The sequence below is a fragment of the Bradyrhizobium vignae genome, assembly GCF_004114425.1.
In the GTDB taxonomy this organism is placed as follows: Bacteria; Pseudomonadota; Alphaproteobacteria; order Rhizobiales; family Xanthobacteraceae; genus Bradyrhizobium; species Bradyrhizobium vignae.
The window spans coordinates 56,457-111,623 of the sequence record NZ_RDQF01000020.1 but is presented as its reverse complement, the minus strand read 5'-3'; the positions used below and the strand labels follow the sequence as shown (position 1 = coordinate 111,623).

The window sequence follows — 55,167 nt, the reverse complement described above, 5'->3', positions numbered from 1 at the left end:
CAACGGCACGCGCATCCACGACCAGAAGATTGCAACCCCGATTGGCGCGCGCTGGATCGCCTGGCGCGAGGGCTATGTCCGCGTCGACGCCGGACAACCCGCCGAATTGCAGAGCGTGGGCCGCGACGTCACCGATCGCACTGAGACCGAACGCGCCCTCTCCGACGCGCGTGACCAGGCCGATGCCGCCAACCGCGCCAAATCGCGCTTCCTCGCGATGGCCTCGCACGAGATCCGCACGCCGCTGAACGGCATCATCGGCATGGGCGGCCTCCTGCTCGACACCACGCTGACGCCGGAGCAGGCGACCTATGCCAGGGCGGTGAAGACCTCGGGCGAAGCCTTGATGGCGCTGATCGAGGAGCTGCTCGACTATTCCAAGATCGAGGCCGGCAAGCTCGATCTCGATCAGCGTCCCTTCGCGCTCTCGACCCTGGTCGAGGAGATCACCGAGCTGCTCGCGCCGCGCGCGCAGGCGAAGGCGCTCGAGATCGCCGCCTATGTCGACGAGCGCTTGCCGCTCGAGGTGGTCGGCGACGCCGCACGGCTGCGCCAGGTGCTGCTGAACCTCGCCGGCAACGCCATCAAGTTCACAAGCAAGGGCGGCGTCGCGCTGATCGTCGAGCCCGGCATCTGGCCGAACGAGATCAGCTTCCTGGTCCGCGATACCGGCATCGGCATTGCCGCCGAAGCACAGCAGCGCATCTTCCGCGAGTTCGAGCAGGCCGACGAGCGCGTCGCCCGCACCTATGGCGGCACCGGGCTCGGCCTTGCCATCAGCGAGCGAATCGTCAAGCGCATGGACGGCCGGATCACGCTCACGAGCGAGCCGGGCAAGGGCTCGACCTTCGAGGTCGCGGTGCCGCTTCCGCCGTCGCAAGCCGGCGCCGGACAGACGCAATTTCCGAGCCCCGATCTCACCGGCAAGTCGATGCTCCTCGTCGCCGACGGCATCGAAGCCTCGTTGATCGCGCGGCGCCTCGAGCGCTGGGGCGGCCAGACCTGCATGGTTGCCGACGCGGCCGTCGCCGAAGCATTGCTGCCGGAACGCTCGTGGCACGCGGTGCTGATCGATCGCGCGATCGGTCCCGCCGTCGCCGACCATCTCGGTGACGCAGCCCGCGCGCATGCATTGCAGCGCCTCGTGCTGCTGACGTCGAGCTCGCGCCACGAGAAGCTGTCGCCGGCCTTCACCGGCTTTCTGGTGAAGCCGCTGCGCGCGGCCTCGCTCGCCGCACGCCTCGCCCTGACGCCGGAGGTCGCTTCCCCCGATCTCGCGCCGGAGCCGCCGGCTGCATCCGCCGGCACAGCACCATCGAAAGGCCTCTCGATCCTCGTCGCCGAAGACAATGAGATCAACGCGCTGTTGATGCGCTCGCTGCTGACGAAACTCGGCCACCGCGTCGTCATCGCCGTCCACGGCGAGGCCGCGCTGGAATCCTGGCTCGCTGCCTCATCCGCCGGCACGCCCTACGATCTCGTGCTGATGGACATCCAGATGCCGCAGCTCGACGGCATCGAAGCGACCAAGCGCATCCGCGCACATGAGGCGGCCAGCGGCAGCCACCACACGCCGATCCTGGCGCTCACCGCCAACGCGCTGGTGGAAGATCGCTATGCCTGCTTCGAGGCGGGCATGAACGGGTTTCTGATCAAGCCGCTCGACCGCGAGAAACTGGAAGAGGCGCTGGCCGGGTTGGCCGCATCCCGACATCTGGCCGTCCCTAACCTCACGAGAACCTGAGTTCAGCCGGCAATAGGCAATTGGCAATTGAAGTCGATCGCGCTGCGCATCACCATCCTCGGGGCATCTGCAATAGAGGATTTGCGCATGAACGCGCTTGAGCCGCGCGTCCCTGGCTCGCACCAGCGATGGCGCGGGGCAGGTCGGGGGCAGAGCGGACCTTCGGGCCGACTGGCGGGACGATCCACTCTTCGGCACGAGCAAGAAAACGCGGCGCCGCGCGCTTGCCCGGCGGCGCTTGGGTGCTCTTGAAAACGGTGTCCGCCTGAGCCGCGCGCTTGCAATGCGGGCACAAGAAGAGATGCGCGATGATCGGGGTCGGCTCGTCTGCGAGCAGTTCCGAGCGGAACCACTTCATCTCGATATGGCAGTCCGGACAGATCGGTGCTTCCAGCTGCTCCGCAGCGCTTCTGAGACGATCAACCATGGTGTGCCCTCGCGTTTTCGAAGGCCATGACCCAATACCCCTCGTTGGTCTGCAACAAAAGACCCTCAGCTTCTAAATTCGCCTAAGGCGACGCTCACCGGCGCGATTACAGCCGCCGCAGCGCCACGCTCTCCACCGTGTGGTCGGCGCCCTTCTTGAGGATCAGCGTCGCGCGGGGGCGGGTTGGCAGGATGTTGTCCTCGAGATTGGCGAGGTTGGTGCGTTCCCAGATCGCAATCGCAGTGGCGGTGGCTTCCTCATCCGACAGCAGCGCGTAGCGGTTGAAGTAGGATTTTGGATCGGTGAATGCGGTGTCGCGCAAGGCCAGGAAGCGCTTGATGTACCATTGCCGCAGCGCCGCTTCCTCGGCGTCGATGTAGACCGAGAAATCGAAGAAGTCGGAAACGACGGGCACCGCCTTGCCGTCGCGCGGCAGCTTGCCGGTTTGCAGCACGTTGACGCCCTCGACGATCAGGATGTCGGGCTGGTCGATCTCGGCCCACTGGTTCGGCACGATATCGTAGGTCAGATGCGAATAGACCGGCGCGCGCACATGGCGACGGCCGGCCTTGATGTCGGAGAGGAAGCTGAGCAGCAGCGGCAGATCGTAGCTCTCCGGAAAACCTTTCTTCTGCATCATGCCGTGCCGCTCGAGCACCGCGTTGGGATAGAGAAATCCGTCAGTGGTGATCAGCTCGACTTTCGGCCGCGGCGACCAGCGCGCCAGCAGCGCCTGGAGCACGCGTGCCGTGGTGGATTTCCCGACCGCCACCGAGCCGGCGACGCCGATGATATAGGGCACCTTGCGATCCCTGATGTTGAGGAACTGGCGCTCCGCGTAATACAGCCGCTGCGTCGCATCGACGTAGATCGACAAGAGGCGCGACAGCGGAAGATAAATGTCCTCGACCTCCTGCAGGTCGAGGCGATCGTGCAGCGAGCGCAGCCGGTCGAACTCGCCCGGCTCCAGCGTCATCGGCGTATCGTCCCGCAGGCGCGCCCACTGCTCGCGCGTATAGACGCGGTACGGATTATACTGCTGCTCGGGTGCGCGGATATCCATGACGTCGTCTTCCCGTTGCGATCTATTCGCCCTTGTCTAGCCGCCCTTGCGCGACGCCTTCTCTTCCAACCCTGACATGTTCGTCCGCTTGTCCAGCGCGGCTTCGACCTCCTCCAGCTTTACGCCGCGGGCCTTGAGCAAGACAAGGAAATGATAGAGCAGGTCGGCACTCTCGGCGATCAGATGCGCGCGATCGTTTTCGACTGCAGCGATTACGGTTTCGACTGCTTCCTCACCGAACTTCTTGGCGCAATGCTCGGCGCCCTTGTCGAGGAGCTTGCGGGTATAGGAGGCCTCGCCCCCGGAAGCCGCGCGGGCGTCGATGGTCTCGGCCAGATCATGGATCGTGAAACGCGGCATCGGACTTACTCGGAAACACGCTTGGCAATACATTTGGCCACGGCGGCCATTCCCGTCCGCCAATGTAGCATTGTTATGAACCGGAGTCGTCAGGCATCCAGGCGCATCGGCAGCCCACGCCGCGCCATGTGCTCCTTGGCTTCGCGAATGGTGAATTCCCCGAAGTGGAAGATCGAGGCGGCCAGCACAGCCGTGGCGTGCCCGTCGCGGATGCCGTCGACGAGATGGTCGAGATTGCCGACGCCACCCGAGGCGATCACGGGAACGGGAACGCTGTCGGCGATAGCGCGGGTCAGCGGAATGTCGAAACCTTGCCTGGTGCCGTCGCGGTCCATCGAGGTGAGCAGGATTTCACCGGCGCCGAGCGCGACCACTTCCTGGGCATATTCGATGGCATCGATACCGGTGGAGTTGCGGCCGCCATGGGTGAAGATCTCCCAGCGGTCGCCACCAGGGCGCTTGACGCGCTTGGCATCGATCGCAACCACCACACACTGTTCGCCGAATTTTTCGGCGGCTTCCTTGACGAACTCCCGCCGCGCCACCGCGGCGCTGTTGATCGAGACCTTGTCGGCGCCGGCGCGCAGCAGCGTCTTGATGTCGTTCACCTCGCGCACCCCGCCACCGACGGTGACAGGCATGAAGCAGGCCTCCGCCGTGCGCCGGACCACGTCCAGCATGATGCCGCGGTTCTCATGGGTCGCGGTGATGTCGAGGAAGGTCAGCTCGTCGGCGCCGGCGGCATCATAGGCGATCGCGGCCTCGACGGGATCGCCGGCATCGCGCAGATCGACGAAGTTGACACCCTTGACGACGCGGCCATCCTTGACGTCGAGGCAGGGGATCACGCGCACCTTGAACATGGGTCAGCTCCTACGCGCGCGCATTGCGGATCAAGGTGAGGGCGGCGGCGGGATCGAGCCGGCCGTCATAGAGCGCACGGCCCGCGATCGCCCCGGCGAGCTTTCTCGCACGCGGCGTCAGCATCGCCTTGACGTCCTCGATCGAGGCGAGACCGCCGGAGGCGATCACAGGGATCGAGATGGCATCGGCCAGCGCGATGGTCGCGTCGAGGTTCAGGCCCTTGAGCAGGCCGTCGCGCGCGATGTCGGTGAAGATGATCGCAGCAACGCCGGCATCCTCGAAGCGCTTGGCGATCTCCAGCACGGTCACCTGCGAGGTCTCGGCCCAGCCTTCGACCGCGACCTTGCCGTCGCGGGCATCGAGGCCCACGGCCACGCGGCCGGGGAATTTCTTCGCCGCTGACTTCACCAGCTCGGGATCGCGCACCGCGGCGGTGCCGATGATGACGCGGCTGATGCCCTTGTCGAGCCAAGCCTCGACGGTGGCGAGATCGCGGATGCCGCCGCCGAGCTGCACCGGGATCTTGATCGTCCTCAGCATCGCCACGACGGCCTCAGCATTCACCGGCTTGCCGGCGAACGCCCCATCGAGGTCGACGACGTGGAGATATTCAAAACCCTGCTCGGCAAAGCTCTGCGCCTGGGCTGCGGGATTGAGATTGAAAACGGTCGCGCGCGCCATGTCGCCTTGCTCGAGGCGCACGCATTGGCCGTTCTTGAGGTCGATCGCGGGAAAGAGGATCACGGCTTCCATCGCAAGAAGTTCGAGATCAGAGCCAGGCCGAAACGCTGGCTCTTCTCGGGGTGGAATTGGGTACCGATGGCGGTGTCCTTCGCGACGATCGCGGTGACAGGCCCGCCGTAATCGGCGCGCGCGAGCACGTCCGCCTCATTGGCGGCGTTGAGGTGGTAGGAGTGCACGAAATAAGCGTGCTGGCCCTTGGGGCCGAGCGGCAGCTTGTTCAGCACCGGATGCTCCCTGAGCACCTCGAGCGTATTCCAGCCCATGTGCGGGATCTTCAGGCTTTCATCGCGCGGCGTGATCTTCTCGACGTCGCCGCCGATCCAGTTCAGGCCCTCGGTGATGACGTGCTCCTTGCCGCGGCTCGCCATCAGCTGCATGCCGACGCAGATGCCGAAGAACGGCCGCGCCTTGACGCGCACCGCTTCGGTGATCGCCTCGACCATGCCGTTGACGGCATCAAGGCCGCGCCGGCAATCAGCGAAGGCGCCGACGCCTGGGAGCACCAGGCGGTCAGCCTCGTAGGCCTGGTCCGGATCGCTGGTGACGAAGACCTTTTGCGGGCTCTCCAGACTGCGCGCAGCGCGCTCGAACGCTTTGGCGGCGGAATGCAGATTGCCGGAACCGTAATCGATGATGGCGACGCTCATCTTGACCCTCCCGGTTCTGGAAACAATCCAATGATGCCGCCGGCCGGAAGCGGCGGCGGGTTCGAGAATTGCTGACCCGGCACGCCGCGGGTCGGCGGCGGGCCGCCGCGATCGACGGCCCATTGATCGTTGACGATGCCGTGCTGCTTCTGGCTCCAGCGCTCGAAGAAGCGACGCTCGGCGGTGTCACGGTCCTCGGCGACGACGATGTCGAGCTGCCGCCACTTGCCGCGCGACAGCGTCCAGCGCCGCAGGCTGGAAGCCTCAAGCCCCGTCAACAGCGCGACGACGATGTCGGCGAAGAAGATCGAGCTCCGGCCGAGACCCAGGCTGGAGAGGCCTGCATGGAATGCCGCCATGAAAATCAGCCAGCCGATGAGCACCAGCCACAGCCGATTCCACAGCAGCCAGAACGGGCCGAAGATCATCGCCCAGAAATGGAAGCCGTCGCGCACGAAGACGAATTTGTCCCCCGCGCGCAGATCGGCCCCGCCTGGGCTGGGAGCATGAACTGTGTAGACAGGCATGGTGATGCCCCCGTTCTCGAAAATTCAGTGATACCGCCGGCTCGCGTTCGCCGCGAGACGGAGATGTCAGCCGCCCAGCGAGCCCTTGGTGGAGGGGATTTCACCTGCCGCCTTCGGATCGATCGCAACGGCGGTGCGCAGCGCCCGCGCCAGACCCTTGAAGCAGGACTCGGCGATATGGTGGCTGTTATCGCCATATAGGGTCTCGACGTGGAGAGTCACGCCGGCGTTGATGGCGAAGGCCTGGAACCATTCGCGCACCAGCTCGGTGTCGAACTCACCGATCCTGTCGCGGGGGAAGTCGGCCTTGAACACCAGGAACGGGCGGCCCGAGATGTCGATGACCACGCGCGACAGCGTCTCGTCCATGGGCATGTGCACGCCGGCATAGCGGGTGATACCCGCCATGTTGCCGAGCGCCTGCTTGACCGCCTGGCCGAGTGCGATGCCGGTGTCTTCGGTGGTATGGTGATAGTCAATGTGCAGATCGCCCACGGCCTTGACCGTGAGGTCGATGCGGGAATGGCGGGCGAGAAGATCGAGCATATGGTCGAAAAAGCCGATGCCGGTCGCGATATTGGCCACGCCGGTGCCATCGAGGTTCACGGAGACCTCGATGTCGGTTTCCTTGGTCTTGCGCTTGATCGTCGCGGTGCGCATTGAAATGCGGTTTCCATTCTAACTTTGAGCCGAAAACGCCAGTCTATTAACAGCCAAATGACACCTTCGCTACTGCGGGAACGGCCGGCCGGGCCTCTACTTCTGCCTATGGTGAGCGAAATTGAGCCCGAAACGGCCCGTTGTACCCTCAGCTCTGACCGCCTAAATCAGGCCGGACAACGAGGTATTTCATGCAGGATTCCCAGAACAGCTCACCTCACTGGCACGGCACCACGATTTTGACAGTCCGCAAGGGCGGCAAGGTGGTGGTCGGCGGTGACGGCCAGGTCTCGATCGGCCAGACCGTGATCAAGGCCAACGCCAAGAAGGTCCGCAAGCTCGGCAAGGGCGACGTGATCGGCGGCTTCGCCGGTGCCACCGCCGACGCCTTCACGCTGTTCGAGCGGCTGGAATCCAAGCTCGAGCAATATCCGGGGCAGCTGACCCGGGCGGCCGTGGAGCTCGCCAAGGACTGGCGCACCGACCGCTATCTGCGGCGGCTGGAGGCAATGATGATCGTGGCCGACAAGGACGTCTCGCTGGTGCTGACAGGCACCGGCGACGTGCTCGAGCCCGAAGCCGGCGTGATGGCGATCGGCTCCGGCGGCAACTACGCCCTGGCCGCGGCGCGGGCCCTGCTCGACACCGACAAGGACGCCGAGACCATCGTCCGCCGCTCCCTCGACATTGCCGCCGACATCTGCGTCTACACAAACCGGAATGTGACCATCGAGAGCCTGGCGAGCGGGTAGGGGCTTTGACCGAACAGCGGAGCTCCAGAGTCGGTGTAACCTCTCCCGCTTGCAGGCGGCAGAGGGAGCGCAGCACCGCCGTGGTTGCTAGATGACCCCAAGCTATGCCTTCCATCCGATGACCGCGGCCGACCTGCCGCTGATCCGGCGGTGGCTGGATGAGGCTCATGTGCGGGAATGGTGGGGCGATCCGGATGAACAGTTTGCGCTGGTCAGCGGCGATCTCGATGAGCCCGCGATGGATCAGTTCATCGTGTTGGCCGGCGACAGGCCATTCGGCTATCTTCAGTGCTACCGCCTGACCGCCTGGAATACAGGCTTCGGGCCGCAACCGGAGGGCACGCGTGGGATCGACCTGTTCATCGGCGACGGCAACATGATCGCACGCGGCCACGGCTCGGCGTTCATCCGCCAGTTCGTCGACGAACAGCTGCGGCATGGTCTGGCCCGCATGGTCACCGATCCGGACCCGCTGAACCTGCGCGCGATACGCGCTTACGAGAGGGCTGGATTCATCCGCGACCGCATGGTCGCGACGCCGGACGGTCCGGCACTGCTGATGGTTTGCGAACCGTGACGCTGGCGCAGGCGAGCGAGAGCAAGGTCGCGGTCCCACCGCTCGCCTGGGCCGGCCTCGCGCTGTTGCTGCTGGCGCTGCAGGCCTCGATCCTGCTTGCGATGGGGCGGGTCCCGATCTGCACCTGCGGCACCATCAAGCTCTGGCACGGCGTGGTGAACAGCTCGGAGAATTCGCAGCAGATCGCCGACTGGTACAGCTTTTCGCACGTGCTGCACGGCTTCCTGTTCTACGGCTTGACCTGGCTGCTGTTCGCACGGCTGCCGCTCCTGCCTTTGTCCTGGCCGGCGCGGCTGATCATCGCCATGGTGATCGAAGGCGCCTGGGAGATCGTCGAGAACTCGCCCTTCATCATCGAGCGCTACCGCGCGGGCACGATCTCGCTGGATTACTATGGCGACAGCATCGTCAATTCGGTCTCGGACAATCTGGCCATGGTCCTGGGGTTCCTTGCCGCTCGCATGCTGCCCATCAGCGCGACCGTGCTGCTCGGACTTGCCTTCGAAATCATGCTGGCGCTCCACATTCGTGACAATCTGACGCTCAATATCCTGATGCTGATCCATCCGCTCGAGGCCGTGAAACAATGGCAATCCGGCCCGCCGATCATCTGACCTAAATTGCGGCTTGTCCTTGGCCGCCTCCCGCCCTAGCTAATCAGACATGACAGACTTCTCCCCCCGCGAAATCGTTTCCGAACTCGACCGTTTCATCGTCGGCCAGGACGACGCCAAGCGCGCCGTCTCGATCGCGCTGCGCAACCGCTGGCGCCGGCAACAGCTCGAAGGCTCCTTGCGCGAAGAGGTGCTGCCGAAGAACATCTTGATGATCGGCCCCACCGGCGTCGGCAAGACGGAAATCGCGCGGCGGCTCGCCAAGCTCGCCAATGCGCCGTTCCTGAAGGTGGAAGCCACGAAATTCACCGAGGTCGGCTATGTCGGCCGCGATGTCGAGCAGATCGTGCGCGATCTCGTCGAGGTTGCGATCGCGCAGGTGCGCGAGAGGAAGCGCAAGGACGTGCAAGCGCGCGCCCAACTTGCCGCCGAGGAGCGCGTGCTCGACGCGCTGGTCGGCGCCAATTCCAGCTCGGCGACTCGGGAATCCTTCCGCAAGAAGCTGCGCGCCGGCGAGCTCAACGACAAGGAAATCGAGATCGAGACGCAATCGTCCGGCGGAGGCATGCCGATGTTCGAGATCCCGGGCATGCCGGGCGCGCAGATGGGCGCGATCTCGATCGGCGACATCTTCGGCAAGCTGGGCGGCCGCAGCAAGACGCGGCGGCTGACCGTGGAAGGTTCGCACGAGATCCTCGTCAACGAGGAATCCGACAAGCTCCTGGATACCGAGCAGCTGACGCTGGAAGCGATCAGCGCGGTCGAGAACAACGGCATCGTGTTCCTCGACGAGATCGACAAGATCTGCGCCCGCGACGGCCGCGTCGGCGGCGACGTCTCGCGCGAGGGCGTGCAGCGCGATCTCCTGCCGCTGATCGAAGGCACCACGGTCTCGACCAAGCACGGCGCAGTCAAGACCGACCACATCCTGTTCATCGCCTCGGGCGCCTTCCACGTCGCCAAGCCGTCCGACCTGCTGCCGGAATTGCAGGGCCGCCTGCCGATCCGAGTCGAATTGCAGGCCCTGACCCGCGACGACATGCGCCGCATCCTGACCGAGCCCGAAGCCTCGCTGATCAAGCAATATGTCGCGCTGATGCAGACCGAGGGCGTGACGCTCGACATCAGCGACAGCGCCATCGATGCTCTGGCCGACATTGCGGTGGCCGTCAATTCCACCGTCGAGAACATCGGCGCGCGGCGGCTGCAGACCGTGATGGAGCGGGTGCTGGACGAGATCTCCTTCACCGCCCCCGACCGTAACGGCGAGACCATCCGGCTCGACGCGGATTACGTGCAGAAGCACATCGGCGACCTCGCCAAGAACGCGGATCTGAGCCGGTTCATTTTGTAATTCGGGCCGGTCACGCTATTGATGCGGCGTGACCGTACGCATCCTGCAAAATCCCTGGCGACTCCTGCTCGCGATCAACGCCGCGATCATCGTCGGCGTCTTCATCCACAAGATCCAGCTGCCGCCTTACGTCCCCTATATCCACCTCCTGGTCGACTACCATTTCGGCTTCATCAAGCGCGCGCTGATCGGGGCGATCGTCGCGCTGTTCACGAACAAGGTGCCGGTATGGCTGGTGTTCGCGCTCGGCGGCGTGACGTGGCTGGCGACGCTGGGGCTGTACGCAAAGCTATTCGAGAAGACGTTCGGCTTCAGCGCGAAGACGCTGCCCCTGTTCGTCTTCACCGCAGGCTCGCCGTTCTTCCTGAAGAACTTCATGCACACGCTCGGCCATTTCGACATTTATGGCTGCGCGCTGGCGATCGTGCTGCTGCTGATGCCCGCAGGCTCGTTGCTGTTCGTTGCCGCGGCCGCGCTGTTCTCGATCATTCTCGTGCTGATCCATCACATTCATCTGTTGATGTATGTGCCGACGATCATCACCATCGTCGTGATCAGGCACTACCTGACCCATGGCTACAATCGCACCAACATTGCTTTCGGTAGCGTCGCCCTCGCCGCCGTCTCCGCATTGTTCTTTGCGGCGCAATTCCAGGGAACGATGCCGATCCCCGAAGCGGATTTCGTCGCGTATCTGAAGAGCCGGATGGCCGATCCATCGCGCGCCGACCTGCTGCAATTCGCCTACATCTGGTACCAGCCGCTGGCGAAGGAGGTTGCCGACACCTGGGGCCGCCTGCCGCACAATATCCTCGGCGTGCCCGTGTTCGCACTCTTGATCTGGCTGCACACGCCGCTTTGGCGCTATGTTGCGAACCTGATCGGCGCGCTCGCGAGCGAAACGCAGCGCCGCCTCATCATCGCAGCGTTGATCGGGATCAGCCTCGCTTATCTCGTGATGTTCGTGATGGTGTTCGACTATTCGCGCTGGATCTCGAACTGGGCGGTGTGCATGTTCCTGATCCTGCATGCAGTGAAGATGCTGCCGGCCAAGCGCGAGACTGCGCTGATTCCGGCGGAGCATCAGAGGACAAACATCTTGGGGCTGATCATCACCTTGATCCCGCGCGTCGGAATCGTCCGGCCGTTCTGAGACGATCAGCTCTGAGACGATCGGCCAGCTCCGGAGACGGTGCGCTCCCTCTCCCGCTTGCGAGCGGGAGAGGTGTGGACTCGCTATCTAACCTCTCGCCCGCCTGATCCGCACATACAGCGCGCCCTCGCCGCCGTGGCCGATATGCGCAGTCTCGAAGCCGACGACGAAGGCGCGGAATTCGGGCAGGCTCAACCATTCCGGAACCTGGCGGCGGAGCACGCCGGTCTCGCCGCCGCTGCGGCCCTTGCCGGTGATCACGAGCACGAAGGTCAGGCCGTCCTGGTGGGCGCGGTGCAGGAAACCGGACAGCGCGCGATGGGCGCGCGTCTGGGTCATGCCGTGCAGATCGAGTCGCGCCTCGATCTCACTGCGGCCGCGCGAGAGCTTCGTCCGCTCGCGCTTGCCGAGCGGCGCCAAGGGCGGCACGGACGGTTTTGCGACACGCGGCGACGGCGCGGCGGCGACGGGTCGCTGCGATGACGCGGGTCGCATGGCAGGCACAGCGGGTGTCGGCTCAGCGCGCGGCGCGGCCTGTGCCTTCGCCATGCGATGCTTCCTCAGCGGCTTGACATGCTTTGCAACCGTATCCCACAGCTCGCGCTCCTCCTCGCTCAGCGCGCGACGGCGCGGCGAGGGGCGGGACTCCAGCACGGGCGGACGGGACGATCGTTTCATTGCTGCCGATGAGGACGATTCTTCACCGGTCGACGCGGTTCGGAGGCAGGCTCGATCGCGGGACGCGGCACCGGTAGCGGAACGGGGCCGGCGATGGCAACCGTTTCGTTCTTGCCTTGCGCCGCGGCGGCGGCAGGCGTGCCCGTCGTCGCCGGGTCGGTTTGCGGAAACAGTTTTGCGATCTTCTCCGAGGGCCTGGGGTCAGGTATCGGCAGCTTCGCGGCGCGCGGGCCGGGATCGAGGCTCTTCGGTATCAGCATCACGAAATGCATGGGGTGGCGCAGCCGTCCGGAGATACGGCCTGCCTCCTGGCCAGCACCGAAAAACAGATCGGCGCGCGCAGGTCCAATAATGGCCGAACCGGTGTCCTGCGCGATCATCAGCCGATGGAACGGCGTCTTGGCGCGTTCGGATTCGATCGGCAGCTCGCCCTCGATGAAGAACGGCGTGCCGTAGACATGCAGCGATTTGTCGACCGCGATCGAGCGTCCCGCGGTCAGCGGAATGCCCTGCGCGCCTACCGCCTCATCCTTGTCGGAGAGGTTGACCTCGCGGAAGAAGATGTAGGCGCGATTCTGGCGGCGCAGCTCCTTGGCGCCGTCGGGGTTCTGCGCCATCCACTCCCTGATCTTCTGCATCGACATCTCCTCTTTCGGGATGATGCCGCGCTCGATCAGGATGCGACCGACGGCCGTGTAGGGATAGCCGTTATAGGCGTCGTAATTGAGCCGAACCGTGCTGCCGTCCTCGAACTTGATCCGCGCCGAGCCCTGAATCTGGGCGAACAACAGATCAGTCGGGTCCTTCAGCCAGGCGATCTCCAGCCCGCGACCGGCGATCTTGCCGTCCTCGATCTCGCCGCGGTCGTAATAGGGCACCAGCTTGCGGCGGCCGATCTTGCGATAGACCGGGCCTTTGTTGGGCAGGCTGATCGAATCCTGCTTGTAGCCGCGGACGAACAGATTCGAGGGACGACGATAGACCGGCACGTTGTAGACGTCGGTCTGCGTGCGCGATCCCTCCAGCACCGGCTCGTAATAGCCGGTGACGAAACCATCGGGCTCGCCGAGGCGCGAGATCCGCAGCGGTGCGAAATTCTCCTCGAAGAAGGTCTTCGCTTTGGCGTCGTCGGTGAGATCGAGCGTTTTGGCAACCCGGCAAGGCTCGCTCAGCGAGGCGCCCAAAGCCTTGGGTTCGGCCGCGCCGTTCTGCGCATTGATCGATCGGCAGCTGGCACGGAAGGTCTTGTAGGCGGCGAGATGATCGTCCGCGCCCCAACCCTTCACGTCCGCCCAGGCCAGCGGCAGATATTGCGCGCCGGGAATTTCGAACGGCAGGGAGAGCTGCGGATAGGGCAAGGGCCGCGGCGGAGCGGCAGGCACGTGCGACAGATGCTGGTGCTGACTGCGATGGTGGCGCCGCGCCGCCTCTGCGCCGAGCGAAAACGACGACAGCGCGACGGCACCTGCGCAAAGCGCCGTCGCGCCGGTCTTCAGGAAAAGCTTAATTCGCGCTTCCGGTGCCAACCAGCTTCCAGTTCGGATCGCGGGAGGAGGTGTCGCGGGCGAAAGTCCAGATGTCGGTGATGTCGGCGACCGTATCGGCACTGCCATCGACGATGTTGCCGGCCTTGTCTCGGGTGGCCGAGATCATCTGCGAAACGAAGCGCACGGTGAGCTGGGCAGTGCGGTCGCGCAGCTCTGCGCCGACGAGCTCGGCCTTGTCGATCGAGACGAAGCGCGTCTCGGTCTTTTGCTCGTTCTTCTCGCGTTCCCTGATCGCGGCGTCGAAGCTCTCATAGACCTCCGACGACAACAGGTCGCGCAGCGCGCGGCGGTCGCCATTGGCGAAGGCCAGCACGATCATCTCGTAGGCGCCGCGCGCGCCCGAGAGGAAATGGCGCGGGTCGAAGCTGGAATCCTTCTCGACGATGGCATCGAGCCCCTGCGCCAGCGCAGTGCCCGGCTCGGCCAGCCCTTTCCAGCGATCGGAGGGCGCGGTCGGCTCGGCCGTCGGCGCCAGCGGGGCCTGGTCGATCACCTTGCCCGGCATGGTCACGACGTTGTTGTCCTGAGCACCCCCCAGCGCATTGCGGGCGGCGGTGCGATCGAACGGCGGCCGCTCGTTGCCGGTGCGCTGCCCCAGCACGCTACGCAGTCTCAGGAAGATGAAGACTGCCAGCGCCAGGAATATGATGGTGTAGATGTCCACGTCGTATTCGCTTTCTGGTCTTTTCAGGGGTCGTTGCCGGGAAAATCAATCCGGCCAGTAGACCGTTCCTCGCGGAAGCGGCAAGTCTACATCACCATTTTGGATCCACATCAGGTCCTCGGGATGTAGGCACGAAATCTTGCCCGGCCAATGGCGCCTTTTGGCACAGCGCCGAGTGTAGCGCGTTTTATGCTTAAGGGGAAACCCGATCCTGCCCGGAAATCGCGCATCTTCAATCGTTTAAGGCGCAATTTCGCGGAAAAGGCAGGATGAATGTCAAAGCTCCGGGCGCGGCCCGAATCCTTGATCCGGGACCGTTCGTCCTTGTGGAACGAGGCGGCCCTATGTTAGCCAACCGCCGCGAAATTCAGCCCAAATCGGGTAAGGAGAGACTTTCATGACCAACGGTAACGGCACCCCTCCCGAGGCGGCCCAGGCTCCCCAGCTGAACGTGCTGGCGCAATATACCAAGGACCTCTCGTTCGAAAATCCGAACGCGCCGAGCTCGCTGCAGCAGCAGAGCCAACCGCCGCAGATCAACATCCAGATCAATGTCAGCGCCAACAACCTCAGCGAACAGGAGTTCGAGGTGACGTTGTCGGTCGAGGGCAAGGCCGAGGCCGCGAGCAAGCTGATGTTCTCGTTCGAGCTCGCCTATGCCGGCGTGTTCCGCATCGCCAACGTGCCCAAGGAGAACCTTCATCCGCTGGTCATGATCGAGTGCCCGCGTTTGCTGTTCCCGTTCGCCCGCGAGATCATCGCAACGGCCGTGCGCGACGGCGGGTTCCCGCCGCTGATGCTGGATCCGGTCGACTTCGTCGGTCTCTATCGCCAGAACATGGAGCGGCAAATGGCCGCTCAGGGTCAAGCTGGTCAGGCCTGAGCGGCCGCCACGGCGGCTGGAGCGGGCAGGTACTCGTTCCAGATCGCCTTGTCGCCCATCGTTGCGATGAAGGCCCGATGGGCCTCGCGCTCGGCCTCCGAAATCCGCGGCGCAAGCGGCTCCAAGCGCTGCCGCCGCGGCGCATCGCCGGCCGCACTGACGCGAATCTCCTGGGCGTCCGAAGCCAGCAGCAGCTGCGACTGCCGCGCCCCGACCAGATCGACATAGACCTCAGCCAGCAGCTCGGCGTCCAGCAGCGCACCGTGCTTGGTGCGGTGCGAATTGTCGATGGCGTAACGCGAGCAGAGATCGTCCAGCCGGTTGGACACGCCGGGATGCTTGCGACGCGCCAGCAGCAGCGTATCCACCAGCCGCTCGCGCGGGATCGCGGCGCGCTTGATGCGGTCGAGCTCGGCATTGATGAAGCCGATGTCGAACGAAGCGTTGTGGATCACCAGCGGCGCATCGCCAATGAACGCCAGAAACTCGTCGGCGATCTCGTGGAACAATGGCTTGGTCGCCAGGAATTCGGACGATAGTCCGTGCACGGCGAACGCTTCCGCCGGCATGTCCCGTTCGGGGTTGATGTAGACGTGAAAGCTCTGTCCCGTCGGCATGCGATTGAAGATCTCGACGCAGCCGATTTCGACCAGTCGGTCGCCGCGGAGCGGATCGAGGCCGGTGGTTTCGGTGTCGAGGACGATTTCGCGCATGCCGTCAAGAAGCCGTGTGAGACGGCGAATCAGGCTCGCCGCTGCGGCATCTTAACGACCTCGGCCAGGATGTGCTTGATTTGGTCGCGCACCGGGTCGAGTCCGTGTGAGGTATCCACCACGAAATCGGCCCGCTTGCGCTTCTCGGCATCCGGCGTCTGCTTGGCGATGATGGCGTCGAGCTTGGCCTCGTCCATCGTGCCGCGCTCCAGCACCCGCTGGCGCTGGAGTTCGGGCGAGGTCGAGACCACGACGACGGCGTCGACCCGCTTCTCGCCGCCGGTCTCGAACAGCAGCGGAATGTCCAGCACTACCACCGGCGCCTTGGCAGCCTCGGCGTCAGCGAAGAATTTCTGCCGGGAGGCGCCAAGCATCGGATGAACGATCTGCTCGAGCTGCTTGATCGCGGCAGGATCGTGCACGACGCGCGCCGATAGTTTTTGCCGGTCGACCTTGCCGTTCACGGTGGTGCCGGGGAAGGCCGCCTCGATCGCCGGGGCTGCTTCACCCTCATAGAGCTGATGCACGGCAGCGTCGGCATCGTAGACGGGAACACCGGCCTCCGCGAACAGCTTCGCAGTGGTGGATTTGCCCATCCCGATCGAGCCGGTCAGTCCGAGGATCCGCATCAACGCCCAGCCATCTCTGTCATTCACACCGCAACTAGCCTTTCGCGCCGCAGGAACGCAAGCAGCGGCAGCAGCGGCAGGCCGAGAATGGTGAAATGATCGCCCTCGATCCGTTCGAACAGGTGAATGCCAAGCCCTTCGAGCTGATAGGCGCCGACGCTGGTCGTGACGGCATCGCCGGCAGCGTCGAGATAGGCCGAAAGCTCGGCGTCGGTCATCTCTCGCATGGTCATGCGAGCGACCGAAACGTCCTCGAACACAATCTTGCCGTCACGCGCCACGGCCACCGCCGAATTCAGCTCGTGGCCGTTGCCGGCGAGATCGCGCAACTGCGCCATCGCCTGGGGACGGCCCGCGGGCTTGTTGAAGAGCCGCATCCCGAGAGCCAACGTCTGATCGGCCCCAATCACGTAGCTCCCCGGATGACCCGCCGAAACGGCCTTGGCCTTTTCTCGCGCCAGCAACAAGGCGATCTCGCGCGGATTTGAAAGTCTCGAGCCGGCCTGAATGCCGCGCTCGTCGATATGGGCCGTCACGGCCTCGAATTCGAGCCCGGCATTGGCCAGCAGCATTTTGCGCGCGCTGCTCTGCGAGGCCAGGATCAACGGGGATGTGCCGCGCCACAGTGTCATGGCAAAAGCTATTCCGACGGCCGGTTGCGTTGGCGATCACTATAGAGCTTCATGATCGCCGCCGCGGTTTCCTCGATCGAACGGCGCGTGACGTCCAGCAGCGGCCAGTCATGCTTGGCGCTGAGCTTGCGCGCAAACGCGACCTCCTCGGTGACCGACTGCTTGTCGGTGTAGGTGTCGCTGCCGGACTCCGCGCCCATGGAGAGCAGGCGATTCTGGCGGATCTGGATCAGGCGTTCCGGCGTCGCGTGCAGGCTGACGACCAGCGGCCGCGTCAGCGTCTCCAATTGCGAGGGCACCGGAATGCCCGGAACCAGCGGCACGTTGGCGGTACGGATGCCGCGATTGGCGAGATAGATCGATGTCGGCGTCTTCGAGGTGCGGGACACGCCGACCAGGACCACGTCGGCCTCGTCGAGACCCTCGACATGCTGACCATCGTCATGGATCATCGTGTAGTTCAAGGCGTCAATGCGCTTGAAATATTCCGCGTTGAGGACGTGCTGAGCGCCGACGCGGCCTGTGGTCGCAGCGCCAAGATAGGCTTCGAACAGCTGCATCACCGGACCGATGATCGACAGGCTCGGAACGTTGATCTCCTTGCACTTGCCTTCGAGTCTCGCGACCAGATCCTTCTCGAGCAGCGTGAACAGCACGATTCCCGGCGCTTCCTCGATCTCGTCGAGCACGCGGTCGAGCTGCTTCTGGCTGCGCACCAGCGGATAGACGTGCTCGACCGGCGTCACGTTGGCGTATTGGGCCGCGACCGCGCGCGCCACGGTGATGAGCGTCTCACCCGTGGAGTCCGAGACCAGGTGCAGATGGAAATAATTGTTCGAGGTCGGCACAAAAACCCTTTGAATTTCGGTGGGGCGGTTTGTGGATTTCTGTGGAGCTTAACCCCTCGGAAAGGGATGTGCGACACCAGGGGCGGGACAAGTGCCGATTTTCTTCACACCGCGGCCCGTCAGAACAAGTCCGGCACCCTGCGGAGACGGAAACGGGATTGCGCGAACAACCCCCTTGATAAGCTGCCGATAGAAATGCGCAAGCCTTTGAAGACGACTGACTTATCGGACGTCGGCAGAGGCCATCCGGGATATGTGGATGGCTGTGAACAAGCGCGCGTGAACTCGCGGACGGAATTGCGTGAGTCCAATCCACGGTCACAAAGACTCAAACCTTAAGAATCTAAGATTCTAGATTTGAGGAAGGCACTGCAGACGGATATGTGTGCGGGGTAAGACCTTAATGAGTTCTTACTATCCCCAGCGTTCTCAGATGGTCAGGAATTCGGACCGCGAAAATGTTCGAAGACGTCTATCTCTGGATCAAGGCGCTGCACGTGATCGCCGTCATCTCCTGGATGGCCGGCATGCTCTATCTGCCGCGGCTGTTCGTTTATCATTGCGAAGCCGAAATCGGTTCGAAGCAGTCGGAGACGTTCAAGATCATGGAGCGTCGGCTGCTCAAGGCGATCATCAACCCGGCCATGATCGTCACTTGGCTCGCCGGGCTCTATCTGGCCTGGTCCGGCCATTGGTTCACGTTCGGCTGGCTGCACGTAAAACTGGCACTGGTGCTGGTGCTGTCCGCGGTCCACGGCTTTTTTTCCCGCTGGTGCAAGGATTTCGCCGCCGACCGGCGCCCCCGCAGCCAGAAATTCTATCGGATTATCAATGAGGTGCCGACCGTCCTGATGATTTTCATCGTCATCATGGTGATCGTGAAGCCGTTCTAGGCAAGCGGCCCGACGATTAGCTCAGCGCTTCGGCTTGCGGAGCGGAGGGCGATTTTCTATATTATCGACATCCCACCCAACGCAGGCGGATGTGGTTGTGTCCGAGCTTTCCAGAGGCCGGACACCGCATCAGGTTTGAAGCCTCACCGGCACTCACCTTGCCAGACCTGCGGACCTTACCTGCACCTGCTCGCGTCCGCATTTCAGAGCCTCCTCGCACCCCCTCTTTTTCAGGTTACCCCACAGGACCACCCCAATGCGGGAAATCAAACTCCAGGACCTCAAGACGAAAACCCCGGCCGAGCTCGTCTCGTTCGCGGAAGAGAACGGGGTCGAGAATGCCAGCACCATGCGCAAGCAGGAGCTGCTGTTCGCCATCCTCAAGCAGCTCTCGCTCGCCGAGACCGATATCGTCGGCGAAGGCGTCGTCGAGGTGCTCTCCGACGGCTTCGGCTTCCTCCGCTCGCCCGATGCGAATTATCTGCCGGGCCCGGACGACATCTACGTTTCGCCCTCGCAGATCCGCCGTTTCGGCCTGCGCACCGGTGACACCATCGAAGGCCACATTCGCAGCCCGAAAGAGGGCGAGCGCTACTTTGCGCTGTTGAAGGTCAACACGCTCAATTTCGAGGACCCGGAAAAGGCCAAGCACAAGGTCAATTTCGACAATCTCACGCCGTTGTTTCCGAACCAGCGCTTCCGCATGGAAATCGACGATCCGACGCGAAAAGACCTGTCTGCGCGCGTGATCGACATCGTTGCGCCGATCGGCAAGGGCCAGCGCGCCTTGATCGTCGCGCCGCCGCGCACCGGTAAAACCGTGCTGATGCAGAACATCGCGCACTCGATCACGCACAATCATCCGGAATGCTATCTGATCGTGCTTCTGATCGACGAGCGTCCGGAAGAAGTCACGGACATGCAGCGCTCGGTGAAGGGCGAGGTGGTGTCCTCGACCTTCGACGAGCCGGCGGTGCGCCACGTCCAGGTCGCCGAGATGGTGATCGAGAAAGCCAAACGCCTGGTCGAGCATGGCCGCGACGTGGTGATCCTGCTCGATTCGATCACCCGCCTCGGCCGCGCCTACAACACCGTCGTGCCGTCATCCGGCAAGGTGCTGACCGGCGGTGTCGACGCCAACGCGTTGCAGCGCCCGAAGCGCTTCTTCGGTGCCGCCCGCAATATCGAGGAGGGCGGCTCGCTGACCATCATCGCGACCGCGCTGGTTGATACCGGCAGCCGCATGGACGAAGTCATCTTCGAAGAGTTCAAGGGCACCGGTAACTCGGAGCTGATCCTCGACCGCAAGGTCTCGGACAAGCGTACCTTCCCGGCGATCGATATCTCGCGCTCCGGCACCCGCAAGGAGGAGCTCATCACCGATCCGCAGGTGCTCAAGAAGATGTACGTGCTCCGGCGCATCCTCAATCCGATGGGTACGATGGACGCCATCGACTTCCTGCTCGACAAGCTGCGCTCGACCAAGAGCAATTCGGAGTTCTTCGACTCCATGAACACATGAGTGCAGTGCAGCAAGGAACAAAGGGCGCCTTCGGGCGCTCTTTTTGTTGCGGCTTTGCTGCAGCGAAGTGCAGCATGAATGGTGGCTAGCGACCCGAGTTCGGGACGTCTTTTAATCTGTTGATATATAAAAGTAATACTTGAATTTTGGCCAGCCTATCCGCCGCGCGCGCGAGCATTTTTGCAGCAAAATTGCTGGGGGTTTATTGCACTGCAACATTAATCATTGTGAGATCCGGTGCAGCAAAATCCCGCAGCCCGGCAGCTAACAACGGATGTTTGCCTTTTCGCCGCGAGCCGGACAAATAGGCCATGCATCCGCGAGACCAGACCATTTTTGCGCTGTCATCCGGCCGGGCGCCCAGCGCGATCGCCGTGGTGCGCGTGTCGGGCTCGCAGGCCAGTCTGGTACTGACGACGCTCGCGGGCAAGCTGCCGGCGCCGCGGCAGGCGAGCCGCCGGCTGCTCCGCAACAGTGCGGGCGAGCCGATCGACGAGGCGGTCGTGCTCTGGTTTCCGGGACCAGCCAGCGCGACCGGGGAGGACATCGCCGAATTTCACGTCCATGGCGGCCGAGCCGTGCTGGCGGCGCTCTTTTCGGAGATTTCTAATATTCCGAATACACGGGCGGCTGAACCTGGAGAGTTCACCCGGCGCGCTTTTGAGAATGGCAAGCTCGACCTGACCGAGGCCGAGGGCCTCGACGATCTCATCCACGCCGACACCGACCGGCAGCGACGTCAGGCGCTGCGCCAATTGCAGGGCCTGCTCGGCGATCGCGCGCGCGACTGGCGCGAGCGCATCATCGAGGCCTCGGCGCTGATCGAGGCCGGTATCGATTTTTCCGATGAAGGCGATGTGCCGGCAGCGCTGAGGGCGCCGGCGGTGAAAGCGATCAAAGCGCTGCACGACGAAATCGCAAAGGTCCTTGCCGCACAAGGACATTCTGAACGCCTGCGCGACGGCCTGGTGGTTGCGATCGCCGGCGAGCCCAACGTCGGCAAGTCGACGCTGATGAATCAGCTCGCGCGCCGCGAGGTCGCGATCGTTTCGCCGCATGCCGGGACTACGCGCGACGTCATCGAGGTGCAGCTCGATCTCGACGGTTATCCCGTCACTGTCATTGACACCGCCGGCATTCGCGAGACCGATGATCCCGTCGAGCAGGAGGGCGTGCGTCGGGCGCGGGCGCGAGCCGAGGACGCCGATTTGGTGCTGTGGCTGGTGGAGGGCGGGCAGGCTGCCGATCCCGACGCAAGACCCTCGCTGTGGACGTCCGGAGATGGAAGTGATGAGTCCGGCGGCTCGGTCTGGATCGTGCGCAACAAGATCGACCTTGGCGGAGCCGGGGCAACAGAGCCGGCAGGCGAGTTCGGGATCTCGGCGAGCCGGGGTGACGGCATTCCCGAACTGGTCGAGGCACTCGTGAAATTCGCCGCCAATTTCTTCGGGACCACCGAGGGCGCATTGGTGACCCGAGCCCGCCAGCGTGATTTGTTGCGCCAGGCGTCAGACAGCTTGCGCCGGAGTCTGGAGCTTGTGGAAGACGGCGAAGAGCTCGCGGCCGAAGAGCTGCGTGCCGCCGCCTATGCCCTAGGCCGGCTGCTCGGCCGGGTGGATGTCGAGGATGTCCTCGGGGCCATTTTCCAGAAGTTCTGTATCGGAAAGTAGGCGCTAGTTCTTCATTGGAAGCTCTTGTTCCACTCCGTTGTTTCACGTGAAACAGGGACGGTTCCTGCAGTCCCTGTTTGCGGGTTCCGGTTGTTTCAGGTGAAACTGCGGCCCTGCTAAGTCACTCTAGGCACTATTGCCCGATCTGGCAGAGATGCACGTTTGAGCCAGCGGCCGCGCCTCAATCTCGTCATTGCGAGGAGCCCTTGCGACGAAGCAAATCCAGACAGCCTCCGCAGAGGATTGCTTCACCCGCTCGCAATGCCAGAGTGGGGCGACCGCCTCGCATCTAATCGGTACCTCCAGTAAACGAGGCAGTGGCTTAGTAGTACGCGTTTGATCCCCATCCTGGCAGAGAGCTTTTGATTTCGTTTCACGTGAAACACGAGGCGGAACAGGGCGCCTCCTACTGTGCATGGGGTTGTTTTCGCAAAATCGCTTTCAGCCGCAAGCCCTCGTTGTTTCACGTGAAACACGCGCCCGCCGAGTTTCCGCTTCCGGCTTTTTCCGCTCTGGGATAGAAGTCCGCCCATGCGAACAGAGCGAGAGAGTTTCGACGTCATCGTGATTGGCGGCGGCCACGCCGGCTGCGAGGCCGCGGCTGCGGCTGCGCGGATGGGGGCGGCGACGGCGCTGGTGACGCACCGTTTCTCGACTGTTGGCGCGATGTCCTGCAATCCGGCCATCGGCGGCCTTGGCAAAGGCCATCTGGTTCGCGAAGTCGACGCTCTCGATGGTCTGATGGGCCGGGTGGCGGATGCCGGTGGCATCCAATTTCGCGTCCTCAATCGCCGCAAGGGCCCCGCAGTCCGGGGACCGCGGGCCCAGGCGGACCGCAAGCTCTACGCGGCTGCCATGCAGGCCGCGATCCGGGACACTGAGGGCCTCTCCGTCGTCGAAGGCGAGGCCGATGAGCTGATCGTGGTCGAGGGGCGGGTGACCGGGCTCCGCCTGGCGGACCGTCGGGAGCTGCGGGCAGGGGCCGTGGTCGTCACCACCGGGACCTTCCTGCGTGGCCTGATCCACCTCGGCGAGAAAAACTGGCCCGCCGGACGCGTCGGCGAGGCCCCCGCGATGGGTCTTTCCAACTCCTTCGAGCGTGCCGGCTTTACTCTTGGACGGCTTAAGACCGGTACTCCGCCGCGCCTGGACGGCACCACGATCGACTGGTCCGCGGTCGAGATGCAGCCTGGCGACGAGCCCCCGGAGCCGTTCTCGGTCTTGACCGAGCGGATCACGACCCCGCAGATCCAGTGCGGGATCACCCGGACCACGGCCGCGACCCATGAGGTGATCCGGGCCAATGTCCACCGCTCCCCGATGTACTCCGGCCAGATCAAGAGCTCCGGTCCCCGCTATTGCCCCTCGATCGAGGACAAGATCGTCCGCTTCGGCGACCGTGACGGCCACCAGATCTTCCTGGAGCCGGAGGGGCTCGACGATACGACCGTCTATCCCAACGGCATCTCCACCTCGCTCCCTGAGGAGGTCCAGCTCGCGATCCTCGCGAGCATTCCCGGCCTTGAGCGGGTGAAGATGGTCCGCCCCGGCTACGCCATCGAATATGATCACATCGACCCCCGTGAGCTCGATCCGACCCTGCAGACCAAGCGTCTGCGGGGGCTGTTCCTGGCCGGGCAGATCAACGGCACTACCGGATATGAGGAAGCCGCCGGGCAGGGCATCGTCGCCGGCCTGAATGCGGCGCTCTCTGCCAGCGGCGCCGCGCCGACCGTATTCGACCGGGCGGATGGCTATCTCGGCGTGATGATCGACGACCTCGTCACCCGCGGGATCAGCGAGCCCTATCGGATGTTCACCTCCAGGGCCGAGTACCGGCTGACGCTACGGGCAGACAATGCCGATCAGCGGCTGACTGAGAAGGGGATCGCTCTCGGTTGCGTTGGCAGTGCCCGAACCCAGCACCATCGCGCCAAGATGGAAGCCCTGAATGCGGCGAGAGCGCTCTCGAAGTCACTGACGATCACCCCGAATGAGGCGATCAAGCACGGGCTGTCCCTGAATCGGGACGGCCAGCGCCGCTCCGCCTTCGAGGTGATGGCCTATCCTGATATCGGCTGGAGCCAGGTCCGTGCGATCTGGCCGGAGCTATCGGCCATCGATCCCATCATCGCCACCCACCTCGAGATCGACGCCAAGTACGACGTCTACCTGGAGCGCCAGAGCGCCGACGTCGAAGCCTTCCGGCGGGACGAGGGGATGGTGCTGTCGGAAGTCGACTACCAGCTGGTCCCCGGTCTCTCCAATGAAGTCCGTGCCAAGCTGGAGAAGGCGCGGCCATTCACCGTCGGCCAAGCCGGCCGGATCGATGGCATGACGCCGGCCGCGCTCGGCATCCTCGCGGCCTATCTCCGCCGCGAGGCGAGGAAGACTTCCAAGGCAATCGCATAGGCGTTTCACGTGAAACAGCGCGGACCGGGCGGAGACAGACCGCTGTTGCGACGATCCGGATCGGGCGAGGGCGGCGGGCGCCGAGGCGAGCCGGCACCGGCCAGCCCGAAGGTGGACAAGGCAAGCGCCAACGATCAATCGCTCGACGCCACTATCGCCGCCGACAAGGCTGCGGCGCTCAAGCTCGCTCCCGTTTCACATGAAACGGAAGCCCGCCTTGATCGGTACATCGCGCTGCTCCGCGAGTGGCAGGCCAAGACCAATCTGATCGCGCCGTCGACCCTGCCAAACCTCTGGACCCGGCACATCGCCGATTCGCTCCAGCTCGTCGATCTCGCGCCGGCCGCAAAGCGCTGGGCCGACCTCGGCAGCGGCGGCGGTTTCCCCGGCGTCGTGCTCGCCTGCGCCATGGCCGAGACGCCCGGCGCCAGCGTCCATCTCGTCGAGCGAATCGCCAAGAAGGCAGCGTTCCTCCGTGAAGCAATTCGCATTACCGCGTCTCCGGGAGTCGTACATCTCGCTGAGATCGGGGATAATGTGGATAGAATCACTGGCCCTGTCGATTGCGTCACCGCGCGTGCGCTGGCTCCGTTACATCAACTCATCGGCTTTGCGGAGCCGCTGATGCGTCCAGGCGCAAAGGCGCTATTTCTCAAGGGTCAAGATGTAGAGGCTGAATTGACCGAAGCCGCTAAATATTGGAATATTCAGCCTCAACTCCATCCGAGCCGAACCGGAGACGGATGGATCGTGGAACTGACGTCCGTCGAACGGCGCAGCTGAGGCGTTCAGGGGTTGAGTGGGGAATTGCGATGAGCGTGATTGACGAGCCGCAGCCAGAACCGGCCGCCCAGGAGACCAATGAGGTCCCGCACGGTCACCCGCGCATTCTCGCGCTGGCGAATCAGAAGGGTGGCGTAGGAAAAACAACCACAGCGATCAATCTCGGCACGGCGCTCGCTGCGATCGGCGAGCGCGTCCTGATCGTCGATCTCGATCCGCAGGGCAACGCTTCGACCGGCCTCGGCATCGATCGCCGCAACCGCTCCTGCTCGACCTATGACGTGCTGGTCGGGGAAGCGGCCTTGCGTGAAGCGGTGGTCTCGACCGCGGTGCCGCGGCTGCACATCGCGCCGTCGACCATGGACCTCTCCGGTCTCGAACTCGAGCTCGGCACCACGCCGGGCCGCGCCTTCAAGCTGCGCGATGCCATCGCCGCGCTCAACAACAACGTCTCGCCGGACGCCGACTACACCTATGTGCTGATCGACTGCCCACCCTCGCTCAACCTGCTCACGGTGAACGCGATGGCGGCGTCGGACGCGATCCTGGTGCCGCTGCAATGCGAGTTCTTCGCACTCGAAGGTCTGTCGCAACTCTTGCAGACGGTGGAGCAGGTGCGCTCGACGCTCAATCCGAATCTGTCGATCCACGGCATCGTGCTGACCATGTTCGACTCGCGCAACAATCTCTCGAACCAGGTCGTCGCCGACGTCCGCCAGTTCATGGGCGAGAAGGTCTACAAGACCATGATCCCGCGCAACGTGCGCATCTCCGAGGCGCCGTCCTACGGCAAGCCGGTGCTGGTCTACGATCTCAAATGCGTCGGCAGCGAAGCTTACCTGCGTCTCGCCACCGAAGTAATCCAGCGCGAGCGCGAGCTGCGCACGACGCATTAGTGGTGCCGTAGGGTGAGCAAAGGCGTCTTCGCCGTGCCCACCATCTTCCGCACATAAACAACTGGTGGGCACGCTTCGCTTTGCCCACCCTGCGATTTGAAATTCAGTTCTGGAGTGCTGCACCGTGAATCCAAGGGAGCTGGCGATGGCCGACGAAGCGCGTTCGCGACTGGGCCGGGGTCTTGCAAGTCTGATCGGTGATGTCGGCGGCGAGGCTCAGCATGTCGATCGTCCGCGCGCGCAGCGCAAGGTGCCGATCGAATTCATCAAGGCCAATCCGCGCAATCCGCGCCGCACCTTTTCCGACGCGGAGCTGAAGGAGCTCTCTGACTCCATCAAGCAGCATGGCGTGATCCAGCCGATCGTGGTGCGTCCGGTGAAGGGCGCGCATGACCGCTACGAGATCATCGCCGGCGAACGGCGCTGGCGCGCCTCGCAGATGGCCGGCCTGCACGAAGTGCCGATCGTGCCGGTCGACATCAGCGACAGCGATGCCCTGGAGTTCGCCATCGTCGAGAACGTGCAGCGCGAAGACCTCAACCCGATGGAAGAGGCGCAGGGCTATTACGCGCTCGCCAACGAGTTCAAACGCAGCCAGGACGACATCGCAAGAGTCGTCGGCAAGAGCCGCAGCCACGTCGCCAACATGATGCGGCTGACGAAGCTGCCGGCCGAGGTGCAGGCCTTCATCGCGACCGGTGAATTGACGGCGGGCCACGCCCGCGCGCTGATCGGCGTTCCCGATCCGCTCGCCGCCGCCAAGCGCATCGTCGAGGAAGGCCTCAACGTCCGTCAGGCCGAGGCGCTCGCGCACGAGGAAGGCGTGCCGGAGCGCAAGCCGCAGAAGGCACGCGCCACCGGGGGCAAGCAAAAAGACCCCGATACGATCGATCTCGAAAAGCGCGTCAGCGATGCGCTGGGTCTCAAGGTCACGGTCAATCACCGCGATCCCGGCGGCTCAGTGCAGATCAACTACCGCAACCTCGATCAGCTCGATGAGGTGATGAAGCGGCTGGCGAAGGGCGCGCTGTAGCGCCTTTTTCGACCCCAGTTTCTCCTCGCGTCATTGCGAAGGAGCGCCAGCGACGAAGCAATCCAGAATCGTTCCGCGGACGGACTCTGGATTGCTTCGCTTCGCTCGCAATGACGTGGCGAGCGATCGGAGGCCTAACCCCGCCGCCTCGCATTCGCGGCGATCGCCATCAGCGTGCGCTGGGCGATGGCGGCGGCTAGCGTCGATTGCTTGCGGGTGTCGAGCGCGGCAGTCGCGAGCTGCTCGATGATGGCGGCGAGCCGCGCCGGGCTGAAATTGCGCAGCGCGGTTTCGACTGCGGGCTTTCGCGAAAAATGCAGGCGTGGAAAGCCGCCGTCGAGCACGGCGGAGGCCGGCGTACCGTCGGCGATCGCGAGCGCGGATTTGTGCAGCCACGCAGCCTGCCGCTGGGCGGCGGAGATGATCACGCCGGGATAGGTGCCTGCGATCATGGCCTTGGCGAATTCGGTCTCGACGATGTCGGGTCGCCCGGCAAAGGCGCCGTCGACGATCGGGTCGAGCTTCAGCTCCGACGCGTCGGCGACAACGGCCATCACGTCATCCAGCGTGACCTCGCCTTTGCCGTGGGCGTAGAGCGTCAGCTTGCGCAGCTCGTTGCGCGAAGCCTGGCGGTCGCCGCCGAGGAACGACATCAGCGCCGCGCGGGCGTCCTGCGCAATGCGCAAATTCGCGATGCGGAGCTCGTCCTCCATCAGCTTGGCAAGGTCGCGCTCGGTGTCGGGATAACAGCCGATCGCGACCGCCGTCTTGGCGCGCTCGCAAGCCTTGCGCAGCGGCGATTCCGGGCGCAGCTCGCCGGCCTCGATCACGATGCGGCAATCCTTCACGTTCATCTCGGCCAGCGTGTCGATTCCGCCAGCAAAGCTGCGCGAGCCGGCGCGAACGCGGATGGCGCGGCGGCCGCCGAACAGCGGCACGGTCATGGCTTCGTCGACGATACGCGAAGGCTCGGCGGCAAGCTCGTCGCCGTCGAGCTTGACCAGCGAGAACGGATCATTGGGATCGTCGACGGCCGATGCGATCAGGGCATCGGCGCGCTCGCGCACGAGGCCGGCATCGGGACCATAGAGCAGGATGATCGGACGGCCCGCATCGGGGCGGGCGAGGAAAGCGTCGATCTCTTTTCCACGCAGCGCGACCATGGCCCTAACTGTCATCCCGGCGCGCGCGAAGCGCGAACTGCGGCGCGTTCGCGCGCCTGAGAATCTCGATCAACAATCTCTGGATTCCGGGTTCGCCCTTCGGACACCCCGGAACGACGGAAATGAACTAGGTGCCCGCGGTGAAGAACGAGGCGAGCCGGGTGGTGATGTTCTCGGCGATCTCGTTGGCGGCGCGATCCTCGGCATCGCGCACGGCGCGGGTGCGCGAGAAGCGTTGATAGGATCCCGGCATGTCATAGGATACGCGCGAGAAGGTCGAGCCGGTCATGACCGACTTGCCGGTCGCAACCTCGATCAGATTGTACTGGGCGTCGATGCCGAGATTTTCGCTGGTCGGCAGTCCCGTCGCGGCGCTGACGATCAGCGAGGAGCGGCTGGTGGTGAACCGGATGTCCAGCCGGTGGGTCGGCGGCATGCCCGTCGCCGTGCCGTAAAGCTTGAAGGCCAGCGCATTGCGGATTTCGACGCCAACGCGGGCCTCTCGGGATGCATTGGGCTTGTTGATCGGCGGGAGCTCGACCCCCATCAGCTTCTCGCGCAGGCCGGGGGTGCCGTCGGTGCGTTCGGCATACATCGGCTGGAAGCAGCCGGCCGTCAGCGCCGCCAGCGCGGCCACTGCCAGCAAGCGGGCTGCGATGCGGATCCTAGCCGACAACATTGACGATCCTCTTGGGAACGATGATCACCTTGCGGACGGGCTTGCCATCCAGGGCCAGCTTTACCGCATCGAGGGCCAAAACGGCAGCCTCGATTTCCGGATTCTGGGCCGCTGTTGCAACTGTGACCTCACCCCGCTTCTTGCCGTTGACCTGGACCACCAGGGTCACGCTGTCTTCAACCAGCAAATCGCGTTCGATTTGGGGCCAATCGGCCTCCGAAACCAGTCCCTCGTGTCCAAGAATCTGCCAGCACTCTTCGGCCAGATGCGGCATCATCGGCGAGAACAGCTGGACCAGAATCTGGCTTGCTTCCCGGATCGCCCAGGCGAGATCGGCCGGGGGCTGGCCGGGGCGCTGGAGCACCTCCGAGAACGCATTGGTGAATTCGCGGATATGGGCGAGGCAGACATTGAAGTGCAGCCGCTCGATACCGGTGGTGACCTTGTCCAGCGCGCCGTGGGCGGCCTTGCGCAGGGCAGTGGCGTCCGGGCCAAAGCTGGCCGGCCGGGCTGCCGGCGCACTCTTGCCGACTTCGATGGAATCGTTGACCAGCCGCCACAGCCGCTGCACGAAACGCGAGGCGCCCTGGACGCGCTCGTCGCTCCAGATCACGTCACGGTCGGGCGGGGAGTCCGACAGCATGAACCAGCGCGCGACGTCGGCGCCGTAGGTCTCGATGATGTCATCAGGATCGACCGTGTTCTTCTTCGACTTCGACATCTTCTCGATCGGGCCGATCTGGATGTCTTCGCCTGTGGTGAGCAACGTTGCGCGGCGTCCGTTGCCGCCGACCTCGACCTTCACCTCGGCCGGCTGCACGTAGGTGCCGTCGGCCTTCTGGTAGGTCTCGTGCACCACCATGCCTTGCGTGAACATGCCGGCGAACGGCTCGTCCAGCGCAATATGTCCGGTCGCCTTCATCGCGCGGGTGAAGAAGCGGCTGTAGAGCAGATGCAGGATCGCGTGCTCGACGCCGCCGATATACTGATCGACCGGCAGCATCCGGTTGGCGACCGCAGGCGTCGTCGGCGCGGCCTCATTCCAGGGATCGGTGAAGCGCGCGAAGTACCACGACGAATCCACGAACGTGTCCATGGTGTCGGTCTCACGCTGCGCTTTGCCGCCGCATTTGGGGCAGGCGACGTGCTTCCAGTTTGGATGATGATCGAGCGCGTTGCCCGGCCTGTCGAAGGTCGCATCCTCCGGCAGCTTCACCGGCAAATCGGCATCCGGCACCGGCACCACATCGCACTTCGGACAGTGAATGACGGGAATCGGGCAGCCCCAATAGCGCTGGCGCGAAATGCCCCAGTCGCGCAGGCGGAAATTCACCTGACGTTCGCCGACCGGCGCATTGCCGCGCAGCTCGCTCTCGAGGCGCTTCGCCACCTCTTCCTTGGCCTGATCGATGGTCATGCCGTCGAGGAAGCGCGAATTGATCATGCGGCCGTCACCGTCATAGGCGGTGTCGGTGATGACGAAGGACTTGGGATCCTGGCCTTCGGGGCACACGACCGGCGTGTTGCCGAGATTGTACTTGTTGACGAAGTCGAGGTCGCGCTGATCGTGCGCCGGGCAGCCGAAGATCGCGCCGGTGCCGTATTCCATCAGCACGAAATTCGCGACATAGACCGGCAGCTTCCAGGTCGGGTCGAACGGGTGCACCGCGCGGATGCCGGTGTCGAAACCCTGCTTCTCCGCGGTGTCGATGATCTCCTGGGCAGTGCCGATCTTCTTGATCTCGGCGATGAACTCCGCAAGTTTCGGGTTCTTCGCGCTAGCGGCCTGTGCCAGCGGATGATCCGCCGAGATCGCCATGAACTTCGCACCGAACAGCGTGTCCGGGCGCGTCGTGAAGATCTTCAGCTCGCTCTCGCCGGCCGGCGTCGTCGCCGCATCCAGCGCGAAGCGGATCAAGAGGCCTTCCGATCTGCCGATCCAGTTGCGCTGCATCAGCCGCACCTTGTCGGGCCAGCGTTCCAGCCCGTCCAGCGCGGACAGCAGCTCCTGCGAGTACTTCGTGATCTTGAAGACCCACTGGTTCATCTCGCGCTGTTCGACCACAGCACCCGAACGCCAGCCGCGGCCGTCGATCACCTGCTCGTTGGCGAGCACGGTCATGTCGACGGGGTCCCAGTTCACCTTCCGCTTCTCGCGCTCGGCGAGACCGGCGCGCAGGAAGTCCAGAAACATCTTCTGCTGGTGCTTGTAATAGGAGGGATCGCAGGTCGCGATCTCCCTGGACCAGTCCAGCGACAGCCCGATCGAGCGGAGCTGCTTCTTCATCGCGGCGATATTGTCGTAGGTCCAGGCCTTCGGCGCGACCTTGCGCTCGATGGCGGCATTCTCGGCCGGCAGGCCGAACGCGTCCCACCCCATCGGATGCAGCACGTTGAACCCCTTGGCGCGCATGAAGCGGGCCAGTACGTCGCCGAGCGTGTAGTTCCGGACATGGCCGATATGGATGCGCCCGGACGGGTAGGGGAACATCTCGAGCACATAATATTTCGGCCGCGGGTCGTCGTTCTTCGAGACGAAGATCGCCTGCTGGTCCCAGGTAGCTTGCCAGCGCGGTTCGGCGTCGCGGGCGTTATAGCGTTCGGAGGTCATGGAATCGTTGGGTTTTCTTGGGTTCGGCCGTCTAAAGACGGCGGACTAGGCCATAGAAGGCCTCAGGGGGTCAATGGGTTGCCGCGTTTTGAAACTTTGACCACGCCTCCGCATAACTACGAGGGCTGGCGTTGGGGTGTGATTAAGGGGTCGATGCCAATTTGCGGCCCGACAAGGCCGCATGAACGCGATGGATTCCAGCTTCGACGATCCCGATTACGACTATGCCGCGTCCGTCGCCGGGCGGGCGATGCGGAGCATGGCCGAACAGCGGATTGCACCGACCCCCGCCAATTTTGCCGTCTGGTTCCAGTATTTCGCCGGCACCCAAGACGATCTTCGCAACGCCGTCGATTTCCTGATCGACCACAATCGTCCCTTTGACGCCCGAACCAATCAGGGTCTGTTCGAGACCTATGTCGCGCCCCAGGTGGGTACCGTCGCGGTCGAGACCTCCGAGCGGCTGCAGGCACTCATGGGGGCCGCGAAGGAGTTTCTGGCGACTGCGATCGCCGACAATCATTCGCAGATGCAAGTCATCAGCCAGGTGGCCGACCAGGGCAGGGCCGGCGTCGATCCAAAACTGCTGGTCGCCCAGCTCATGAACGAGCTGGCGCGGGCCGCCACAAGGGCGACACGGCTGGAGGCAGGCTTCGCGGAAAAGACCCGCGAGCTCGACGTGATCCGCGATTCGCTGTCGAGGTCCGAGCAGCGCGCCCGGACCGACATGTTGACGGGCCTGGCGAACCGGCGGGCGCTCGATGAGTTCCTGCGCAAGGCGCAGGCGACTGCGGAATGGGGCGAGCCGCTCAGCGTGCTCTTGCTCGACATCGACCACTTCAAGTCCTTCAACGACAATTTCGGCCACGGCGTCGGCGACCAGGTGCTGCGCCTGATGGCCAAGGTGCTGCGCGAAAAGGTTCGCGCGCAGGATCTGCCGGCCCGCTATGGCGGCGAGGAGCTGATCGCGGTGCTGCCGGACGCCGATCTCGCCACTTGCACCGGGATCGCCGAACGCATCAGGCGCGCGATCGCCGAATGTACGATCACGCGCCGCTCGTCCGGCGAGACCCTGCCCAACATCAGCGTGTCGATCGGCGTGGCGCAGTACCGAGCGGGCGAGGCGATTACCGATCTGATCGAGCGTTGCGACCGCGCGCTCTATCTCGCCAAGGGCGGCGGCCGCAATCGCGTGGTGACCGAGATCGAGCTCGAGCGGGCCGGGGCTGCGGGTTAGGCGTTAGCCGCCAGCATCATCTCAGTCGGGCCGATCTCGATCGCCTGCACGCCGTGCTCGACGACGTTGTTGCGGCCGCGATGCTTGGCGGCGTAGAGCGCGGCGTCGGCGGCTTCGATCAGGTCGCCGGGACGCAGGGTCTCATTCGGCTTTGTCGCGGCAACGCCGATCGAGACCGTGACGATCATGTGGTTCGAGGTGATGTGCGGCAGGCAGAGTTTCAGCACGGCCGCGCGCACCTGCTCGCCGATCTCAACGGCGCGCGTCACGTCGGTGTTCGGCAGCAGCAGGCAGAATTCCTCGCCGCCATAGCGCGCCGCAAACCCCATCGTGTCGGCGGCAATGCCGGACAGCTGTTCGCCGAGCCGCGTCAGGCAGGAATCGCCTTCGAGATGGCCGTAGGTATCGTTGAACAGCTTGAAATGATCGACGTCGATCATCAGGAGCGCGAGGTCGCTGCCGTACTGCTGCGCGCGCATCCACTCGAAATCGAGTCGGCCCTGGAAGCCGCGGCGATTGGCAAGCCCCGACAGCATGTCGATCGAGGCCATCACCGTCAGGCGGTCGTTGCTCGCGATCAGCTCGCGCTCGCGCTGACTGAGCTGGGCGGCCATCGCGTTGAACGCGCGGGCGAGAGGCACGAACTCGGCCGGCAGCCGACTGCGTGCCGCACGGGCCGACAGGTCGCCCTCGCCGAGACGCTTCGCCATGTCGGCGAGCATCTCGATCGGCTTGATCACCAGTTTCTCGGCGGCGATCAGCGCGCCGAGCAGGACGAACATGAGGACGAAAGCGAGCTGCAGATACGCGGTGCGGATGTCGCGGCTGACCGCTGCGGACACTTTGTCTTCGTCGATGCTGGCGATCAGGCGGGCATTGGTTCCGGCGATGCGGATAAAGCTGACCGCACGGCGGGAGCCGTCGGCGGCGAGGAAAGACAGTGAACCCTCGTCCTGGTCGGACCGCAGCGCCTTGTCGGCGATCGCGGACATCAGCGGCATGTTGTCGAGCGGACGGCCGACTGCGCTGTGCTGATCGGCCGGAGCCGCCAGCACGGTGCCCGCGCTGTCGACCAGCACCGCGGTGATGCCGGCACGACCGCCCAGATTGCTCATGACCTTCGACATCCAGTCGAGATTGACGGTGGCGAGCACGACGGCATCAGGTACCCCGCTGAAGGCGGAGACCGGATAAACCGCCATGACCGTCGGTGACGGCACCGGCCGCGACATGATGAAGTCGCTCAGTATGAAGCCGCCGGTTTCCTGTGCCTGCTGGAAGTACGGCCGGTCACTGAGATCGAGGCCGACATACATGTTGTTGGTGGCGCATTGGATGCGCCCGTCCTGGCCGGCGATCAGAAGCGTGCGGATCCAGGGAAGGTTCGACGGCAGACTAGCGCGCAGCACGTCGCAGCTCTTGCTGATGCCGCCGGCGGAGGCACGGATGAAGGCTTCCGATTTCAGGATGGTCTCGACCGACGAGATCACCTCACGCTGCGCATCGGCGCTGTGCCTTGCCACCGTGGTGAATTCGGCCGCAGCTTGCGCGATCTGCCGCGCGCGCGTGTTTTCGAGCGAACGGATGCGCTCGAGCATCAAGGGCGCCACAAGAATCACCGCGAGCAACGCGAGCCGCGCCCGGATTCCGAGAACCTGCTTGAGTTTCGCTCGTTTGCGGTTGAGACTGACGCTTGCCATCTTCGCTACCACCCCATGGGCTAAGGTAAAGCGAAGGGTTCAAAAACTGTTTCTTGAACTCGGTAAAATTGGACTTAACTCCGGGCTACGAACAGCCAAGAGACGTCATGACAGAAGCCAATGCCGCGCCGGTAACCGGCCATTCACCAAACGCGCTTGCCGCGGTTGAAGCCGAAATTGCACGCGCCTGCAGGGACGCACAGCGTGATCGTGCTGCCGTGACGCTGATTGCGGTGTCCAAGACTTTCGCGGCGGATGCAATTACCCCGGTTATCGCCGCCGGGCAGCGCGTATTCGGCGAGAATCGGGTGCAGGAGGCCAAAGGCAAGTGGCCGGCGTTCACGTCTGTTTACCCCGATATCGCGCTGCATCTGATCGGGCCGCTGCAATCCAACAAGGCGAAAGACGCGGTCGCGCTGTTCGACGCCATCCATTCGGTCGATCGCCCGAGCATTTGCCAAGCATTAGCCAAGGAAATCGAATCCCAGAACAAGCACCCGCAGCTCTTCGTCCAAATCAATACCGGCGAGGAGCCGCAGAAGGCCGGCGTCGCGCCCGGCGAGGCCGACGCGTTCCTTGCAAGCTGCCGCGACACTTATGGGCTGACGATCTCCGGACTGATGTGCATACCGCCGGTCGACGAGCCGCCAGCGGCGCATTTTGCGCTGACCGCAAAGATCGCCGCGCGCAACGGGTTGAAGAATCTCTCGATGGGCATGAGCGCGGATTTTGCGACCGCCATCATGTTGGGCGCTACCCATGTGCGCGTCGGCAGCGCGATCTTCGGGCATCGGTAGCTGCCGTCGGCGAGGGCCGATGTTGCCCTAACTCTGTCGATTTCGTCATTGCGAGCGAAGCGAAGCAAACCAGAGTCCCTCCGCGGAAAGATTCTGGATTGCTTCGCCGCAAGGGCGCCTCGCAATGACGTGTGGAGAGAGATGGGCTCGCAATGATGGCGGAGTGTGCCGCGCCTACACAAATGTCACCGCCCTGCCCCTCGCCGAGCCGGATCATCTGGTTGTCGTGACGATCCCGTGGATCCTCGTCGAGCATGCCCCTCACCCGATGATGATTTTTGTTCGCGGGCCCAAGCGCCGCAGCAATTGCAGCATCGCAGATTTGGTCATGGAGACGCAGCCCGCGGTCGGGCCGAAATTGTCGCGGGCGAGGTGCAAGAACACCGCACTGCCGCGGCCGGCGATGCGTGGTCGCGTGTTGTGGTCGATCTCGACGATGAAGTCGTAGAGATGGTCTGCCCGCTTGAGCCGGTCACCGCCCTGCCCCTCGCCGAGCCGGATGCTCCGGTTGTAGTGACGATCCCGTGGATCCTCGCACCAGGCGTCCACGCCGGTGATCATCCGCGTCGGCAAGAACGTCTGGGGCCGGCTGTGCCGGTCACCCCGCCACCACAACCGCATCGGACGGAAGCTGCCCCTGGGGGTGCCGCCGTCGCCCTCGCGCTTGTTGGCCAGAATGCCGCCCCGCCCCAGCGCCACCGGGATGGTCAGTGCTCCGGCCGTCAGCCAACCCCTGCGCGGATTGCCGGCGGCAGGCCTAACACGGATCGCGGAGAGCGGCCTGGCGCTTCGATTCCTGGCGTAACCAACTGATGCTGCTTTATTTTTCATGTGAACGTGGAATGTCGGATTCATTACAGGACATTCATCAAAACGCCCTGATATTCTGAGTTAGAGTGGTTCTGGCTTGTGAATCGGTAACAGCCCACTACTTCAACACGAACAATAATAATAACGGCGACCCTAAACTTTCCCTCGCGGCTGGGTGCGGCATGGATGCGCGCCGAGCCGGACCTAAAAGGATGACCCCCCATGGCCAATGCCCGCAAGATCCTGATCGTGGATGACGATACCGATCTGCGCGATACGTTGGTGGAGCAATTATCGCTACACGAAGAATTCGAGGCTTCCGCCGTCGATACCGGCGCCAAGGGTGCGAGCGCCGCCAAAGCCAATTCTCCCGATCTCGTCCTGATGGATGTCGGACTGCCCGACACCGACGGCCGCGAGGTTGTCCGCTCCTTGCGGAAGGGCGGCTTCAAGGCGCCGATCATCATGCTGACCGGGCATGACACCGATTCCGACACGATCTTGGGCCTGGAATCCGGCGCCAACGACTATGTGGCAAAGCCGTTCCGCTTCGCCGTTCTGCTGGCCCGCATCCGCGCCCAGCTTCGCCAGCACGAGGCCAGCGAGGACGCGGTGTTCTCGGTCGGCCCCTACTCCTTCCGCCCGGGCTCGAAGATGCTGACCGCGGCCAATGCGCGCAAGGTCCGCCTCACCGAGAAGGAAACCGCCATTCTGCGTTTCCTTTACCGCGCCGGCCAGATGCCGGTGTCGCGCGAGACCCTGCTCCAGGAGGTCTGGGGCTATAATTCCGGCGTCACCACCCATACGCTGGAAACCCACATCTACCGCCTTCGCCAGAAGATCGAGAAGGATGCGGCCAACCCGGAAATCCTGGTCACGGAAGCCGGTGGCTACAAGCTGGTGCCGTGATACGCTTCGGGGGCGCGCGAATCGTTTTAGATGGCGTGCCCTTGAGCCTCGGACCTGAATGTCAATCGACGACGACGTAGCGCTTCTCGAGCGTGTCCCGACACTGCGGCTGTTGGGAGACGCCTCGTTGCGCATGCTGGCGATCGGTTCCGAGCAGCGCGATTTCGTCCGCGGCGACGTCCTGTTCAATCTCGGCGACGCCGCCGATGCCGGCTTCGTGGTCCAGCGCGGCGCCTTCCGGGTTGAGGACGGCGCCGGCGCCGAGATGATCGCAGGTCCCGGCGCGCTGATCGGCGAGCTCGCGCTGGTGGTGCCGATGAAGCGGCCGTCGAGCGCGATCGCGCTGGAGCATTCCTCCGTCATCCGCGTCGCACGCAGCCTGTTCCAGCGTGTGCTCGAAAGCGATCCCGCCGCGGCCGTACGCCTGCGCGACGAATTCGCGGTGCGCTCCAGCCAGATCGCCAGCGATATCTTGATGGCGGGCGCGAAGCTGACGTCGTAGCTCTCTCCGCTCGTCATTCCGGGCGCACCACAGCTCGCGCTCCGCGCGCCCCGCAATGACAGGGCCTCACACCTCCAGCGTCACCGTGACAGGCACGTGATCCGACGGCCGCTCCCAGCTGCGCGCGTCGCGCAGAATCCTGAAATCCTGCACCGCGTCTTTCAGCGCGCGCGAGACCCAGATGTGATCGAGCCTGCGGCCGCGGTCACCGACGGTCCAGTCGGCGGAGCGGTAGCTCCACCACGTATAGACCTTCTCCGACATCGGAATGCGCTCGCGCGCGACGTCGACCCATTCGCCGGCGGCGAGTGCCGCCTTCAGCTTCTCGGTTTCGACGGGCGTGTGCGAGACGACTTTCAGAAGCTGCTTGTGCGACCAGACGTCGTTCTCGTGCGGGGCAACGTTGAGATCGCCGACCAGGATATGGCGATCCTCACCGCGCGGATGCAGCGGCTCGCACGCCGTCATCTCGTCGAGGAAGCGAAGCTTGTGGTCGAATTTCTCGTTCAGCGCGGGATCGGGAATGTCGCCGCCCGCGGGCACGTAGAAATTATGCAGCACCAGCGGCTTTGCGATGCCCGCGTTCTCGCCGAACGACACCGAGATGTGCCGCGAATCCACCTTATCGCAGAAGGTGCGGATGTCCTTCGATTCGAACGGAATCTTCGAGACGATGGCGACGCCGTGATAGCCCTTCTGACCGTTCAGCGCGACGTGCTCGTAGCCGAGCCGCTTGAAGCGCTTCATCGGAAAGGCGTCGTCGATGCACTTGGTCTCCTGCAGGCACAGCACCTCCGGCCGCGCGCTCTTGACAAATTTCGCGACCAGATCGATGCGCAGCCGCACCGAATTGATGTTCCAGGTTGTCAGGGAAAGACGCATGGGGACGATCTAACAAACTCCATCCGTCATGGCCGGGCTTGACCCGGCCATCCACGCCTTTTTGTAGCACCCAAAACGTGGATGCCCGGGACAAGCCCGGGCATGACGACCGTCGGAGCAACCCATCAGCTCTCAACCCGGCGACGGGCCGTAATTGGTGAAATCGATCTTGAACATGCTGGGATCGAGCTTCTTGCTCGAATCCAGATTGTAGACCGCGATCGTGGTGTCATAGCCCTGCGGATCGGTGACGGTCCACTGCTTGAGCTGGCCGTCCTTGGCACCGAACATCAGGAGCAGCCGGCTGGTGCCGACCAGCGCCTGCTTCTCCTCGATGGTGACGCTGACATAGACGTCGTCGGCCGAGACGTTGACGACGTTGGTGTCCTTCATCAGGTCGATGCGGTCGGACAAGAGAAAGCGCAGCGGCGTCTGCGACAGCGGATAGACGTCCTGGGTCGCGAGCTTGCGATCGCGCACCACCAGGGACGAACCGTCGGCGATGATGTCGATCGGGCTCGGCGCGTCATATTCGAAGCGTACCTTGCCCGGCTTCTGGATGTAGAAATCGCCCTGCGTCTTGCTGCCGTCGGGGCCGACCTGGACGAAATTCCCGACCAATGTCTGAAGCGACGACAGATAGGCGCTGACCTTGGCGGCCTGTGCCTTCTGGTTGGCATCGAAGGTCTGGAAGATGCTGCTCGGCACGTTGCGCCGCGGATCCGGAATCACCGGATTCGGCGGGGTCTGCGTCGCGCCGGTGACGGCTGGGCCACCGCCGGCCGGAGCGCCATCGCGGCCCTTCGGCGCAGGCTTCGGCACCGGCACGGTCTGCGCGAGCGTCGCACCGGTCGCCATCGCGGCGGTGACGAGAAGCACGCCGGCCACGCGCGCGCTTCGCGCGGCGATGAGGGCAGCGAATCGAATGTCCGGATGTCTGATCAACGCGTCGTCCTGTATGGCTGGGCGCCTTTTAGCGTGATTTCGGGCAAAAGCAGATATCGATTTTGCGTGAAATTAGGTTTCAGAGGCTCCTCGCCTCACATATGGCTGTCTTCTTCCTCGACCAAAATCTCGCGCTTGCCGGCGTGGTTGGCGGGACCGACGATGCCTTCCAGTTCCATGCGCTCCATCAGAGACGCGGCGCGATTATAGCCGATTTGCAGGCGGCGCTGGATGTAGCTGGTCGAAGCCTTGCGATCGCGTTTGACGATCGCAACCGCCTGCTGGAATAGATCGCCGCCGCCATCCCCGCCCATGCCGGTGGCGTCGAACACGGCGCCGTCCTCGTCCTCGGTCGGCTCTTCTGCGGTGACGGCTTCGAGATATTCCGGCTGCCCCTGCGTCTTGAGGTGACGCACCACTTTCTCGACTTCCTCGTCGGAAGCGAACGGACCGTGCACGCGGCTGATGCGGCCGCCGCCGGCCATGTAGAGCATGTCGCCCTGGCCGAGCAGCTGCTCGGCGCCCATCTCGCCGAGGATGGTGCGGCTGTCGATCTTGGAGGTGACCTGGAAGGCAATGCGGGTCGGGAAGTTCGCCTTGATGGTGCCGGTGATGACGTCGACCGACGGGCGCTGCGTCGCCAGGATCACGTGCAGGCCGGCGGCGCGCGCCATCTGCGCGAGACGCTGCACCGCGCCTTCGATGTCCTTGCCGGCGACCATCATCAAGTCGGCCATTTCGTCGACGATGATGACGATGTAGGGCAGCGGATCGAGCGAGAGCTTCTCTTCCTCGTAGATCGCCTTGCCGGTCTCCTTGTCGAAGCCGGTGTGCACCGTGCGCGTCGGCTCCTCGCCCTTGGCCTTCAATTCGAGCAGGCGCGTGTTGTAGCCGTCGATGTTACGCACACCGAGCTTGGCCATGTTCTTGTAGCGCTCCTCCATCTCGCGCACGGCCCATTTCAGCGCGACCACCGCCTTTTTGGGGTCGGTCACGACGGGCGTGAGCAGATGGGGAATGCCGTCATAGACGGAGAGTTCGAGCATCTTCGGATCGACCATGATCAGCCGGCACTGATCAGGGCGCAGCCGGTAGACCAGGCTGAGGATCATGGTGTTGATCGCGACCGACTTGCCCGAGCCGGTGGTGCCGGCGATCAGCATGTGCGGCGTGCGGGCGAGGTCGATGATGACGGGCTCGCCGCCGATGGTCTTGCCGAGGCAGAGCGGCAGCTTCGCGACCGTGTCGGTCGCTTCCTTCGCCACCAGCAATTCGCGCAGGTAAACCTTCTCGCGATGCGCGTTCGGCAGCTCGATGCCGATCGCGTTGCGGCCGGGCACGACGGCGACGCGGGCCGAGAGCGCGCTCATCGAGCGGGCGATGTCGTCGGCAAGACCGATCACGCGCGAGGACTTGATGCCGGGCGCCGGCTCCAGCTCGTACAGCGTGACCACGGGGCCCGGATTGGCCTTCACGATCTCGCCGCGCACGCCGAAATCCTGCAGCACGCCTTCGAGCGAACGGGAATTGGTCTCCAGTTCGGCCTTGCTCAGCGGCTGGCGATCGCCAGCCTTCGGCGCGGCCAGCATGGAGACGGACGGAAGATCGAACTTGTCGGAGGATTTCTTGGAAGCGGCCTTCGTCGCAGCCCTCTTCTTCGGGGCGCGCGCGGCGGGCTCCTCCTCTTCCTCCTCCTCGACCTCTTCTTCCTCGTGCTCGTCTTCGTAGTCCTCGTCCTCGGCCTGCGGCGAGATCGAGGGTGCGGCGCGGCCGCCGCCGAGATTCGGCTCCTGGCGGCTGAACTGAGCGGCCTTGGTCTTCGGTCCGCTCGAGACCAGCGCGCGGTAGGCAGCGCCCAGTAGCCAGATCAGCCGGGCCTTCGTGCTCATCAGCGCATGGAACAGCCAGCCCAGCGACACGGAGCCGCGATCGCTCTCCTCGTCCTCGTCGAGCGGCTTGTCGTCGTTCTCGATCTCCGCAAGCTCGTCGTCGTGCTCGCGTGCGCCGAGGCCGCAGGCGATCAGGAAGCTCGCGGCCATCGCGGCGAACAGGATCGTGCCCAGCACCATGCGATAGATCGTGCCGGCCGGTCCGAAAATCACGGCGGGCGCGCGCACCAGGGCATCGCCGACCACGCCGCCGAGTCCGGTCGGCAGCGGCCATGCGCCGCCATGCGGCCAGCAGCTGACGAAGCCCGCCGCGATCACCGTGCAGAGAATCCAGGAGCCGAGCCGCAGCGCCTCGCGGTCGAACGGGCGATGCGTCATCATGCGCCAGCCCCAGACCGCAACCGTCAGCACCAGCATGATCGCGCCGAGCCCGAGGATCTGCATCGCAAGGTCGGCGCCGATGGCACCGGCATAGCCGAGAATGTTGCGGATCGGCCGCGAGGTGGCGTGGCTGAGGCTGGGATCCTGCACCGACCACGTCATCAGCGCCGCCGAGGCGACACCTGCCAGCGCGATCATGCCAAGCCCGGTAAGCTCGCGCATGCGCCGCGCCAGCCCCTCGCGGATCGAGGGCGGCAGATGAGCGACCAGTGGAATGACACGTTCGATTGCCGACATGCTCACGGGCCCCGCCTAACCCAGAGTCTCGACCAGACGGTGCAGCGCCTGCGCCGTCGTCTCGCCATCCTGCACCAGCGCGAGGCGGATGTAGCCCGCGCCGGGATTGAATCCGTCGGGCTGCTGTCGCGCCAAGAAGCTGCCGGGCACCACGCGCACGCCTGCTTCCTTGAAGAGCTTGAGTGTCACCGACACGTCGTCGCCGACTTCTGAGGTGTTGAGCCAGACGCAGAAGCCGGCATCGGGGCGGCGATAGCCGTAACGATTGCCGATGATCTGGTCGGCGAGATCGAACTTGATCCGGTAGAGCCTGCGGTTCTCCTCGACATGCGCCTCGTCGCCATAGGCGACGGTCGCGACATGCTGGAGCGGCACCGGCACCTGGGGCGCGGCGATGTTGCGCAGCTCGAGGAACATGCCGATGAATTTCTTGTCGCCGGCGGCGAAGCCGACGCGCAGGCCCGGCAGGTTGGAGCGCTTCGACAGCGACTGGAACGCAACGACGCGGGTGAAACCGGGACCGGCACATTCCAGCGCGCTGCCGGGGGCCTCTCGGGTGTAGATCTCGGAATAGCACTCGTCGCTCAGGATCACGAAGCCGTAGCGATCGGCGAGCTGCTTCAGTCGCTTGAAATAGTCGGGCCTCGCGACCGAGCCCTGCGGATTGGCGGGCGAGGCCAGATAGAACGCCACCGTGCGCGCCAGCGTCGCCTCATCGATGGCGTCGAGATCGGGCAGGAAGCCGTTCTCGACCGTTGTCGGCAGATGGACCGGCTCGCAAGCGGCTGCGAGCGCGCCGGCGCCATAGACCGGATAGAACGGGTTCGGCATCAGGATCGCAGGCTTGCCGGGGCGCGGGCCGACATAGCGCGCGGCCGCCATCGCGGCGAGGAACAGCCCCTCGCGGCTGCCATTGAGGACGAGAATCTCGCTCTCGGGGTCGAGCGGCCGCGGCAGCTTGAATCGCGACGACAGCCAGGCGCCGGCGGCGTGGCGGAACGGGTCGGTGCCCTTGTTCGCGGGGTAACGGCCGAATTCGGCGATGTGCTTGGCCAGCACTGGGCCGACGAAGTCGGGCACGGGATGCTGGGGCTCGCCGACCGCAAGCGAAATCAAGGGCTTGCCCGGCTGATGCGGGGCCAAAAGCTCATTCAACCGGACGAAAGGCGAGCGCTCGGAATCGGAGCTTCCACTGGCCTGCGGCGCACGGGATGAAGCGGTCATAGCCATTCTTGACGCCAGCACTCTTGGAACGGCCGGTCGCTACCATAGGCGCCGGCGGGAAGCGGTTCAGTTCACCATAGATAGGGCGAGGTTAAGACGCGATTAACCATCGGCCGCCGCTCCCGTCCAGAGCGGGAATAATGGGACCGGATTGCAACGGGATGCATGGCGGCTCCCACCTCTCCCGCTTGCTTGCGGGAGGGGGCGCACCGCCTTCGCGGCTCGGTCTTAGTGCCCCGGCAGCTTCTCGAAGGTCTTCATGCCTGCGGGGATGGTGTGGAACTCCTGCATGTCGCAGGTGTAGATCGCCATCTGCGGCTTGAATTTTTCCGGCTCGTCCAGTGTGCCAACCTTCACGACTGCGGCCGGCAGGCCTGGAACCTTGGTCACGAGGTGCGTGCCGCATTCGGCGCAGAACTCGCGCGTGACGGCGCGTTCGAGATCCTTGCGCCTGAACTGCTTCGGTTGGCCGGTGATGTAGGTGAAGCCTGCCGCCGGCATCGCGATGAAGGTGTTGGGTGCGCCGCCCGAGATGTATTGGCACTCGCGGCAATGGCACTGCGCCTGCATCATCGGGTCGCCCTCGGCGACATAGCGCACCTCGCCGCAATAGCATCCGCCTTCCAAACGCATGACGACCTCCCGATTGTTGTTCTTGAGGTCGACATTTCTGCGCCGGCTTCGCGGAATGGCAATCTTTTTCTTCAACGCGCCGATCAAAAGAAAGGGGCTCCAGCTTGCGCTGGAGCCCCTCAACGGTCGGGGCATTGCCGGGTATGTGCCCGAACCGTAGTTGTGGACGCGGTCCCCTAGGAGACCGCGCCCGGGAGGAGACGGTTACATGTTGTAGGCGCGCTCGGTGTGCTCGGTGATGTCGAGGCCTTCACGCTCGCTCTCGACATTGGCGCGGAGGCCAACGATCACATCGACGACCTTGTAGAGGATCGCCGAGCCGACGCCCGACCACACGAGCGTGGTGCAGACGCCCCAGAGCTGGGAGATCATCTGCGCCGCGAAGTCGTAATCGGCAACCTTGGGCGGGATGGCGGTGTAGTCGATGATGCCCGCACCACCGAGCGCCGGGTTGACCAGAATGCCGGTGCCGAGGGCGCCGACGATGCCGCCGATGCAGTGTACGCCGAACACGTCGAGGGAGTCGTCGTAGCCGAGCGCGTTCTTCACGACGGTGCAGAAGAACAGGCAGACCACGCCGACGACGAGGCCGAGGACGATCGCACCCATCACGCCGGCGAAGCCGGCAGCGGGCGTGACGGCCACGAGACCCGCGACAGCGCCGGAGATGACGCCGAGCACTGACGGATGACCCTTCACGATCCACTCCGCGAACATCCACGACAGCGCGGCGGCTGCGGTGGCGACGAAGGAGTTGGTCATGGCGAGCGCAGCGCCGCCGTTGGCCTCCAAGTTGGAGCCGGCGTTGAAGCCGAACCAGCCGACCCAGAGCAGCGAGGCGCCGATCATCGACATGGTCAGCGAATGCGGAGCCATCAGCTCCTTGCCGTAGCCGACGCGCTTGCCGATCAGGAGAGCGCCGACGAGGCCTGCGATGCCGGCGTTGATGTGCACCACCGTGCCGCCCGCGAAGTCGATCGCGCCCTTCTTGAAGATCCAGCCGGCGTCGGCGTTGATCTCGTCGAGCTTGGCCTGCGCCGCGGTCTTCGCCGCCGCATCACCCGCCGCAGCCAGCGCCTTGGCCGCATCCTGGATCGCGTCCGGGCCGGGCCAGTACCAGACCATGTGCGCGATCGGGAAGTAGATCAGCGTGACCCAGAGCGGAATGAAGAGAGCGATGGCCGAGAACTTCATGCGCTCGGCGAAGGCGCCGACGATGAGGGCGGGCGTGATCGCCGCGAAGGTCATCTGGAAGCACATATAGATGAGCTCCGAGATGTTGGCGTCGACCGAGAAGGTCGCGGCCTTCGAGTCGGTGGTGACGCCCATCATGAAGGCCTTGGAGAAGCCGCCGATGAAGTCGGAGCCGCCGGTGAAGGCGAGGCTGTAGCCGTACACGGCCCAGATCACGGTGACGACGCAGACGGTGTAGAACACCTGCATCAGTACCGAGAGCATGTTCTTGGAACGGACGAGGCCGCCGTAGAACAGCGCGAGACCGGGGATCGTCATCAACAGCACCAGCACTGTCGATGTCAGCATCCAGGCGTTGTCTCCCTTGTTGACCGTTGGCTCGGCGTAGGCTGCGGTCGCAGCGAACAGGCCGACTGCGAGAGCCGCCAATCCCGCGCCATAGGGACGCTTGAACGTCATATTGTTTACTCCTGATTGGATAAGGTTGAGCGCGAAGTCAGAGGGCCGCGGCATCGGCCTCGCCGGTGCGGATGCGAACCGCATGGTCGAGATTGATGACGAAGATCTTGCCGTCGCCGATCTGTCCGGTTTTCGCCGCGGACGTGATGGCGTCGATGGTCTTGTCGACCTGGTCGGAGGCGACAGCGACCTCGATCTTGATCTTGGGCAGGAAGCTCACGGCATATTCGGCGCCGCGATAGATTTCCGTATGGCCCTTCTGGCGGCCATATCCCTTGACTTCCGTCACCGTGAGACCGTGAACGCCGATGGCGGTCAGGGCGTCACGGACTTCTTCAAGCTTGAATGGCTTGATAATCGCCATAACAATTTTCATGGGTCCTATCCCCGCTTGGGCCCGGTCCGGACGTGGCCGGGCGTTTCTCGACTGGTTCGCCACGAGGGAGAATTTTCACTACGCGGGCACAGCCGGACCCCTTAGAATCAAATGCCGTGCCAGATCAGCCTCATTGCCTAACGGATTATGAAAACGGGCGTTTTCGCGGTTGACTGGTATTGCGCTGCGGTGCGCTATTACGTCGCGCTCAAAACGTGGTCACGTCTGCTCAAATCTCGGGCACGACAGGCCGTCGACACAATGTTGCTCACGTGCCGGGCAGCGGGAAGGTAATTACGTAGCGCACGTGCCTATCGCAGGGCTTCGCCCTGCTGCAAACCATCCACCTCTCAGGTTCCTGCTCACGCGATACGCGCTGCAAGCCGGACTTCCTGATCCAAGCCTGGGGGGCCGAAGGCCGCCATTGGGTCGATCAGGCGGCGTCGCGCGCCGCAAAAACCCGATCGATCAATCCCCATTCGACGCCTTGCTGCGCAGTCATGAAGTGGTCGCGGTCCAGCGTCCGTTCCACCTCCTCCTCGGACCGCCCGCAATGCCGCGCATAGAGCCGGATGATGCGTCGCTTGGTTTCCTGCATCTCGTTGGCATGGATCAGAATGTCGGATGCCTGGCCCTGAAAGCCGCCGAGTGGCTGATGGACGTGAAGGCTGGCGTTCGGCAGGGCCGCGCGGTGCCCGGGCTCGCCGGCCATCAGCAGGAACGAGCCCATCGAACGCGCGGTGCCCATGCACAGCGTATGAACCGGCGCCTTGATGAATTGCATGGTGTCGTACATCGCGAGGCCGCTGGTGACCACGCCGCCATAGGAATTGATGTAGAGATTGATCGGCCTGTTCGGGTTCTCCGCTTCCAGAAACAAGAGCTGCGCGCAGACGAGGCCCGACATCGCATCATTGACCTCGCCGTTGAGGAAGATGATCCGCTCGCGCAAAAGCCGCGAGTAGATGTCGAAGGATCGTTCGCCGCGGGCGGATTGTTCGACGACCATAGGGACGAGCTGAAGCATGTCGCGCATCGGCGACCTCCATGTCTGCAGGGGATGAAGTCCGTTTGGTGTTAAGCCGCCGCGCGCATCACGCAGCAATTGCTGTTGGCGGCTTGCGGCAGCTTTGCGCCGATGTCGCAGGCCTGCTGGATGATGCGAAAGCGGGTGCCGCCGTCCTCGTTCGGTTCGATCCGGAAGATGACGTGGCTTTCGCGAAACGGCGGTTCGGAATCGCGAAGCCGGTAGCGCACCTCCTCGCCCGCGATCGACGATTCCGGCTCGGCGCCCGCAAGATCGCAATCCGGCAACCAGCGCTCGCGCAATTCGGGAATGGTCACGGCGCGCCAGACCTTTGTTGGCGGTGCATCGAAATCGAATTCGAGCACGAGCGCTTCGTTCGGACGATCAGGCTTTGCGGCGTCGCTCATTGAGCCAGTCCTTATTGGTCCATGTCCTTCAGGAGATCGGCAAGTGCTTCCATACGCTTCGGCCAATAGGCGCGATAGCGCGCGAGCCATGCCCCGATGGCGACAATTCCGTCCGGGTCGACTTCGTAATTGACAAAGCGGCCCTGCCGCTGCTCGCGCACGAGACCTGCCGCGCGCAGCACCGACAGATGCTGCGACATCGCTGGCTGGCTGATCTCCAATCCATCGCGCAACGCGCTGGCATTCAGGCTTCCGCCAGCGAGTTTCTCAAAGACCTTGCGGCGTGTCGGGTCTGCCAGCGCCTTGAAGATGTCGGCTTCGGTCATGACGATACATAAGCACATGCTTATGTGTCGTGCAAGCCCGGAATGAAGGTCGGGCAGCCGATGGCTTACTGGAGCGCTTCGCCGTGCTGCGAGATATCGAGTCCCTCCAGCTCATGCTCACGGGATACGCGCAAGGGCACGAACAGGCCGACCAGCTTGAGCAGGACGAAACTGACGCCCGCCGACCAGACGAAGGTAACGGCGACCCCGTAGAACTGGATCAGGATCTGCTGGGGATGGCCCTCCAGCAGGCCGGCGGTGCCGCCGATGGCGCTGGTCGCGAATACGCCGCCGAGCAGGGTACCGGTCAGGCCGCCGATGCCGTGGACACCGAAGACGTCGAGCGAATCGTCATAGTTGAAGCGGTGCTTCAGCCAGGTACAGGCCCAGTAGCAGACCGCACCGGCGATGACGCCGATGACGATGCCGTGCCAGGGCGCGACGAAGCCGGAGGCTGGCGTGATGGTGCCGAGCCCGGCCACCGCGCCGGAGATCATGCCGAGCACCGAGGGCTTGCGCCGCGTCGACCATTCGATCGCGCCCCAGGTCAGCGCGCCCGCGCAGGCGGCAAGATGAGTGGCGGTGATCGCCATCACCGCGCGCGAGTTCGCGCCGAGCGCCGAGCCGCCGTTGAAGCCGAACCAGCCGACCCACAACAGGCCGGTGCCCATCACGGCGAGCGACAAATCGAACGGCGAGAGATTCTCGGTGCCGTAGCCGTGACGGCGCCCCATCACCTTGGCCGCGACGAGGCCGCCGGTGCCGGCCGACAGGTGCACGACGAGGCCGCCGGCGAAATCCAAAACGCCCGTGCTGGCGAGGAAGCCGCCGCCCCACACCCAATGCGCCAGCGGAATGTAAACAAAGATGAACCAGGCGACCGAGAACAACAGATACGCCGAGAATCGCATGCGGTCGGCAACCGAGCCCGCGACCAGCGCCACCGTGATGATCGCAAACGTCATCTGGTACAGCATGAAAAGCGATTCCGGGATGGTCTTCGCAGCAGGGTTGACGCTGTCCATGGTCATGCCGGCGAGAAACCAACGGTCGAGCGTGCCGATCCACGGTCCGTCGCCGACGAAGCAGAGCGAATAGCCGAACGCGACCCAGAGAATGGAGATCAGCGTCACCGCGGCGAGGCTCTGCGCCATTGTGGCGAGCACGTTCTTCTTCCGCACCATGCCGGAATAGAACAACGCGAGCCCCGGGATCGTCATCATCAGCACCAGCGCGGTGGCGACGATCATCCAGGCGGTATCGGCGGTGTTGATCTCGGAGGCCGCGCGCGCCGGCGAAACCATCATCAACACGCATCCGATCGGCGCAGCCATGATGGCTACGCGGCGCAACAGTCCCGCCATGTCATTTCCCCCGGCATCGAAATTGATTGGCACGCAACGGCATCGACGCGTGCGATCGAAGAGGTGTGTTTAGAGCGCGTCGCTGTCGGTCTCGCCGGTGCGGATGCGTAGCGCGTGGTCGATCGGTGTCACGAAGATCTTGCCGTCGCCGATCTGCCCGGTGCGCGCGGTGGCGCTGATCACGCTCACGGCCTTGTCGGCGACATCGGAGGCGACGGCGATCTCGATCCGCAGCTTCGGCAGGAAGTTCACGACATATTCCGCGCCGCGATAGATCTCGGTGTGACCCTTCTGGCGGCCATAGCCCTTCACCTCGGTCACGGTCATGCCGTGGACGCCGATCGCCGTCAGGGCCTGGCGGACCTCATCGAGCTTGAAGGGTTTGATGATCGCGACGACGAGTTTCATGGTCAGGCCTATTCCCCGGGATGCGCCGCGCCGTATGTCCCCGGCGCCGCGTCAATCTGGCATCTTTCCGGGCAAATGGCACAAAAAAGTTGCAGGTTGAAGCGGAAAAACGTCTCGCCATGCGAACGGCCGCCTCTGTACAGGGCATCCGTTGATCCTTCACAATGCATTTTTGGCATGGATGCGGTGAACCGAAGCGTCCCGGCCGGTACATAATTATGTTCGAGGGGGACGTTTCATGGCGAGCTGGTTCTACGCATCCGAGGGCAAGCAGCAGGGGCCCTTTGCGGAAGGGCAGTTCCGCGATCTCATCGCCCAGGGCATCGTCCGTCCAGACACGCTGGTCTGGACCGAGGGCATGGCCGGCTGGCAGAAGGCCGCCGAGATTCCGGGCCTGCTCGGCGGCGGTGCACCTCCGATGATTCCGGCCGGCGGCTCGCCGATGATGGGCGGCGGTGGCTACGGTGGCGCTGCGGGCGGATCGCTAACGGCTGATTTCAGCGCGTTCGGTCTTCTTGGCCGCAGCATCGTGTTCGTGATCGGCATCCTGCTGGTGATCCCCGCGCCCTGGGCCACCGTCTGGTTCTACCAATACATCACCTCGCACATCCAGGTGCCGGGCCGGCCGAATTTTGGTTTCGCCGGCCAACCGATGGACATTTGGTGGGCGCTGATGCTGAACGCGCTCCTGACTTACGCCGGCGCCACCGGCATCTCGTTCGCGCCGCTCCTTGCAGCGATCGCCAATGCGTTCCTCGCCTGGGTGATCCTGCGCTGGATCGTAGCCAATCTCACCTCGAACGGCGAGCGCCTGCCGCTTTCGTTCCAGGGCAGCGCGATCGGCTATGTCGGCTGGTATCTGCTGATGATGATCTCGACCATCACCATCATCGGCTGGGCCTGGGTGATCGCGTTCTGGATGCGCTGGAATTGCCGGAACATCGAGGGCACGCGGCGCGAGGTCGTCTTCAATGGCAGTGGCTGGCAGATCCTGTGGCGATCGGTGGTGTTCACGCTGGCTTGCAGCTTGATCATCCCGATTCCGTGGATGCTGCGCTGGTACGGCTGCTGGTTCGTGTCGCAATTCGCGCTGGTCGACCGCGGGGCGGCCGCTCGCGCCTATTGAGCGCTATCTCCGCTCGCGCACCGAGCCTTCCTGCGCAACGGACGCCACCAGCGTGCCGTCGGGCTTGAAGATCGAGCCGCGGGTCAGGCCGCGGCCTGATTGCGCGCTCGGCGAATCCTGCGCGTAGAGCAGCCATTCGTCGGCGCGGAACGGGCGGTGAAACCACATCGCGTGATCGAGGCTCGCCGGGATCATTCGCTTGTCGAACAGCGTGCGGCCGTAGCGCGCCATGATCGCATCCAGCAGCGAGAAGTCGGAGGCGTAGGCGAGCGCGCACATATGCAGCGCCGGATCGTCTGGCAGCTTCGCGGCGGTCTTGATCCAGACGTGAATGCGGCCGTCCTCGATCTTCTGGCCGAAATAGCGGCCGAGCTCGACCGGACGCAGCTCGATCGGCCGATCCGATTCATAGTAGCGGCGGATGAACTCCGGCATCTCCTTGAACATCGGCTGCTTCGCCACCTCCTCCGCCGTGAGCTTCTCCGGCGGCGGCACATCAGGCATCTTGTCCTGATGATCGAATGAAGTCTCCTCGTCGGCGTGGAACGACACCATGATCGAGAAGATCGCGTTGCCATGCTGGATCGCGGTGACGCGGCGGGTCGAGTAGCTCTTGCCGTCGCGCAGGCGTTCGACCTGGTAGATGATCGGGATCTGCGGATCGCCCGGGAGGATGAAATAGCAATGCAGCGAATGTGGCAGCCGGCCCTCGACGGTGCGGCAGGCGGCAACCATCGCCTGCCCGATCACCTGGCCGCCGAACACCCGCTGCCAGCTCGTCTTCGGGCTGTTGCCACGGAACAAATTCACCTCGAGTTGTTCGAGGTCGAGGATCGAGATCAGGTCGATCAGGCTTTTGGACATCGGCGCGCTTTCGCTTTCGTCGTCGTTCCGGGACGCGCGTGAGCGCGAACCCGGAATCCAGAAGTTGTTGAGCGAGATTCCGGGTTCGCCTCTTCGAGGCGCCCCGGAATGACGGAACGAAGCCGTTCCGCCCTTGTTTCACCGCACTGTTTCGCCCAGCTCAAGTCTGCTAGCAAGACCGAGAATTGACCGGGAAGCTTGGTATGTCGGTACAGGGTAGCATTGTCATAGGTGGCGGCGCGTTTGCGGGGCTCGCGCTGGCCCTGGCGCTACGCCAGGGGCTCGGCCCCGAGATCCCCGTCATCGTCGCCGATCCCGCGTTCAGCACGCGGCCGAGCCGGGACCCGCGCGCCACCGCGATCGTCGCCGCCTGCCGCCGCCTGTTCGAGGCGATTGGTGCCTGGGACGACGTCAGGGGCGAGGCGCAGCCGATCCTCGACATGGTCGTCACGGATTCCAAGCTCGAGGACGCCACCCGTCCGGTGTTCCTCAACTTCGCCGGCGATGTCGCGCCGGGCGAGCCGTTTGCGCATATGGTCGAGAACCGCCGCCTGATCGATGCGCTGGTGGTGCGCGCCGAGGCCGAGGGCATCGATCTTCGCGCCACCACGGTCGTGTCTTACGACGGGCGCTCCGATGGCATCGACGTGACGCTTGGCGACGGCAGCGTGATCGCAGCCAGCCTCTTGGTCGCCGCCGATGGCGCGCGGTCAAGACTGCGCGAGCGCGCCGGTATCGTCACCCATGGCTGGGAGTACGATCAGTCCGGTATCGTCGTCACCGTCGGCCATGAACGCGATCACGAAGGCCGCGCCGAAGAACACTTCCTGCCGGCAGGTCCCTTCGCGATCCTGCCGCTCTCGGGCAAGCGCTCCTCGCTGGTATGGACCGAGCGCCGAGCCGAGGCCGCGCGCATCATCGGGCTCAGTGACGAGGAATTTCACAGCGAACTCGAGCAGCGTTTCGGCCTGCATCTCGGCGAGGTGAAGGTGCTCGACAAGCCGCGCGCGTTTCCGCTGTCCTATTTCGTCGCGCGTTCATTCGTCGCCGAGCGCCTCGCGCTGGTCGGCGATGCCGCCCACGTCATCCACCCCATTGCCGGCCAGGGCCTCAACATGGGGCTGAAGGACGTCGCGGCGCTGGCCGAGGTCGTGGTCGATGCCGCGCGGCTCGGCATGGATCTCGGCGCGGCGGACGTGCTCGAACGCTACCAGCGCTGGCGCCGCTTCGACACCATGGCGATGGGCGTCGCCACCAACTCGCTGAACTTCCTGTTCTCCAATCAGTCGACGCTGTTGCGCACGGTGCGCGACATCGGCCTCGGCCTCGTCGACCGCGCCCCGCCGCTGAAGAACCTCTTCATCCGCCAGGCCGCCGGCCTCACCGGCGAAGTGCCGCGGCTGCTGAAGGGCGAGGCGTTGTAAGGCGCAAGTTTAGAGAGCGCTCGCGCCTCACTCTCTTCGCGTCGTCCCGGACAAGCGCGCCCCAAGCGCGCAATCCGGGACCCATACTCCGCAGCAAGAGTGTTGCGAAGACTCGAGGTGACCAGCTCGCGCAACAGCGCAATTCGGTGGTAACGGGTCCCGGCCTTCGCAGGGCCGACACCGAGGATGTGGCGCCGGCATTGCTCCAAACGAGCGACCGGCTACGCAAGCTTCAATCGATCTTGCGCGCCTCTTCCGGCAGCATGATCGGGATGCCGTCGCGGATTGGATAGGCGAGCTTGGCGCTGCGCGAGATCAGCTCCTGCTTGGCCGAATCGAACTCCAGCGGGCCCTTGGTCAGCGGGCAGACCAGGATCTCCAGCAATTTGGGGTCGACGCTGGCTTCGGGACGTTCGGTGGGCACGTTCATGGGGGTCTCCGGCAGTCGGCTGCCTTTAGCACAGAAATTCGCGTCCGGCATCACGGGTCTAAGCGACGAGCATCCCTAGGAGCTCGTCGAGCACGGCCTGAAGCCGCGCCGCCGGCAGCGGCGGGCCTGACAGGGCGGAACCGAGGAATGTCCAATAGAGGATCTGCGCGCGGGCCTGCGCCGTCGCCGGAGCCAGCCCACGCTTTTCCAGCAGCGCCTCGATATAGTCGAGCCTGCGGCGATCGATTGCGCGCACCGCCGCTTGCGCCGTCGCATCGAACGCGGCCCAGTTGCGCACCGCGCGCTCGAGGTCGAGCCGCGCGCCAAAGGATCTCCACAGCAGCATCTTGAGCGGCTCGTCGCTGGCGGCTTCGACATCTGCGATGATCTGCTCGGCCGCGATCTCGCGCCAGCGCTTCAGCACGGCAGCGTGAAACCCGGCCAGATCGGCGAAATGCCAATAGAAGCTGCCGCGCGAAACACCCATTGACTTGGCGAGCGGATCGGCCTTCAGCGCCGTGAAGCCGTTCTTGCCGAGCGCCTTCAAACCCTCCTTGATCCAGTCGTCGGCGGAAAGCTGCTCGGTCATGCCTGGCTCCGGATGGAGGCCATACATTAGTGTATTGACAGCCGCGGGCAAGTGGGTGCATGTCCATACAGTGCTGTACGGATGGAGCATGCCCGATGCGAGACCTTCTCCTGCAATGTTCCGGAGCCGTCGCGATCCTCATCGCGCTGATCCACGGCGTGCTCGGCGAGAGCAAGGTATTCGCCCGCGCCAGCATCGAGCCGCCGCGCCTGCGCACGCTGATCCGACTGGTATGGCAGGCCGGCACCGTGGCGTGGATCGGCGGCGGCGTGCTGCTGCTGGTTGCGCCGCGGCTGGAATCGAGCCTCGCCCGGCACTGGATCGTCGCCACGCTCGCCATCGTGTTCGGCTTTGCAGCCCTCGCCAATGCTTTCGCCACGCGTGGCCGCCATTTCGGTTGGGTCGGCATGGGGGCAGTCGTCGCGCTCGCGGTCGCAGGCTACTAGCGCCGCGCATCCGGTCCGTGAGGCGTAAGGCTGCAGCGGTGGGGCCAAATCCGCATTGTGCGCAGAGAGCTCTCATGTTTTCGCGCATGTTAGAGGTTATCTAAAGCGAACCAGGGCCGTACGCGATTGACTTCACCGCCTTCTTTGCTTCCTTCGGTGCGCTCCGCGGCTTCGCGGCGCGTCCACGAGAGGAGGAGAGTTCGTGAAGGTCATTCGTGTTGTTGCCATTGCACTGACGATCGGAATCGGCGCGGGATCGACGGCCTTGGCCGACGGTTTCAAGGATTGCACCAAGCTAGACAAGGCGTCGTGGAAGCCGGCCAGCGAAGCCGAAGCCAAGGCCAAGGCGCTGGGCTATGAGGTGCGGCGCTCCAAGATCGAAGGCTCGTGCTACGAGGTCTACGGCGTCAAGGAAGGCAAGCTCTACGAGCTGTTCTACAGCCCCGAAGATCTCAGCCTGAAGCACACGATCGCCAAGTAAGGATCATCCCGGCTTGATCGAAAAAGCGGTGCCAGAAGCGCGCGGGCCGGCCGACCGGGCCCCCGCGGATCGAACCGCTTCGCGGACGGTCGCAGTCTGGGATCTGCCGCTGCGACTCTGGCACTGGGCTTTCGCGGCCAGCATCCTGGCCGCGTGGTTCACGCCCACCGTCTATGACCGGCTGCATCGCATCGTCGGCTATACGGTCCTTGGGCTTCTCGTCTTCCGTCTCGTCTGGGGTTTCTGGGGCGGTCGCTACTCTCGTTTCCGCATGGTCGGCGTCCGGCTCCTTGTCGCG

The 55,167-nt window shown here is 64.2% G+C and carries 58 protein-coding genes (2 of these 58 running past the window's edge); 23 read left to right on the top strand and 35 right to left on the bottom strand.

Annotated features, from left to right (window positions below; all coding sequences use genetic code 11):
* A protein-coding gene (locus EAV90_RS19165) for a PAS domain-containing hybrid sensor histidine kinase/response regulator (RefSeq protein ID WP_129144359.1) crosses the window boundary here: on the top strand, window positions 1-1,744 show its 3' portion. It extends 500 nt beyond the left edge of the window; only the last 1,744 of its 2,244 coding nucleotides appear in the window; its start codon lies off the left edge, out of view; the stop codon is at window positions 1,742-1,744.
* A gap of 49 nt (window positions 1,745-1,793) precedes the next feature.
* Here the strand turns inward: EAV90_RS19165 and EAV90_RS40660 are convergent, their stop codons facing one another.
* The 8 genes from EAV90_RS40660 to hisB all read right to left on the bottom strand — a co-directional run bounded on the left by EAV90_RS40660 (window position 1,794) and on the right by hisB (window position 7,036).
* Window positions 1,794-2,171, bottom strand: coding sequence for a cupin domain-containing protein (locus tag EAV90_RS40660; protein ID WP_245162748.1), 378 nt, complete (start codon window positions 2,169-2,171; stop codon window positions 1,794-1,796).
* A 106-nt stretch (window positions 2,172-2,277) separates the two neighbouring features.
* Window positions 2,278-3,234: a type I pantothenate kinase gene (gene coaA, locus EAV90_RS19155; RefSeq protein ID WP_122400244.1), complete on the bottom strand. Its 957-nt coding sequence runs from the start codon at window positions 3,232-3,234 to the stop codon at window positions 2,278-2,280.
* A gap of 36 nt (window positions 3,235-3,270) precedes the next feature.
* On the bottom strand, window positions 3,271-3,594 hold the full coding sequence (locus EAV90_RS19150) for a phosphoribosyl-ATP diphosphatase (protein WP_027577145.1): 324 nt from the start codon (window positions 3,592-3,594) through the stop codon (window positions 3,271-3,273).
* Between the two features lie 89 nt (window positions 3,595-3,683).
* Window positions 3,684-4,457 (bottom strand): imidazole glycerol phosphate synthase subunit HisF, encoded by a 774-nt coding sequence (hisF, locus tag EAV90_RS19145; protein WP_100233257.1) that lies wholly within the window; start codon window positions 4,455-4,457, stop codon window positions 3,684-3,686.
* Window positions 4,458-4,467: 10 nt separating this feature from the next.
* Window positions 4,468-5,202: a 1-(5-phosphoribosyl)-5-[(5-phosphoribosylamino)methylideneamino]imidazole-4-carboxamide isomerase gene (gene hisA / locus EAV90_RS19140; protein WP_122406307.1), complete on the bottom strand. Its 735-nt coding sequence runs from the start codon at window positions 5,200-5,202 to the stop codon at window positions 4,468-4,470.
* Entirely contained in the window at window positions 5,199-5,849 is a 651-nt protein-coding gene (gene hisH / locus EAV90_RS19135) for an imidazole glycerol phosphate synthase subunit HisH (RefSeq protein WP_122400246.1), read from the bottom strand. Before hisH ends, hisA begins: the two co-directional genes overlap by 4 nt.
* Window positions 5,846-6,376: a DUF2628 domain-containing protein gene (locus EAV90_RS19130; protein WP_129144358.1), complete on the bottom strand. Its 531-nt coding sequence runs from the start codon at window positions 6,374-6,376 to the stop codon at window positions 5,846-5,848. Before EAV90_RS19130 ends, hisH begins: the two co-directional genes overlap by 4 nt.
* 66 nt (window positions 6,377-6,442) lie before the next feature.
* Window positions 6,443-7,036 carry an imidazoleglycerol-phosphate dehydratase HisB gene (gene hisB, locus EAV90_RS19125; RefSeq protein ID WP_129144357.1) on the bottom strand — a complete coding sequence of 198 codons (594 nt, stop codon included), beginning with the start codon at window positions 7,034-7,036 and terminating at the stop codon, window positions 6,443-6,445.
* A gap of 191 nt (window positions 7,037-7,227) precedes the next feature.
* Here hisB and hslV point away from each other — a divergent pair, with 191 nt between their 5' ends.
* The 5 genes from hslV (at window position 7,228) to EAV90_RS19100 (ending at window position 11,486) form a co-directional block, all read left to right on the top strand.
* Entirely contained in the window at window positions 7,228-7,788 is a 561-nt protein-coding gene (gene hslV, locus EAV90_RS19120) for an ATP-dependent protease subunit HslV (protein WP_122400248.1), read from the top strand.
* 91 nt (window positions 7,789-7,879) lie between these two features.
* Window positions 7,880-8,365 carry a GNAT family N-acetyltransferase gene (locus EAV90_RS19115; protein ID WP_129144356.1) on the top strand — a complete coding sequence of 162 codons (486 nt, stop codon included), beginning with the start codon at window positions 7,880-7,882 and terminating at the stop codon, window positions 8,363-8,365.
* A complete protein-coding gene (locus EAV90_RS19110) occupies window positions 8,362-8,979 on the top strand; it encodes a DUF2585 domain-containing protein (RefSeq protein WP_129144355.1) in 618 nt (205 codons plus the stop codon). Before EAV90_RS19115 ends, EAV90_RS19110 begins: the two co-directional genes overlap by 4 nt.
* 49 nt (window positions 8,980-9,028) lie before the next feature.
* Window positions 9,029-10,333 (top strand): ATP-dependent protease ATPase subunit HslU, encoded by a 1,305-nt coding sequence (hslU, locus tag EAV90_RS19105; protein WP_122400251.1) that lies wholly within the window; start codon window positions 9,029-9,031, stop codon window positions 10,331-10,333.
* Window positions 10,334-10,361: 28 nt separating this feature from the next.
* Complete coding sequence (locus EAV90_RS19100; protein WP_122400252.1) at window positions 10,362-11,486, top strand: hypothetical protein; 1,125 nt, start codon at window positions 10,362-10,364, stop codon at window positions 11,484-11,486.
* 87 nt (window positions 11,487-11,573) lie between these two features.
* On the opposite strand, the gene EAV90_RS19095 is transcribed toward EAV90_RS19100, so the two are convergent.
* The 3 genes from EAV90_RS19095 to EAV90_RS19085 are packed head-to-tail and all read right to left on the bottom strand — an operon-like array spanning window position 11,574 to window position 14,375.
* Window positions 11,574-12,164: a Smr/MutS family protein gene (locus EAV90_RS19095; RefSeq protein ID WP_129144354.1), complete on the bottom strand. Its 591-nt coding sequence runs from the start codon at window positions 12,162-12,164 to the stop codon at window positions 11,574-11,576.
* Entirely contained in the window at window positions 12,161-13,690 is a 1,530-nt protein-coding gene (mltA, locus tag EAV90_RS19090; protein ID WP_164937014.1) for a murein transglycosylase A, read from the bottom strand. Before mltA ends, EAV90_RS19095 begins: the two co-directional genes overlap by 4 nt.
* Entirely contained in the window at window positions 13,668-14,375 is a 708-nt protein-coding gene (locus EAV90_RS19085; RefSeq protein ID WP_122400254.1) for a Tim44/TimA family putative adaptor protein, read from the bottom strand. Before EAV90_RS19085 ends, mltA begins: the two co-directional genes overlap by 23 nt.
* Before the next feature lie 397 nt (window positions 14,376-14,772).
* Between EAV90_RS19085 and secB the strand changes: the two genes are divergently transcribed.
* Window positions 14,773-15,258: a protein-export chaperone SecB gene (gene secB / locus EAV90_RS19080; protein WP_122400255.1), complete on the top strand. Its 486-nt coding sequence runs from the start codon at window positions 14,773-14,775 to the stop codon at window positions 15,256-15,258.
* Here the strand turns inward: secB and dnaQ are convergent.
* Genes dnaQ through EAV90_RS19060 form a run of 4 tightly spaced genes read right to left on the bottom strand, consistent with a single transcriptional unit; the run spans window position 15,249 to window position 18,080 of the window.
* Complete coding sequence (gene dnaQ / locus EAV90_RS19075) at window positions 15,249-16,001, bottom strand: DNA polymerase III subunit epsilon (protein WP_283809979.1); 753 nt, start codon at window positions 15,999-16,001, stop codon at window positions 15,249-15,251. The two genes, secB and dnaQ, sit on opposite strands and share 10 nt — an antisense overlap.
* Entirely contained in the window at window positions 16,001-16,600 is a 600-nt protein-coding gene (gene coaE, locus EAV90_RS19070) for a dephospho-CoA kinase (protein ID WP_122400257.1), read from the bottom strand. Before coaE ends, dnaQ begins: the two co-directional genes overlap by 1 nt.
* Window positions 16,601-16,623: 23 nt before the next feature.
* Window positions 16,624-17,232 carry a Maf family nucleotide pyrophosphatase gene (locus EAV90_RS19065; RefSeq protein ID WP_129144353.1) on the bottom strand — a complete coding sequence of 203 codons (609 nt, stop codon included), beginning with the start codon at window positions 17,230-17,232 and terminating at the stop codon, window positions 16,624-16,626.
* 8 nt (window positions 17,233-17,240) lie between these two features.
* Window positions 17,241-18,080, bottom strand: coding sequence for a pyruvate, water dikinase regulatory protein (locus tag EAV90_RS19060; RefSeq protein ID WP_122400259.1), 840 nt, complete (start codon window positions 18,078-18,080; stop codon window positions 17,241-17,243).
* A gap of 458 nt (window positions 18,081-18,538) precedes the next feature.
* Between EAV90_RS19060 and hemJ the strand changes: the two genes are divergently transcribed.
* The 7 genes from hemJ (at window position 18,539) to EAV90_RS19020 (ending at window position 27,289) form a co-directional block, all read left to right on the top strand.
* The gene (gene hemJ, locus EAV90_RS19050; RefSeq protein ID WP_129144352.1) at window positions 18,539-18,973 is read left to right on the top strand and encodes a protoporphyrinogen oxidase HemJ; all 435 of its coding nucleotides are present in this window, start codon (window positions 18,539-18,541) and stop codon (window positions 18,971-18,973) included.
* A gap of 256 nt (window positions 18,974-19,229) precedes the next feature.
* Complete coding sequence (gene rho / locus EAV90_RS19045; protein WP_122400261.1) at window positions 19,230-20,495, top strand: transcription termination factor Rho; 1,266 nt, start codon at window positions 19,230-19,232, stop codon at window positions 20,493-20,495.
* Between the two features lie 311 nt (window positions 20,496-20,806).
* Window positions 20,807-22,165 carry a tRNA uridine-5-carboxymethylaminomethyl(34) synthesis GTPase MnmE gene (mnmE, locus tag EAV90_RS19040; protein ID WP_129144351.1) on the top strand — a complete coding sequence of 453 codons (1,359 nt, stop codon included), beginning with the start codon at window positions 20,807-20,809 and terminating at the stop codon, window positions 22,163-22,165.
* 531 nt (window positions 22,166-22,696) lie between these two features.
* Window positions 22,697-24,577, top strand: a complete 1,881-nt coding sequence (gene mnmG / locus EAV90_RS19035) for a tRNA uridine-5-carboxymethylaminomethyl(34) synthesis enzyme MnmG (RefSeq protein WP_129144350.1) — start codon at window positions 22,697-22,699, stop codon at window positions 24,575-24,577.
* 111 nt (window positions 24,578-24,688) lie between these two features.
* Window positions 24,689-25,360, top strand: a complete 672-nt coding sequence (gene rsmG / locus EAV90_RS19030; RefSeq protein WP_208738515.1) for a 16S rRNA (guanine(527)-N(7))-methyltransferase RsmG — start codon at window positions 24,689-24,691, stop codon at window positions 25,358-25,360.
* Window positions 25,361-25,389: 29 nt separating this feature from the next.
* A complete protein-coding gene (locus EAV90_RS19025; RefSeq protein WP_129144348.1) occupies window positions 25,390-26,256 on the top strand; it encodes a ParA family protein in 867 nt (288 codons plus the stop codon).
* Window positions 26,257-26,401: 145 nt separating this feature from the next.
* Window positions 26,402-27,289, top strand: coding sequence for a ParB/RepB/Spo0J family partition protein (locus EAV90_RS19020; RefSeq protein ID WP_164937013.1), 888 nt, complete (start codon window positions 26,402-26,404; stop codon window positions 27,287-27,289).
* A 134-nt stretch (window positions 27,290-27,423) separates the two neighbouring features.
* Here the strand turns inward: EAV90_RS19020 and holA are convergent, their stop codons facing one another.
* From holA to leuS, 3 genes are all read right to left on the bottom strand, one after another.
* Window positions 27,424-28,452 carry a DNA polymerase III subunit delta gene (holA, locus tag EAV90_RS19015; protein WP_129144368.1) on the bottom strand — a complete coding sequence of 343 codons (1,029 nt, stop codon included), beginning with the start codon at window positions 28,450-28,452 and terminating at the stop codon, window positions 27,424-27,426.
* Between the two features lie 127 nt (window positions 28,453-28,579).
* Entirely contained in the window at window positions 28,580-29,131 is a 552-nt protein-coding gene (lptE, locus tag EAV90_RS19010; RefSeq protein ID WP_122400267.1) for an LPS assembly lipoprotein LptE, read from the bottom strand.
* Entirely contained in the window at window positions 29,118-31,742 is a 2,625-nt protein-coding gene (gene leuS, locus EAV90_RS19005) for a leucine--tRNA ligase (protein WP_122400268.1), read from the bottom strand. The genes lptE and leuS overlap by 14 nt, the downstream gene beginning before the upstream one ends.
* A 190-nt stretch (window positions 31,743-31,932) precedes the next feature.
* On the opposite strand from leuS, the gene EAV90_RS19000 reads away from it, so the two are divergent.
* Window positions 31,933-32,979, top strand: a complete 1,047-nt coding sequence (locus tag EAV90_RS19000) for a GGDEF domain-containing protein (RefSeq protein ID WP_208738517.1) — start codon at window positions 31,933-31,935, stop codon at window positions 32,977-32,979.
* Here the strand turns inward: EAV90_RS19000 and EAV90_RS18995 are convergent.
* On the bottom strand, window positions 32,976-34,679 hold the full coding sequence (locus EAV90_RS18995) for a diguanylate cyclase domain-containing protein (protein WP_129144346.1): 1,704 nt from the start codon (window positions 34,677-34,679) through the stop codon (window positions 32,976-32,978). The two genes, EAV90_RS19000 and EAV90_RS18995, sit on opposite strands and share 4 nt — an antisense overlap.
* A 107-nt stretch (window positions 34,680-34,786) precedes the next feature.
* Between EAV90_RS18995 and EAV90_RS18990 the strand changes: the two genes are divergently transcribed.
* Window positions 34,787-35,476 carry a YggS family pyridoxal phosphate-dependent enzyme gene (locus EAV90_RS18990; protein WP_129144345.1) on the top strand — a complete coding sequence of 230 codons (690 nt, stop codon included), beginning with the start codon at window positions 34,787-34,789 and terminating at the stop codon, window positions 35,474-35,476.
* A gap of 261 nt (window positions 35,477-35,737) precedes the next feature.
* Here the strand turns inward: EAV90_RS18990 and EAV90_RS18985 are convergent, their stop codons facing one another.
* Window positions 35,738-36,307 (bottom strand): L,D-transpeptidase family protein, encoded by a 570-nt coding sequence (locus EAV90_RS18985; protein ID WP_162500053.1) that lies wholly within the window; start codon window positions 36,305-36,307, stop codon window positions 35,738-35,740.
* A gap of 201 nt (window positions 36,308-36,508) precedes the next feature.
* On the opposite strand from EAV90_RS18985, the gene EAV90_RS18980 reads away from it, so the two are divergent.
* Together EAV90_RS18980 and EAV90_RS18975 are read left to right on the top strand one after the other, a co-directional pair.
* Complete coding sequence (locus EAV90_RS18980; RefSeq protein ID WP_008142830.1) at window positions 36,509-37,195, top strand: response regulator transcription factor; 687 nt, start codon at window positions 36,509-36,511, stop codon at window positions 37,193-37,195.
* A 58-nt stretch (window positions 37,196-37,253) separates the two neighbouring features.
* Entirely contained in the window at window positions 37,254-37,697 is a 444-nt protein-coding gene (locus tag EAV90_RS18975) for a cyclic nucleotide-binding domain-containing protein (protein WP_122400272.1), read from the top strand.
* Between the two features lie 66 nt (window positions 37,698-37,763).
* Here the strand turns inward: EAV90_RS18975 and xth are convergent, their stop codons facing one another.
* The 12 genes from xth to EAV90_RS18910 all read right to left on the bottom strand — a co-directional run bounded on the left by xth (window position 37,764) and on the right by EAV90_RS18910 (window position 49,509).
* A complete protein-coding gene (gene xth, locus EAV90_RS18970) occupies window positions 37,764-38,579 on the bottom strand; it encodes an exodeoxyribonuclease III (protein WP_122400273.1) in 816 nt (271 codons plus the stop codon).
* Window positions 38,580-38,711: 132 nt separating this feature from the next.
* Entirely contained in the window at window positions 38,712-39,467 is a 756-nt protein-coding gene (locus EAV90_RS18960; RefSeq protein ID WP_122406311.1) for an outer membrane lipoprotein carrier protein LolA, read from the bottom strand.
* Window positions 39,468-39,619: 152 nt separating this feature from the next.
* The gene (locus EAV90_RS18955) at window positions 39,620-42,097 is read right to left on the bottom strand and encodes a DNA translocase FtsK (protein ID WP_129144344.1); all 2,478 of its coding nucleotides are present in this window, start codon (window positions 42,095-42,097) and stop codon (window positions 39,620-39,622) included.
* 9 nt (window positions 42,098-42,106) lie between these two features.
* Window positions 42,107-43,321: an aminotransferase class I/II-fold pyridoxal phosphate-dependent enzyme gene (locus EAV90_RS18950; protein WP_129144343.1), complete on the bottom strand. Its 1,215-nt coding sequence runs from the start codon at window positions 43,319-43,321 to the stop codon at window positions 42,107-42,109.
* A 222-nt stretch (window positions 43,322-43,543) separates the two neighbouring features.
* Window positions 43,544-43,948, bottom strand: coding sequence for a GFA family protein (locus EAV90_RS18945; protein ID WP_122406312.1), 405 nt, complete (start codon window positions 43,946-43,948; stop codon window positions 43,544-43,546).
* A 204-nt stretch (window positions 43,949-44,152) separates the two neighbouring features.
* Window positions 44,153-45,601, bottom strand: a complete 1,449-nt coding sequence (locus tag EAV90_RS18940) for an ammonium transporter (RefSeq protein WP_122400277.1) — start codon at window positions 45,599-45,601, stop codon at window positions 44,153-44,155.
* A gap of 37 nt (window positions 45,602-45,638) precedes the next feature.
* Complete coding sequence (locus EAV90_RS18935; RefSeq protein ID WP_008142813.1) at window positions 45,639-45,977, bottom strand: P-II family nitrogen regulator; 339 nt, start codon at window positions 45,975-45,977, stop codon at window positions 45,639-45,641.
* Window positions 45,978-46,410: 433 nt separating this feature from the next.
* Complete coding sequence (locus EAV90_RS18930) at window positions 46,411-47,013, bottom strand: ATP-dependent Clp protease proteolytic subunit (RefSeq protein ID WP_122400278.1); 603 nt, start codon at window positions 47,011-47,013, stop codon at window positions 46,411-46,413.
* A 41-nt stretch (window positions 47,014-47,054) separates the two neighbouring features.
* Complete coding sequence (locus tag EAV90_RS18925) at window positions 47,055-47,411, bottom strand: SRPBCC family protein (RefSeq protein ID WP_129144342.1); 357 nt, start codon at window positions 47,409-47,411, stop codon at window positions 47,055-47,057.
* An 11-nt stretch (window positions 47,412-47,422) separates the two neighbouring features.
* Window positions 47,423-47,737 (bottom strand): ArsR/SmtB family transcription factor, encoded by a 315-nt coding sequence (locus tag EAV90_RS18920; protein ID WP_129144341.1) that lies wholly within the window; start codon window positions 47,735-47,737, stop codon window positions 47,423-47,425.
* A 65-nt stretch (window positions 47,738-47,802) separates the two neighbouring features.
* On the bottom strand, window positions 47,803-49,101 hold the full coding sequence (locus tag EAV90_RS18915) for an ammonium transporter (RefSeq protein ID WP_129144340.1): 1,299 nt from the start codon (window positions 49,099-49,101) through the stop codon (window positions 47,803-47,805).
* Window positions 49,102-49,170: 69 nt separating this feature from the next.
* Complete coding sequence (locus EAV90_RS18910; RefSeq protein ID WP_122400282.1) at window positions 49,171-49,509, bottom strand: P-II family nitrogen regulator; 339 nt, start codon at window positions 49,507-49,509, stop codon at window positions 49,171-49,173.
* A 238-nt stretch (window positions 49,510-49,747) separates the two neighbouring features.
* Here EAV90_RS18910 and EAV90_RS18905 point away from each other — a divergent pair, with 238 nt between their 5' ends.
* Window positions 49,748-50,635: a DUF4339 domain-containing protein gene (locus tag EAV90_RS18905; RefSeq protein ID WP_129144339.1), complete on the top strand. Its 888-nt coding sequence runs from the start codon at window positions 49,748-49,750 to the stop codon at window positions 50,633-50,635.
* Window positions 50,636-50,638: 3 nt separating this feature from the next.
* Here EAV90_RS18905 and tesB read toward each other — a convergent pair whose 3' ends face one another.
* Window positions 50,639-51,499 (bottom strand): acyl-CoA thioesterase II, encoded by an 861-nt coding sequence (gene tesB / locus EAV90_RS18900; RefSeq protein ID WP_129144338.1) that lies wholly within the window; start codon window positions 51,497-51,499, stop codon window positions 50,639-50,641.
* Between the two features lie 203 nt (window positions 51,500-51,702).
* Between tesB and EAV90_RS18895 the strand changes: the two genes are divergently transcribed.
* On the top strand, window positions 51,703-52,923 hold the full coding sequence (locus EAV90_RS18895; RefSeq protein WP_122400285.1) for a ubiquinone biosynthesis hydroxylase: 1,221 nt from the start codon (window positions 51,703-51,705) through the stop codon (window positions 52,921-52,923).
* A gap of 232 nt (window positions 52,924-53,155) precedes the next feature.
* Here the strand turns inward: EAV90_RS18895 and EAV90_RS18890 are convergent, their stop codons facing one another.
* Entirely contained in the window at window positions 53,156-53,353 is a 198-nt protein-coding gene (locus tag EAV90_RS18890; protein WP_122400286.1) for a Trm112 family protein, read from the bottom strand.
* A 58-nt stretch (window positions 53,354-53,411) separates the two neighbouring features.
* The gene (locus EAV90_RS18885; RefSeq protein ID WP_122406313.1) at window positions 53,412-53,942 is read right to left on the bottom strand and encodes a TetR/AcrR family transcriptional regulator; all 531 of its coding nucleotides are present in this window, start codon (window positions 53,940-53,942) and stop codon (window positions 53,412-53,414) included.
* A gap of 95 nt (window positions 53,943-54,037) precedes the next feature.
* Between EAV90_RS18885 and EAV90_RS18880 the strand changes: the two genes are divergently transcribed.
* The 3 genes from EAV90_RS18880 to EAV90_RS18870 all read left to right on the top strand — a co-directional run.
* Window positions 54,038-54,388, top strand: a complete 351-nt coding sequence (locus tag EAV90_RS18880) for a hypothetical protein (protein ID WP_122400287.1) — start codon at window positions 54,038-54,040, stop codon at window positions 54,386-54,388.
* 202 nt (window positions 54,389-54,590) lie between these two features.
* On the top strand, window positions 54,591-54,869 hold the full coding sequence (locus EAV90_RS18875; protein WP_122400288.1) for a PepSY domain-containing protein: 279 nt from the start codon (window positions 54,591-54,593) through the stop codon (window positions 54,867-54,869).
* A 13-nt stretch (window positions 54,870-54,882) separates the two neighbouring features.
* Window positions 54,883-55,167, top strand: partial view of a cytochrome b/b6 domain-containing protein gene (locus EAV90_RS18870; RefSeq protein ID WP_208738514.1) — the 5' portion only. Its footprint extends 309 nt past the window's final position; only the first 285 of its 594 coding nucleotides appear in the window; its start codon is at window positions 54,883-54,885; the stop codon falls past the right edge of the window.

Bases quoted from the DNA above. Each gene is read 5' to 3' on its own strand.
- rho (WP_122400261.1), top strand. From the start codon at position 19,230: ATGCGGGAAATCAAACTCCAGGACCTCAAGACGAAAACCCCGGCCGAG.
- holA (WP_129144368.1), bottom strand. From the start codon at position 28,452: ATGGTCGCGCTGCGTGGAAAAGAGATCGACGCTTTCCTCGCCCGCCCC.
- hemJ (WP_129144352.1), top strand. From the start codon at position 18,539: ATGTTCGAAGACGTCTATCTCTGGATCAAGGCGCTGCACGTGATCGCC.
- coaA (WP_122400244.1), bottom strand. From the start codon at position 3,234: ATGGATATCCGCGCACCCGAGCAGCAGTATAATCCGTACCGCGTCTAT.
- EAV90_RS18905 (WP_129144339.1), top strand. From the start codon at position 49,748: ATGGCGAGCTGGTTCTACGCATCCGAGGGCAAGCAGCAGGGGCCCTTT.
- EAV90_RS18920 (WP_129144341.1), bottom strand. From the start codon at position 47,737: ATGACCGAAGCCGACATCTTCAAGGCGCTGGCAGACCCGACACGCCGC.
- EAV90_RS18890 (WP_122400286.1), bottom strand. From the start codon at position 53,353: ATGAACGTGCCCACCGAACGTCCCGAAGCCAGCGTCGACCCCAAATTG.
- EAV90_RS19020 (WP_164937013.1), top strand. From the start codon at position 26,402: ATGGCCGACGAAGCGCGTTCGCGACTGGGCCGGGGTCTTGCAAGTCTG.
- EAV90_RS19150 (WP_027577145.1), bottom strand. From the start codon at position 3,594: ATGCCGCGTTTCACGATCCATGATCTGGCCGAGACCATCGACGCCCGC.
- EAV90_RS19130 (WP_129144358.1), bottom strand. From the start codon at position 6,376: ATGCCTGTCTACACAGTTCATGCTCCCAGCCCAGGCGGGGCCGATCTG.
- EAV90_RS19025 (WP_129144348.1), top strand. From the start codon at position 25,390: ATGAGCGTGATTGACGAGCCGCAGCCAGAACCGGCCGCCCAGGAGACC.
- coaE (WP_122400257.1), bottom strand. From the start codon at position 16,600: ATGCGGATCCTCGGACTGACCGGCTCGATCGGGATGGGCAAATCCACC.
- EAV90_RS18940 (WP_122400277.1), bottom strand. From the start codon at position 45,601: ATGACGTTCAAGCGTCCCTATGGCGCGGGATTGGCGGCTCTCGCAGTC.
- EAV90_RS18990 (WP_129144345.1), top strand. From the start codon at position 34,787: ATGACAGAAGCCAATGCCGCGCCGGTAACCGGCCATTCACCAAACGCG.
- tesB (WP_129144338.1), bottom strand. From the start codon at position 51,499: ATGTCCAAAAGCCTGATCGACCTGATCTCGATCCTCGACCTCGAACAA.
- lptE (WP_122400267.1), bottom strand. From the start codon at position 29,131: ATGTTGTCGGCTAGGATCCGCATCGCAGCCCGCTTGCTGGCAGTGGCC.
- hisH (WP_122400246.1), bottom strand. From the start codon at position 5,849: ATGAGCGTCGCCATCATCGATTACGGTTCCGGCAATCTGCATTCCGCC.
- EAV90_RS19065 (WP_129144353.1), bottom strand. From the start codon at position 17,232: ATGACACTGTGGCGCGGCACATCCCCGTTGATCCTGGCCTCGCAGAGC.
- hslU (WP_122400251.1), top strand. From the start codon at position 9,029: ATGACAGACTTCTCCCCCCGCGAAATCGTTTCCGAACTCGACCGTTTC.
- EAV90_RS19115 (WP_129144356.1), top strand. From the start codon at position 7,880: ATGACCCCAAGCTATGCCTTCCATCCGATGACCGCGGCCGACCTGCCG.
- EAV90_RS19000 (WP_208738517.1), top strand. From the start codon at position 31,933: ATGGATTCCAGCTTCGACGATCCCGATTACGACTATGCCGCGTCCGTC.
- EAV90_RS18985 (WP_162500053.1), bottom strand. From the start codon at position 36,307: ATGAAAAATAAAGCAGCATCAGTTGGTTACGCCAGGAATCGAAGCGCC.
- EAV90_RS18895 (WP_122400285.1), top strand. From the start codon at position 51,703: ATGTCGGTACAGGGTAGCATTGTCATAGGTGGCGGCGCGTTTGCGGGG.
- EAV90_RS18950 (WP_129144343.1), bottom strand. From the start codon at position 43,321: ATGGCTATGACCGCTTCATCCCGTGCGCCGCAGGCCAGTGGAAGCTCC.
- EAV90_RS18910 (WP_122400282.1), bottom strand. From the start codon at position 49,509: ATGAAACTCGTCGTCGCGATCATCAAACCCTTCAAGCTCGATGAGGTC.
- hslV (WP_122400248.1), top strand. From the start codon at position 7,228: ATGCAGGATTCCCAGAACAGCTCACCTCACTGGCACGGCACCACGATT.
- EAV90_RS40660 (WP_245162748.1), bottom strand. From the start codon at position 2,171: ATGGTTGATCGTCTCAGAAGCGCTGCGGAGCAGCTGGAAGCACCGATC.
- EAV90_RS19095 (WP_129144354.1), bottom strand. From the start codon at position 12,164: ATGAAACGATCGTCCCGTCCGCCCGTGCTGGAGTCCCGCCCCTCGCCG.
- EAV90_RS18995 (WP_129144346.1), bottom strand. From the start codon at position 34,679: ATGGCAAGCGTCAGTCTCAACCGCAAACGAGCGAAACTCAAGCAGGTT.
- xth (WP_122400273.1), bottom strand. From the start codon at position 38,579: ATGCGTCTTTCCCTGACAACCTGGAACATCAATTCGGTGCGGCTGCGC.
- EAV90_RS18945 (WP_122406312.1), bottom strand. From the start codon at position 43,948: ATGCGTTTGGAAGGCGGATGCTATTGCGGCGAGGTGCGCTATGTCGCC.
- mnmG (WP_129144350.1), top strand. From the start codon at position 22,697: ATGCGAACAGAGCGAGAGAGTTTCGACGTCATCGTGATTGGCGGCGGC.
- leuS (WP_122400268.1), bottom strand. From the start codon at position 31,742: ATGACCTCCGAACGCTATAACGCCCGCGACGCCGAACCGCGCTGGCAA.
- secB (WP_122400255.1), top strand. From the start codon at position 14,773: ATGACCAACGGTAACGGCACCCCTCCCGAGGCGGCCCAGGCTCCCCAG.
- EAV90_RS18975 (WP_122400272.1), top strand. From the start codon at position 37,254: ATGTCAATCGACGACGACGTAGCGCTTCTCGAGCGTGTCCCGACACTG.
- hisB (WP_129144357.1), bottom strand. From the start codon at position 7,036: ATGCGCACCGCGACGATCAAGCGCAAGACCAAGGAAACCGACATCGAG.
- hisF (WP_100233257.1), bottom strand. From the start codon at position 4,457: ATGTTCAAGGTGCGCGTGATCCCCTGCCTCGACGTCAAGGATGGCCGC.
- EAV90_RS18915 (WP_129144340.1), bottom strand. From the start codon at position 49,101: ATGGCGGGACTGTTGCGCCGCGTAGCCATCATGGCTGCGCCGATCGGA.
- EAV90_RS18885 (WP_122406313.1), bottom strand. From the start codon at position 53,942: ATGACCGAGCAGCTTTCCGCCGACGACTGGATCAAGGAGGGTTTGAAG.
- mnmE (WP_129144351.1), top strand. From the start codon at position 20,807: ATGCATCCGCGAGACCAGACCATTTTTGCGCTGTCATCCGGCCGGGCG.
- EAV90_RS18930 (WP_122400278.1), bottom strand. From the start codon at position 47,013: ATGCGCGACATGCTTCAGCTCGTCCCTATGGTCGTCGAACAATCCGCC.
- EAV90_RS18980 (WP_008142830.1), top strand. From the start codon at position 36,509: ATGGCCAATGCCCGCAAGATCCTGATCGTGGATGACGATACCGATCTG.
- EAV90_RS18880 (WP_122400287.1), top strand. From the start codon at position 54,038: ATGCGAGACCTTCTCCTGCAATGTTCCGGAGCCGTCGCGATCCTCATC.
- EAV90_RS18935 (WP_008142813.1), bottom strand. From the start codon at position 45,977: ATGAAAATTGTTATGGCGATTATCAAGCCATTCAAGCTTGAAGAAGTC.
- EAV90_RS18925 (WP_129144342.1), bottom strand. From the start codon at position 47,411: ATGAGCGACGCCGCAAAGCCTGATCGTCCGAACGAAGCGCTCGTGCTC.